Origin of the sequence: Enterococcus sp. DIV1314a, from assembly GCF_051713805.1 — a bacterium.
Lineage (GTDB): Bacteria > Bacillota > Bacilli > Lactobacillales > Enterococcaceae > Enterococcus_I > Enterococcus_I aquimarinus.
In genome coordinates this window covers 1,412,844-1,470,514 of sequence record NZ_JBIOQP010000001.1, presented here as the reverse complement: position 1 = coordinate 1,470,514, position 57,671 = coordinate 1,412,844, and the positions used below count along the sequence as shown (strand labels likewise).

The 57,671-nt window shown below is 39.7% G+C and carries 50 protein-coding genes, 1 pseudogene and 1 riboswitch (1 of these 52 only partly in view); of the genes and pseudogenes, 3 read left to right on the top strand and 48 right to left on the bottom strand.

The annotated features are described in order from the left end of the window. The 34 genes and pseudogenes from IGI68_RS06930 to IGI68_RS06765 all read right to left on the bottom strand — a co-directional run. Positions 1 to 609, bottom strand: the 5' portion of a protein-coding gene (locus IGI68_RS06930; RefSeq protein WP_438731738.1) for a ferredoxin--NADP reductase. It extends 99 nt beyond the left edge of the window; only the first 609 of its 708 coding nucleotides appear in the window; the start codon lies at positions 607 to 609; its stop codon lies off the left edge, out of view. A gap of 232 nt (positions 610 to 841) precedes the next feature. Next, a pseudogene (locus IGI68_RS06925) lies at positions 842 to 937 on the bottom strand (SEC-C metal-binding domain-containing protein); the annotation flags it as partial. A gap of 423 nt (positions 938 to 1,360) precedes the next feature. Next, positions 1,361 to 1,561, bottom strand: coding sequence for a cold-shock protein (locus tag IGI68_RS06920; RefSeq protein WP_071875799.1), 201 nt, complete (start codon positions 1,559 to 1,561; stop codon positions 1,361 to 1,363). A 480-nt stretch (positions 1,562 to 2,041) separates the two neighbouring features. Then, on the bottom strand, positions 2,042 to 3,301 hold the full coding sequence (locus IGI68_RS06915; protein ID WP_438731735.1) for a hypothetical protein: 1,260 nt from the start codon (positions 3,299 to 3,301) through the stop codon (positions 2,042 to 2,044). Between the two features lie 53 nt (positions 3,302 to 3,354). After that, positions 3,355 to 4,473 (bottom strand): IS200/IS605 family element RNA-guided endonuclease TnpB, encoded by a 1,119-nt coding sequence (gene tnpB / locus IGI68_RS06910; RefSeq protein WP_438731732.1) that lies wholly within the window; start codon positions 4,471 to 4,473, stop codon positions 3,355 to 3,357. 25 nt (positions 4,474 to 4,498) lie between these two features. Then, complete coding sequence (gene tnpA / locus IGI68_RS06905; RefSeq protein WP_438731729.1) at positions 4,499 to 4,900, bottom strand: IS200/IS605 family transposase; 402 nt, start codon at positions 4,898 to 4,900, stop codon at positions 4,499 to 4,501. A gap of 1,606 nt (positions 4,901 to 6,506) precedes the next feature. Continuing rightward, positions 6,507 to 7,457 carry a carbohydrate kinase family protein gene (locus IGI68_RS06900; protein ID WP_438731726.1) on the bottom strand — a complete coding sequence of 317 codons (951 nt, stop codon included), beginning with the start codon at positions 7,455 to 7,457 and terminating at the stop codon, positions 6,507 to 6,509. Further along, positions 7,457 to 8,956: a glycoside hydrolase family 32 protein gene (locus IGI68_RS06895; RefSeq protein WP_438731723.1), complete on the bottom strand. Its 1,500-nt coding sequence runs from the start codon at positions 8,954 to 8,956 to the stop codon at positions 7,457 to 7,459. The genes IGI68_RS06900 and IGI68_RS06895 overlap by 1 nt, the downstream gene beginning before the upstream one ends. A 38-nt stretch (positions 8,957 to 8,994) precedes the next feature. Next, positions 8,995 to 10,437 (bottom strand): sucrose-specific PTS transporter subunit IIBC, encoded by a 1,443-nt coding sequence (locus IGI68_RS06890; protein ID WP_438731721.1) that lies wholly within the window; start codon positions 10,435 to 10,437, stop codon positions 8,995 to 8,997. Between the two features lie 127 nt (positions 10,438 to 10,564). After that, the gene (locus tag IGI68_RS06885; RefSeq protein WP_438731718.1) at positions 10,565 to 11,542 is read right to left on the bottom strand and encodes a LacI family DNA-binding transcriptional regulator; all 978 of its coding nucleotides are present in this window, start codon (positions 11,540 to 11,542) and stop codon (positions 10,565 to 10,567) included. A gap of 144 nt (positions 11,543 to 11,686) precedes the next feature. Continuing rightward, positions 11,687 to 13,105, bottom strand: coding sequence for a hypothetical protein (locus IGI68_RS06880; RefSeq protein WP_438731715.1), 1,419 nt, complete (start codon positions 13,103 to 13,105; stop codon positions 11,687 to 11,689). Between the two features lie 256 nt (positions 13,106 to 13,361). Further along, complete coding sequence (locus IGI68_RS06875; protein WP_438731712.1) at positions 13,362 to 13,991, bottom strand: hypothetical protein; 630 nt, start codon at positions 13,989 to 13,991, stop codon at positions 13,362 to 13,364. A gap of 276 nt (positions 13,992 to 14,267) precedes the next feature. Then, positions 14,268 to 14,558, bottom strand: coding sequence for a hypothetical protein (locus IGI68_RS06870; RefSeq protein ID WP_438731709.1), 291 nt, complete (start codon positions 14,556 to 14,558; stop codon positions 14,268 to 14,270). Between the two features lie 91 nt (positions 14,559 to 14,649). Continuing rightward, a complete protein-coding gene (gene galU / locus IGI68_RS06865) occupies positions 14,650 to 15,753 on the bottom strand; it encodes a UTP--glucose-1-phosphate uridylyltransferase GalU (RefSeq protein WP_438733234.1) in 1,104 nt (367 codons plus the stop codon). Between the two features lie 33 nt (positions 15,754 to 15,786). Further along, positions 15,787 to 16,632 (bottom strand): dTDP-4-dehydrorhamnose reductase, encoded by an 846-nt coding sequence (gene rfbD / locus IGI68_RS06860; protein ID WP_438731706.1) that lies wholly within the window; start codon positions 16,630 to 16,632, stop codon positions 15,787 to 15,789. 49 nt (positions 16,633 to 16,681) lie between these two features. Continuing rightward, positions 16,682 to 17,710: a dTDP-glucose 4,6-dehydratase gene (gene rfbB, locus IGI68_RS06855; protein WP_438731703.1), complete on the bottom strand. Its 1,029-nt coding sequence runs from the start codon at positions 17,708 to 17,710 to the stop codon at positions 16,682 to 16,684. A gap of 13 nt (positions 17,711 to 17,723) precedes the next feature. Beyond that, on the bottom strand, positions 17,724 to 18,296 hold the full coding sequence (gene rfbC / locus IGI68_RS06850; protein WP_438733232.1) for a dTDP-4-dehydrorhamnose 3,5-epimerase: 573 nt from the start codon (positions 18,294 to 18,296) through the stop codon (positions 17,724 to 17,726). 9 nt (positions 18,297 to 18,305) lie between these two features. Continuing rightward, complete coding sequence (rfbA, locus tag IGI68_RS06845) at positions 18,306 to 19,175, bottom strand: glucose-1-phosphate thymidylyltransferase RfbA (protein WP_438731700.1); 870 nt, start codon at positions 19,173 to 19,175, stop codon at positions 18,306 to 18,308. Between the two features lie 407 nt (positions 19,176 to 19,582). Continuing rightward, positions 19,583 to 20,689: an EpsG family protein gene (locus IGI68_RS06840; RefSeq protein ID WP_438731697.1), complete on the bottom strand. Its 1,107-nt coding sequence runs from the start codon at positions 20,687 to 20,689 to the stop codon at positions 19,583 to 19,585. A gap of 17 nt (positions 20,690 to 20,706) precedes the next feature. Beyond that, a complete protein-coding gene (locus tag IGI68_RS06835; RefSeq protein ID WP_438731694.1) occupies positions 20,707 to 22,152 on the bottom strand; it encodes a flippase in 1,446 nt (481 codons plus the stop codon). Positions 22,153 to 22,165: 13 nt separating this feature from the next. Further along, the gene (locus IGI68_RS06830) at positions 22,166 to 22,726 is read right to left on the bottom strand and encodes an acyltransferase (protein ID WP_438731691.1); all 561 of its coding nucleotides are present in this window, start codon (positions 22,724 to 22,726) and stop codon (positions 22,166 to 22,168) included. Then, positions 22,710 to 23,969, bottom strand: coding sequence for a rhamnosyltransferase WsaF family glycosyltransferase (locus IGI68_RS06825; RefSeq protein ID WP_438731688.1), 1,260 nt, complete (start codon positions 23,967 to 23,969; stop codon positions 22,710 to 22,712). The genes IGI68_RS06830 and IGI68_RS06825 overlap by 17 nt, the downstream gene beginning before the upstream one ends. Before the next feature lie 16 nt (positions 23,970 to 23,985). Further along, the gene (locus IGI68_RS06820) at positions 23,986 to 24,846 is read right to left on the bottom strand and encodes a glycosyltransferase (RefSeq protein WP_438731685.1); all 861 of its coding nucleotides are present in this window, start codon (positions 24,844 to 24,846) and stop codon (positions 23,986 to 23,988) included. A 95-nt stretch (positions 24,847 to 24,941) separates the two neighbouring features. After that, positions 24,942 to 26,114: an IS256-like element IS256 family transposase gene (locus tag IGI68_RS06815; protein WP_438731682.1), complete on the bottom strand. Its 1,173-nt coding sequence runs from the start codon at positions 26,112 to 26,114 to the stop codon at positions 24,942 to 24,944. 96 nt (positions 26,115 to 26,210) lie between these two features. Beyond that, the gene (locus tag IGI68_RS06810) at positions 26,211 to 27,083 is read right to left on the bottom strand and encodes a glycosyltransferase (protein WP_438731679.1); all 873 of its coding nucleotides are present in this window, start codon (positions 27,081 to 27,083) and stop codon (positions 26,211 to 26,213) included. Positions 27,084 to 27,104: 21 nt separating this feature from the next. Then, positions 27,105 to 28,253 (bottom strand): glycosyltransferase family 4 protein, encoded by a 1,149-nt coding sequence (locus tag IGI68_RS06805; RefSeq protein WP_438731676.1) that lies wholly within the window; start codon positions 28,251 to 28,253, stop codon positions 27,105 to 27,107. Then, on the bottom strand, positions 28,237 to 29,127 hold the full coding sequence (locus IGI68_RS06800) for an NAD-dependent epimerase/dehydratase family protein (protein WP_438731674.1): 891 nt from the start codon (positions 29,125 to 29,127) through the stop codon (positions 28,237 to 28,239). The genes IGI68_RS06805 and IGI68_RS06800 overlap by 17 nt, the downstream gene beginning before the upstream one ends. Further along, complete coding sequence (locus tag IGI68_RS06795; protein ID WP_438731671.1) at positions 29,124 to 29,744, bottom strand: sugar transferase; 621 nt, start codon at positions 29,742 to 29,744, stop codon at positions 29,124 to 29,126. The genes IGI68_RS06800 and IGI68_RS06795 overlap by 4 nt, the downstream gene beginning before the upstream one ends. A gap of 298 nt (positions 29,745 to 30,042) precedes the next feature. Further along, positions 30,043 to 31,854 (bottom strand): polysaccharide biosynthesis protein, encoded by a 1,812-nt coding sequence (locus IGI68_RS06790; RefSeq protein WP_438731668.1) that lies wholly within the window; start codon positions 31,852 to 31,854, stop codon positions 30,043 to 30,045. An 11-nt stretch (positions 31,855 to 31,865) separates the two neighbouring features. After that, a complete protein-coding gene (locus IGI68_RS06785) occupies positions 31,866 to 32,630 on the bottom strand; it encodes a tyrosine-protein phosphatase (RefSeq protein WP_438731665.1) in 765 nt (254 codons plus the stop codon). Between the two features lie 58 nt (positions 32,631 to 32,688). Further along, positions 32,689 to 33,381: a CpsD/CapB family tyrosine-protein kinase gene (locus tag IGI68_RS06780; protein ID WP_438731662.1), complete on the bottom strand. Its 693-nt coding sequence runs from the start codon at positions 33,379 to 33,381 to the stop codon at positions 32,689 to 32,691. A 12-nt stretch (positions 33,382 to 33,393) separates the two neighbouring features. Continuing rightward, positions 33,394 to 34,176: a YveK family protein gene (locus IGI68_RS06775; protein WP_438731659.1), complete on the bottom strand. Its 783-nt coding sequence runs from the start codon at positions 34,174 to 34,176 to the stop codon at positions 33,394 to 33,396. A 53-nt stretch (positions 34,177 to 34,229) separates the two neighbouring features. Then, complete coding sequence (locus tag IGI68_RS06770) at positions 34,230 to 35,030, bottom strand: hypothetical protein (RefSeq protein ID WP_438731654.1); 801 nt, start codon at positions 35,028 to 35,030, stop codon at positions 34,230 to 34,232. 565 nt (positions 35,031 to 35,595) lie between these two features. Beyond that, complete coding sequence (locus IGI68_RS06765; protein WP_438731651.1) at positions 35,596 to 36,756, bottom strand: 3D domain-containing protein; 1,161 nt, start codon at positions 36,754 to 36,756, stop codon at positions 35,596 to 35,598. Between the two features lie 280 nt (positions 36,757 to 37,036). Here IGI68_RS06765 and IGI68_RS06760 point away from each other — a divergent pair, with 280 nt between their 5' ends. Both IGI68_RS06760 and IGI68_RS06755 read left to right on the top strand, forming a co-directional pair. Next, positions 37,037 to 38,749, top strand: a complete 1,713-nt coding sequence (locus tag IGI68_RS06760) for an ABC transporter ATP-binding protein (protein ID WP_438731648.1) — start codon at positions 37,037 to 37,039, stop codon at positions 38,747 to 38,749. Then, positions 38,750 to 40,513 (top strand): ABC transporter ATP-binding protein, encoded by a 1,764-nt coding sequence (locus IGI68_RS06755; RefSeq protein ID WP_438731645.1) that lies wholly within the window; start codon positions 38,750 to 38,752, stop codon positions 40,511 to 40,513. A 72-nt stretch (positions 40,514 to 40,585) separates the two neighbouring features. On the opposite strand, the gene IGI68_RS06750 is transcribed toward IGI68_RS06755, so the two are convergent. The 6 genes from IGI68_RS06750 to IGI68_RS06725 form a co-directional block, all read right to left on the bottom strand. Further along, positions 40,586 to 41,812, bottom strand: a complete 1,227-nt coding sequence (locus IGI68_RS06750; protein ID WP_438731642.1) for a glycoside hydrolase family 3 N-terminal domain-containing protein — start codon at positions 41,810 to 41,812, stop codon at positions 40,586 to 40,588. Positions 41,813 to 41,881: 69 nt separating this feature from the next. Next, a complete protein-coding gene (locus tag IGI68_RS06745) occupies positions 41,882 to 42,421 on the bottom strand; it encodes a folate family ECF transporter S component (protein WP_373788278.1) in 540 nt (179 codons plus the stop codon). Positions 42,422 to 42,450: 29 nt separating this feature from the next. After that, a riboswitch (THF riboswitch) is annotated at positions 42,451 to 42,546 on the bottom strand. Between the two features lie 1,024 nt (positions 42,547 to 43,570). Next, positions 43,571 to 44,134, bottom strand: a complete 564-nt coding sequence (locus IGI68_RS06740; protein ID WP_438731639.1) for a hypothetical protein — start codon at positions 44,132 to 44,134, stop codon at positions 43,571 to 43,573. A gap of 613 nt (positions 44,135 to 44,747) precedes the next feature. Beyond that, positions 44,748 to 45,629 (bottom strand): 16S rRNA (adenine(1518)-N(6)/adenine(1519)-N(6))-dimethyltransferase RsmA, encoded by an 882-nt coding sequence (gene rsmA, locus IGI68_RS06735; protein ID WP_438731636.1) that lies wholly within the window; start codon positions 45,627 to 45,629, stop codon positions 44,748 to 44,750. After that, positions 45,626 to 46,198, bottom strand: a complete 573-nt coding sequence (gene rnmV, locus IGI68_RS06730; RefSeq protein ID WP_438731633.1) for a ribonuclease M5 — start codon at positions 46,196 to 46,198, stop codon at positions 45,626 to 45,628. Before rnmV ends, rsmA begins: the two co-directional genes overlap by 4 nt. Then, positions 46,198 to 46,965, bottom strand: coding sequence for a TatD family hydrolase (locus IGI68_RS06725; protein WP_438731630.1), 768 nt, complete (start codon positions 46,963 to 46,965; stop codon positions 46,198 to 46,200). The genes rnmV and IGI68_RS06725 overlap by 1 nt, the downstream gene beginning before the upstream one ends. A 182-nt stretch (positions 46,966 to 47,147) precedes the next feature. On the opposite strand from IGI68_RS06725, the gene IGI68_RS06720 reads away from it, so the two are divergent. Then, positions 47,148 to 47,993, top strand: coding sequence for a metallophosphoesterase (locus tag IGI68_RS06720; protein WP_438731627.1), 846 nt, complete (start codon positions 47,148 to 47,150; stop codon positions 47,991 to 47,993). A gap of 100 nt (positions 47,994 to 48,093) precedes the next feature. Here the strand turns inward: IGI68_RS06720 and IGI68_RS06715 are convergent, their stop codons facing one another. The 8 genes from IGI68_RS06715 to IGI68_RS06680 all read right to left on the bottom strand — a co-directional run bounded on the left by IGI68_RS06715 (position 48,094) and on the right by IGI68_RS06680 (position 57,305). Beyond that, positions 48,094 to 49,851: a metal ABC transporter solute-binding protein, Zn/Mn family gene (locus tag IGI68_RS06715; RefSeq protein ID WP_438731624.1), complete on the bottom strand. Its 1,758-nt coding sequence runs from the start codon at positions 49,849 to 49,851 to the stop codon at positions 48,094 to 48,096. Position 49,852: 1 nt separating this feature from the next. Then, entirely contained in the window at positions 49,853 to 50,575 is a 723-nt protein-coding gene (locus tag IGI68_RS06710) for a metal ABC transporter ATP-binding protein (protein WP_438731621.1), read from the bottom strand. A 201-nt stretch (positions 50,576 to 50,776) separates the two neighbouring features. After that, a complete protein-coding gene (locus tag IGI68_RS06705; protein WP_071875233.1) occupies positions 50,777 to 52,135 on the bottom strand; it encodes a DUF438 domain-containing protein in 1,359 nt (452 codons plus the stop codon). Then, positions 52,132 to 52,365: a DUF1858 domain-containing protein gene (locus IGI68_RS06700; RefSeq protein WP_438731618.1), complete on the bottom strand. Its 234-nt coding sequence runs from the start codon at positions 52,363 to 52,365 to the stop codon at positions 52,132 to 52,134. Before IGI68_RS06700 ends, IGI68_RS06705 begins: the two co-directional genes overlap by 4 nt. Positions 52,366 to 52,671: 306 nt before the next feature. Further along, positions 52,672 to 52,818: a hypothetical protein gene (locus IGI68_RS06695; RefSeq protein ID WP_438731615.1), complete on the bottom strand. Its 147-nt coding sequence runs from the start codon at positions 52,816 to 52,818 to the stop codon at positions 52,672 to 52,674. 731 nt (positions 52,819 to 53,549) lie between these two features. Further along, positions 53,550 to 54,500 carry a DHH family phosphoesterase gene (locus IGI68_RS06690; RefSeq protein WP_438731612.1) on the bottom strand — a complete coding sequence of 317 codons (951 nt, stop codon included), beginning with the start codon at positions 54,498 to 54,500 and terminating at the stop codon, positions 53,550 to 53,552. A gap of 16 nt (positions 54,501 to 54,516) precedes the next feature. Next, positions 54,517 to 55,848: a DRTGG domain-containing protein gene (locus IGI68_RS06685; RefSeq protein ID WP_438731609.1), complete on the bottom strand. Its 1,332-nt coding sequence runs from the start codon at positions 55,846 to 55,848 to the stop codon at positions 54,517 to 54,519. Between the two features lie 422 nt (positions 55,849 to 56,270). Next, positions 56,271 to 57,305, bottom strand: a complete 1,035-nt coding sequence (locus IGI68_RS06680) for a 3-deoxy-7-phosphoheptulonate synthase (RefSeq protein WP_438731606.1) — start codon at positions 57,303 to 57,305, stop codon at positions 56,271 to 56,273. Positions 57,306 to 57,671 lie beyond the last annotated feature (366 nt).

The window sequence follows — 57,671 nt, the reverse complement described above, 5'->3', positions numbered from 1 at the left end:
GTGTAAAAATTCATCGCTGCCGACGATATAATAAATACCGTCTTGATCGACTGCCAAGTCTGTAACTGCCGGATAATAGGCATTTCGTCCGTAGACAATCCGCGAGTGAATCTGTTCACTCGTTGCATCTCCCAAAAGATCTGTAAAAAGGGCATCACTCTGCGTCGTCACATGAAGCATGGTGAGTTGTTCAATGTTGCTGGTATCTGCCAAATAGTCGAGTACTAACGGTCGAAAAGAAGCCAAACCGACACCCGAAGAAAGGAAATAAAGGCGCTTGTTTTCCCGACGAAGGACTAAATGATGGTTGAGTTTAAATAATGCAACCTTTTCGCCGATTGCTAACTGTCTTAAGCGTGCTTTGAATTCAGAACAATCCGCCTTCACCCGCGTCGTAATCCCAACCATCCCTTCTGAAACGACCGTTGAAATCGACATATGACGCACGAGCGCCCGATTCGGCTTTTCGCCTGCGTTAAAACCTTCCAGCGCCAAATGCACATGCGCTCCTGCTTCCCATGCGAACCCTGGCGGACATTCAAAATAATACGTGTTGATTTCTGGTGTTTCTTCTCGTATCGCTTGCAACTTCACCCAATATATTTCCATATAATCCCATCCTGACATTGTTATATTCACCTACTATAACCTAATTGAGAATGATTATCAATTACAAGATTCTATTTTACCTTCCTATATGAATAACTATTCGAAAAAATATCAACAGACTTATTCTTAAAAACTTACCCATTTGCTTTTCATTCATCATCAAAAAAGCCTCGCAGGAACAATCCCACAAGACTTTTCAATCCATTAAGTTTAATCCAAAATAAACAACCTGTTACATTCCATCCTTGCCTAAGCAACATTTCTTATATTTTTTACCGCTGCCACACGGACAAGGATCATTACGCCCGATTTTGTTAACCTTTGAAGGTGCTTGAACAAATGACGGATGCAGCTCAAGTGTTGAAAATGAGCGCTCGTGTAATCCAGGTTTTTCAAATTTTTCAAAGAGTTCATTTGGCGTATACCCGTTGTTCTCCCAAATCCGCGTCGCGTTGAATAGTTCTTTTACGAGTTGGATGATGTCATTGAGTTGATCAATATCTTTAAATTCGATCTGTCGACGGTTAAATTGGTACAGCACGTCTTGCATATTTCTGTCAGCCTTACCAATCAGTTGAATGTCATCACAGAGCCTCTCATCAAAAAAGTCATCTATCCGAAAAAATGTTGAGGAATAATACGAATTTTAGTCATCAATACTAAAAGTTATACAGCCATTAAAAATTGAAAAAACAAAAAAAGAGCCTTACAGGAGATTATCCCATAAGACTCTTTCACATTTTAGTTTAAATTAAGCTTTAACGATGTTTACTGCTTGTAAACCGCGTTGGCCTTCTTCGATATCAAAAGATACTGCTTGACCTTCATCTAATGATTTGAAGCCTTCACCTTGGATAGCTGAGAAATGTGCGAAAACATCTTTCCCATCTTCTGCTGTGATGAAACCAAAACCTTTATCTGCATTAAACCATTTTACTGTACCGTTATTCATAAACGTTACCTCCATATTACACACCTAGTGTGTTTATTTTTGCAATACCAACTCAAGTGTGAATAGAAGTGTTAGTGACTTATTGCTGTGCAATAAACAATTCTGAATTACATATAAGAAATACTACTTCCATAGAATAGCACGATAACATGAAAATAACAAGGGCTTTTGGACGATTCTTTTGAAAAGATGTGATTTACCTACAATTTATTACGTTTCCCTTAAGAAAAGACGAGATTCCTCCTCCGGTTGCCATTTTTGTGTGTCGAATGATGACTGTCTCTTCTTTTAAGCCCTCACTACAAAACATCACTAAGTATTCCCTTCAAACTCGTGCACATCTTCGATCGACTACTCAGATGATGATATTCCAAAAAAACAGAATATTATCTATCCATAAATAGATAGCCAAGAAAAACCTCTCTTTTGAAGGCCATCAATCATCTAAATCAAGATTCAGGTCATTAGTAGCAATACCTATCAAATAAACCTCCTACCTTCCTTCGTAAAGCTCCGAGCGGTTTTGACGATTTCGTGGGCGTCGGTTGGATCGATACATCTGGGCATGGGGTAAGGGCAGGAATCTTCGGTGCTTTCGGTAAAGAACAGTTCGTCAGGTGGGCAATAGAAGCCGCGGATTTTAAAGCAGCATTGTAAAACTCGGGTGTATTCAGCATCGTTGTCGAGGATTTTTTGGATGTCTTTTGCTGGGAAGGTGATATCAAATATTTTTTGGAATTTCCCTTCATCTCGGTAAAAATAGACGGTGTATTTGTGGAAGGGAACGCAACGTTTGTAGGCGATGACGGCGGCTTCGATCGTGGCTTGGGCGATTGTTTTGTCATCAAACTCGCCGATGAGCTTGATTTCCATGACAAGTTCATAAATTAGGCCTTCCGGAGTTTGAACTTTTTGTAGGAAAGTAGAGGTATAACGCATCGTTGGTAGACTTTGGATCATAGGATATTGGATGGTGCCGCTGTAACACATGGGGAATGTTTCAGTAAAAAAGTGCATGTGGTTATTGATAAATAAGGTGAAGCCAAAGAGAAGTGAGGTAATCGTTGAATAGGTTGTGAGGATTGTTTCTTGTAAAGCGTGGTTAGAGATTCTTCTTTGGAGGGCGAGTGTCGTTCGCTTACCATAGTAGATGACTTCATCGCCTTTTTCACTGTAAGTAGTCAGCTTACGATCAATCGCGATGTGAAGGACGAGATCAAGTCGTGCAATTAAGGTATGAAACCCACGTTTTTTGAGATAATCAAGAATCGAGTTTAAGCAAAATTGCTTATCATAATAATGATTATTTTGGTTGACGAGTTTAATATACGTCGCCAGGATGCGTTTTAAACCGATATTAATGACGTATCTTAAATTCATGAGTTTATTTTTGGTATCTTTTATGACGGGCGAGCTATGATGTTGTTTCCATGGTGTCAAAAATAGTTCCATATCCGGGAAAAAGAAAATCGCATTACACAATTCATGCATGACCATGTAGTCAATCCGCGTATTCGGGTATTCTCTAAAGTAGTCTTCTAATTCGCGATACGTCTCCTCGACGATTTCCGGCCTCCAGACAGCATATTTTTCTTCCGTAATTAAATCATGGAAATAGCAATGAAAAAGCGGGATGACCCCTGCCACTTGAATCTTCGTACTCGCATTGACCGCTGCGACAACCTCCTCGACATTCCCGCGAGACAGATAACGCGCAACGTACCGTTCCTGACACTCCACACGACTAAAGTCGCGGGGTTCTTAGGTAGTACGCCCTAACAGGCGCAAATTTACTAAGCTATCCCCGAAAGTCCTTCGGTTTTAATATTTATGCTTGCATTAATATCTCTATCATGAATTGTTCCACAATTTGAACAGACCCATTCACGAATATTTAGCTCTTTCTTACCGTCATTCTGACCGCAAGAAGAACAAAGTTGTGAACTTGGGAAGAAACGATCTACTTTAAGTAAAGTACGCCCTTTCCACTGACATTTATAGTCTAATTGTCGAACGAATTCACTCCAAGAGACATCTGAAATTGACTTCGCTAATTTATGATTTTTTACCAATCCTTTTACATTTAAATCTTCAATACAAATGATTTGGTTCTCATCAGTCAGTTTTGAAGATAGTTTATGTAAAAAATCAGTACGTTGGTTTGAAATTTTTTCATGGATACGGGCAACTTTAACTTTCTGTTTTTGATAGTTTCGGCACTCATCGAGTTTTCGATTATGCTTTTTCGCAACCTCTAAACGTCTTGAAAGTTTTCGTTGTTCACGTACCAAACGTTGTTCAAGAGAACGGTAAAAGCGATTGTTATCGATTTTTTCTCCTGCGGATGTGATACAGAAATGAGTTAAGCCTAAATCCAATCCAATACTATTTTTCACAGGGGCTTTTTGAAAATTATCAGAATCAACTAAGAATGTCGCAAAATATTTCCCTGATTTGCTTTGACTAATCGTTACGTTCATTAGTTTCCCTTTAAAACGCAATTCTTCTGCCATTTTGACCCAACCAACTTTCGAAACATAGAAGTATCGACCATTGACTTTCATGCCTACGGCAGTTCGATAGGATTTCTTCGAGTATTTTTTACTCTTAAACTTAGGAAACCCAAATTTAGAGTTAAACGTATTTTTGTACGCTTTATTCAAATCCATATTCACTTGACTTAGTGGTTGTGCTTCCACTTCTTTTAGCCAAGCAAACTCTTCTTGCTTCTTAAGTCCAGCATAGGTCAGTTTATTTTCAATATATTTAGGATTTTCTTTTTTCATCTTATAGTTCGTAATTCTTTGATCTAGTAAAAAATTCCAGTAGAATCGAACACAACCAAAGGTTTTTTGAAATTGAATTTCCTGTCTTGAATTCGGATAGATTCTAATTTTATGAGCTTTTTTCATTTCTGTACACCTCCTTAACGTAAACTCAGTATCTTGTTCTTTGATTTTCCACATATAGTTTTATAGTTTCGCTAGAAACGTTTCCTGCTGTTGAAACAAAGTAAGATCGTGTCCAAACACTTGGCATTTTACTTAAATGTTCAAATGATTGTCGTAATTCTCTAGATGTTCTTCCCTTAATCACCTTCATGATATCCGCTGGTGAATAGGTAGGTTGAACATTTACAAAAAGATGACAATGATCTTTATCTGTCTCTATAGCCATGATTTCCCATTCATTTTCTTTACAGATTGAATGAACAAGAGATTTAAAACTAGCGTCTACTTCGGAATTGACAAATATTTTCCGACGATATCTAGGACAAAAAACAAAATGATAGTTGAGTAACGATACAGTTGTTTTAGAATGTCTATATTCGTTATCCATGAGTTTATTATACACCAAAAAGTGTACGAAGTAAATATTTTTATACACAAATACTAAGCTTTTTTTGACTTTATCGTGTAGAGTTTGTTCACATAGGTTCGCAACTTCCTATGCAGTTCTCTGATGAACTTCTTACACTTTCATGCAAGCACAGACTATATCTTATCCTTCAACGTTACTTGTTAAGGCGAAACCACTTCCACACGCTTGTGTGTACTTCCCTCAAGAGGAATAGTCGTTGAACCTTCCTATTTCTAGGCTTGGCTGCTGATTTTCGATTATGCGAACACTTAGGATTTAACCTTATGCCATCTAACGAATTTTTTCTGTTTTCACCACGTTCACGCTTGGGTTTAATATCCCTACGTTGTCGTTTCGTCAGCTTTACGAGTTCCCAGCAATTCAGTTTCTTCATTGGACAATACGAGTTTTTGTATTGTCTCTAAATGCAAGTTTCCCTACATTCTTACAGTACATCTACAGGCTATCATCCCACCATTAAAATAGTGGGTTTTCTCGCCCGTAAATTCTATAATTTCCCATTGAAAAACCTCCTAATGTTATTTAAAACGCATCCATTCATAAAAGATAGGCAATCCGCAAAATTCTACACTGAAGTCATCCGCTAACACACTGACGAACAATTGGGCTTTAATAAAATCTGGCAAATGACGAGTTCACGAAAACGATTCGATATGATCATCTTTTTCCAATGACCCTGATATTCCTTTTTTTCACTCCATTTCTTTAAGTAACAAATTTGATATTGTGACATTATTCACTTATGACACTAGCTCTTTGGTTCATTTTCGAAGCGACTCTTCTACTAATTTATCAGCGACTTCAGCAATTTCGTAGCCACCACTTCGTATAAACTAAAAGGTAAAGTATACAAGTCTTCTCCTTTCGATGATGATCAATCCTATCTGATTTGAATACACGTTTTTAGCATTTTTGACTTCTATCACGAACCTATGAATGACGAGAACCCTTCAAAAACCGATGATAACGAGCCTTCATCGCCATCTAGCGCTATGTTTTTCATCAATCAAAACGCTCAAAAATTCGTTGTTGAATCGATTAAGTTCGCTCGACAGAGTCCTCCACTATCTCGCCATACTAAATGTAAGCGATATCATTTAACGATAAAAAGAATAAGGCAATTCCCGATTTACTCGTCCGGAACTGTCTTATGGAAAACATTTGTTATGTTTTTTCATCATAACACATTCATTCACAAACTTCTACTGATTTTGAAAATTTCATTTAAACAAGCTAGTTATTCTAAGAACTCTTATCTAAAAAATCTTGAGATATACCCTCTTGTGCGATCATAATAGCAATGTAAAAATCATGTCTCGCTCACAAATTTTCTTTATCACTAAAGAACCACGCTATTTTGATCTCACTTCTAAAATAATATTTCTGCTTTTTGGCATAATGCTTCAAATAAATAACAGACTGATTCACAACTTGCTTCTTTCAAAAAATCCAAAAAAGACTCCCCTCCGCCATAGGTTAGTCCCCTAACACTACATCCAGAAAGGAATCTCAAAAACGTTGCACACTAGAAATTGTTTACACTTCAATCAATATCATATTCCATTTACTTTCCTAAAGCTAATTCGACTTCTTCTACTGTCGGTAAGGCGGGAATGGCGCCGTATTTGGTACAGGTTAAGGCGCCGACGACGTTTGCGACTGTTAAAAAGTCAACTAGTTTGGCAAAGGTTAGTTCTGCGGTGCCGGCTTTTTGGATTTGGTACAAGAGTCCGCCGGTGAAGGCATCGCCTGCGCCTGTGGAATCGACTTGTTTGATGGCAATCGAACCGACTATTGCTTGTGCTTCCACGCTTTGTAGTAGGGTGCCCTCTTTTCCTAACGTGACTGCCAGATATTTCGCGCCGAGTGCACAAATCTGTTGCGCACCTTGACGGATATCTGTTTCACCGGTAATCAAGGTTAATTCTTCATCGCTGAGCTTCACAAAATCGGCTACTGCAATAAAGGTGCGCACTTTCGCTAAATATGCGGCTAAGTCCTCTGGGGCGATCAATGTCTCTCTGTAATTTGGATCAAAACTAATGAAGGCACCTTTTGCGATTGCTTCATCTCGTAAGCGAAAATAACTTTCTTCTAACGCGCCTCCACAAAATCCTAAGGCTGCGCCAAAGTGGACGATGTCTGTTTCATCGATCTCAGATAAAGGTAAGTTCGCGGCTTCATAGTTGCCATCTGCTCCTCGCACGAACGAAAAGTGTCTTTCGCCCGTTGGATCGATGCCGACAAAGGCAAGCGTTGTGGTGCCCGCTTGAATCATTCCTTGCGTTTGCACGCCATGTTCGATCAACGTATCTTTTAAGTGATCCCCAAAATCGTCTTTCCCCACTTGGCCTAGGAAGCTAATGTCTCCACCTAATTTTGCGACAGCGGCTGCGACGTTGGCGGGTGCGCCACCTGCATTTTTTTCAAATTGTTTACCGTGACGGAGTCCTAAAGAATCCGTACAAGCAAAGTCGATCAACGCTTCGCCAATACAGTAGATATGTCTCGTCATCAGATGGCCTCCTTATTCGAAATTTCCCATTGGGTTGCAGTAACGCTCGCTTGTCCGTCAGCAAAAAAGGCGACTTGATTCTGGTCTAATTGTGAATATATCCGAGCGGTAAAGACCTCTAAGCCATCATTCACAAAAATCTCAACGGAAGATTCGTCCATAAATAATTGAATCGTGAGTGTTTCTTCTGAAAAATCACATCGACGGATCGTGCCATATTCATCCGTGACAGATTTGCCAGATTGGCTGCGATCAAAGACGAGTTTTTTAGCGACCAGGTCATAATAGAAAGTGGTGACTTCCTCGGCTCCTTGACGAAAAGCCAAACCGACACGCGTTCCTTTTATGTCATTAAACGCGACTTTCAGTTCATAGGTTCGCACGGTAAAATCTTCGACGACGATCGTTTCATTGTCTAGTGTCATGGCTTTGGTGACTTCTTTCCCACGGAGTGCTGCAAGTTCTGGGACGGGTCGTTGATATAGTTGGCCGTTTTGAAGACTGAGTTCTCGAGGAATCGTTAAACAGTGCGCCCATCCGAATTCATCGGTGACACAATCGACCCCTGGCAAACCGAGCCAGCCAACTAATAATTGGCGTCCCTGAGGATCTGTCATGGTTTGTGGTGCGTAAAAATCAAAGCCACGGTCGAGTTCGTTAAAGCGCTCGGTCACTTCAAATTCACCGGTAGCAAAATCAAGCGGTTCGCCGATGAGATAACCCGACTGAAAAATATTATGATACTTGTCTCCCTCTGGTGCCATTCCTTGAGGCGAGAACAATAAAATACCTTGACCCGCTAATTCAAAATAATCCGGACATTCCCACATGAATCCTTGATTCTCTGTGGCAATATTTCCTTTTAGTTGAATGGCTTGTTGGTACGTCCAGTTCGTCAAGTCGTCTGACACGTAGTACGCGATGGCACCTTGATGATCACTCGTTTCAGCGCCAATAATACAGTAATAACGCGCGCCTTGCTTCAGGACTTTCGGGTCTCTAAAGTTATCGGTATACCCTGCCGGCGAATCACTGATCAACGGCTCGGCGTCTTTTTTGATTTGATTATCCTGCCCCATGACGGCGTGACATTGGTACGGAATACGCGTCCAATCTGGCGTTCGCGTATTGCCCGTATAAAATAAATGCAACTGATCGTTTTCCACAAATCCCGTTCCAGAAAAAACGCCATGACTGTCATAGGCCGTATCCGGTGCTATTGCGATGCCTAAATCTTGCCAATCCACCAAATTGTCTGAAGCGACATGGTACCAATATTTCACGCCATGCACAGGTCCTAAAGGAAACCATTGGTAAAACAAGTGATATTGCCCGTTATAATAGCTAAAGCCATTCGGATCATTTAATAAACCGGTGTTCGGTTGAATATGAAAGGTTTGTCGGTAAGGACCCTCACTTGTCTTTTTTGCCAGTTCTACAATAGATGCTTCAGAAACATCTTCCATTCGTTGATAGCGTTCTTCTCTTGACCATTCCATCCTATTTTTCCACATACTTTCTCTTTTCTTTTCGTATCTTAAGCTAATGGATTTTTTTCGCGACTCATCTTAGCAAATAGGATCGTCATCGCAAAGGCCACGATAAAGCCAATGGCCATTGAAACCAAGTATTGCACCATTGATTGCGGTCGAATCACGATAACGCCTGGTAACCCTGCAGGTCCTTGCGATAACGAAAGAACGTCCATCCAAGTCGCATAAGCCGCTCCGACAGCAGAACCGATTAACGCTGCTACAAATGGGTATTTTAGTTTTAAATTGACCCCAAAGACAGCTGGTTCTGTAATGCCAAGTAAAGCCGATACGCCTGCAGCAGAAGCAATAGCTTTCATTTTCACATCTTTTTTGTAGAGGAAAAAGACAGCCAGAGCCGCAGCCCCTTGTGCCACGTTTGACGCCGCTACAACCGCAAAAGTCGGTGAACCACCAAGTGTTTCGATGTTCGCTAAAATTTGCATTTCAGATGTCACCAAACTGTGGTGCATTCCAGTAATCACGAGTAAGGGATAAACCACACCATAAATCGCGCCACCAATTGGGCCTAATTCAAAAAATAACCACATCACACCGTTCGTCATCCAATCGCCCACCACACGCATGATCGGACCAATGGCGATAAACGTAAAGCTGGCGGTGAATAAAACTGCAATTAAAGGTGTCACAATATTATCTAACATCATTGGAATAAATTTACGTAAGACTTTTTCCGTTTTCGCTAACACAAAAGCCGCGCCAATCACCGGTAAAACCGTCCCTTGGTAACCGACTTTCGCGATTTCAAAACCAAAGACAGTCCAAACTGGTAACGTATTGTCTAAGACGGCCTGTCCGTAACCATAGCCATTTAATAAATCAGGGTGAATCATAATCGCGCCAATGACCGCCCCTAAAACAGGTGTGCCACCAAAAATCTTAGCCGCATAAAAACCAATTAAAACCGGTAAAAAGACAAACGCCGCATTCGCAAAAATATTAATCATATCTGCTAAATCCGCAAACTGTGGATAGGCTTCAATCAGCGTTTTACCTGAAACAAACAACCCTTCAGCCGTTAATAAGTTATTTAGCCCCATTAATAAACCGGAAGCGACTAATGCTGGTAAAATCGGCACAAAGATATCTGCCAACGCTTTCAGTACGCGTTGCACAACGTTTAATTTCGAACTGGCAATCTCTTTTAATTCTTCCTTGTCCACTTCCGAAATATTCGTTTGTGCGACGAATTCTTGATAGACTTGATTGACTAATCCCGTACCCAAAATAATTTGGAACTGTCCCCCATTATTGAACGAGCCCTTTACGCCATCGATTTGCTCAATCGCTTCTGTCTGGACGAGCGAATCATCTTTTAACACAATTCTTAATCGCGTCGCACAATGGGCAGCCGAAACAATATTTCCTTCTCCCCCAATTGCCTCAATGATTTGTTTTGCTATTTGTTTGATATCTAACTTACTCATGACACACCTCCGTATTTTAATCAAAAATGAAACGTTTCATTTTTATAATATAAACAACGAACTTCAAGTTGTCAACCTTTTTTCAGAAAGGTTACCACTCGAAGTTCGTTCAGCTTGAATCTCTATTTTATTGCTTCGTCGTCATACCCACTTGATACGTGACCGGTAAAATGGTTTCTAACGGTGTCTCTTTTTTTTCGATGATGTTCATTAAAGACTTCACCGCAGCGGCCGCCATCGCCGGAATCGGTTGGCGAATACTCGAAAGCATTGAAGGAATATTCGTCGATTGTTGACTACCATCAAAGCCAATCACTTGGATCTCTTCCGGCACGCGAACATTATTTTTCTGCAGTAAATTCAACACTTCATAGGCCTGTTCATCATTGACCACAAAAATCCCATCGACCCCTTTACTGATAATCGTTTCTTGCACCAGTTCGGGCAACTTTTCATTAAATTCATGGTGATGCCCTTCATAATAAATAATCTCCGCTTCAAGCCCATGCGTTTGACAATACGCTTGAAACCCGCGATAGCGATCCCTTGTCGAATTATCATAAATCGAGCCATAGCCAATAAACGCCAATTTCGTCGCGCCCGCTTGGATTAACTTTTCAGCCGCAAGCCCTCCCCCAGCAAAATTATCACTCATAATCGTGGGAATCTTCTCTGAAAAATACCGGTCAATACTGACAATCGGCAACGCACTCGAAATATACTCATCGACATTACTATACGTTAAGGCAATCAACCCATCCACCTTATTTTGACGCGCCATTGAGATATACGCGATTTCATTTTCATAATTATTTTGCGTATTACACAAAATTAATTTAGACTGATAATGCCGCAACTCAGTTTCAATATGAAACGCTAATTCACTAAAAAAAGGATGCCAAATCGTTGGCACAATTAACGCAATCGTATGAGTCCGATTCGTTCTTAAGCCCGTCGCATACTCATTTTTTTCATAATTCAGCGCTTGAATCGCCTGTTCAATCGCAAGCGTCGTTTTTGCTTTTAACTTCCCGCCATTCAAATATTTTGAGACACTGCCTACCGAGACATCCGCTAGTTTTGCCACATCCTTGATTGAAGCCATCTTTTTTCTCCTTCATCCACACTTGATATACCTAAGAATACCATTGCTGGGCAGATTGCTCAAATGAAGTTGGGAAAGAGATGATAAAAAATAGTAGAAAGATTATTAGTAGGATTGGATGATTTCTAGTGGAAGTCAAAAATCCTACCCACCCCCAAACTTCCTACGCTCCACCACCCAATTAAACAACGGGATGAGGCGATCAAAATAGTCGATTTGACCGGATTGTTGGTATTGGACTAATAAATCTTGAATGAACTCGATGCAGTCTTCCCACTGTGCTTGTCGAATGAAACTTGCAAGTTGAGCGTACTCTGGAAGAGATGAGGGGATCGTACGCATTTGGCTAGCACCACTAAGATCTTGGATGGTGAACTTGGCATAGTACGGATGACCTGATTCACGTTCGCGGAGATAACCGTATTCTTCGACTTTTTTCAAATAGTGATAAATCACTTTAGTCAAATCCGGAACGCCTCGATAATCCGGAATATCTTTGGTGTAAACCAAATCAAATAGCAGCCGGTCCTTGAACTCCATTTTAACCTTCTTCTGAATATATTTAACGGAGACGGGATATGTTCGATCTTTGAACAGCGCGATTTTATTGTAAATATGACGATAAAAAAGATAGGATTGCCATACACGACGGTCACAACCAAACACGATTTCACCTGGGATTGGAATGTTTAAGTATTCTGGTATCTTACGGCTTGATAGGTTCATCCCATTTGAGGCGATTTTCCATAATGGATCCGCTTCGAAAGTCTTTGCCCATGTTTGTCTGAGCGTTTCTTGATAGGCAGGATCAAGCAACACTTCGATTCGTTTAGCTTTTTCTTGACGCTTCGCTGCATTGATTTTTTCGAGTCGTTGTTTTTGTTCCTCGGCTTTTTGCTCTGCTAACGCTTCTTCTTGAAGTTGTTGCTGGTACGTCTGCTTGAGGACTGCTCTTTCTTTTTCTGCTAATGTATTATAAACCCACTGCTTATTGTCAGTAGCATGAATAATCTGGTTTCTCAACCAATCAGGATCGAAAGTCGTATCGAAAGTGGAGAGATTAATCTCTAACGTCGAGATTCCCAATTTCACTATTTTGGCGTATTTTATTTCGTCTATTCCATGCGTCACCTTTACTTCAATCATTAAGGGCCGTTGACGCTTATACGCTAGGATATCCGGTCTGATGTCATCCACACGATGTTCTAAGATGACATAGTCAAACGTCACCATCCGAGCTTTCGTTACTTCCTTATTAAGATGCTCGTAACTCGCAGTAACACTTGGTAAATGCAATTGTTTTTCTTCTTCAATGATTTCTTTTGCTTTTAAATGCAGCGCCGTCTCAACCGCATATTCACACTCATCGCCGCGATGATGCGCAAAACGCGGCGTAAAATCCTTTCGCGTCTTCGGTAACTTCGCTTGGAGCCTGACACCACAACTTGGACACACACAACGACAGCGTAACCCAGACTCACTTGGAATAATCTCAGAAATATGGACCAATCTTTCTGATTCCCCTTCTTGACGCAAGCCATAGGGTAGTTTCACCACATACAATCTTTCATACCTCCTCTTAGTTATAGATATAGAACATTCATTTAATACCTGAGGATACCTATATATATAAAACGCTTGCATATAATTAAAACTCAAATAAAATAATCTATTTAGTTTGATAAATCACAATAGTGAATTGAACTTGACTCAACCCACTATCTCTTCCAATCGCTCATAACCATCTTCCGTAAATACGACGTGACTAAATATCGCTTAAATGATTTCATTCATTACCTCTTTACAATCATTCCACAAATCACAAATCTTTATCTCTAAAATGCCATAGAATAACATCGATATCTCTAGGTCTCCAGCAATACTGATTCGAAAGTTCATTTAATTCGTGCGCTTTCTTTTTGAACTGCTCAATTAGATAAACAGCATCTTTTCTTTTGATATCTTGAGGATTAATTGCTTTAATGATTGCATCGTCTCGATATTCATCACATGTCAGTAAAGCACGGACAACCATCTCATCAACTGTACCGAAGTAACTCGGGAACAATAATGCTAACAGACCAGAAGCGCCAGCTACACCTAACCCATAAATCTCACCAGCTGCCTGTAATCCTAGTCTTGTCTTAGAGAGGTCAAAGCTAAATAATCCATCTTGGATTTCACGTAGTTCATTCATATCATTTTCATATTTTTTTAAAGAATTACGTGTAGACGCTAAGCGATGTTTTGCCGTATATTTCCATACAAAATAATCATCATGTAAAAAAGAGTAAAAATCCTCTACTGGTAAATGTTGGATATATTCAACATTTAATTTCGACATTTTCGTTTCGATCGAATTATCCCGTTCTGTTTCTTTTGTTGCTTCTGCTAATGCATCTTTCCAAACACTTATTTCTTTCGAATTCCAAATCTCATTAACTTTCATGTTCCTTCTCCTCCTATTTTTTTATATTGACGATACGAAAATAAATAATCAAACTGCTGTAATATGAATCATCGCATCGTTAATTTCCATTCTTATCACAGCTTTTTTGTAGAAACGGTTTCTCTATATGTTCAGTGCTAGTTAATATCTGTTTCTCCCATTTTATTAAAACGCTTCCAAAATAACTAACTACACAATAACTAGTTGAATTCTATCTCGAATCCAACTAGTTATTTCACTTTGATCTATAATTCACAAAATTGATTTGCATCTCACTCATCCCAAAATATCTTCCAAGCGTTCGTAACCATCTTCAGTAAACAAATACATTTGCTTTTGTCCATTGACCGTTGCGATCACGACTCCCATTACTTGACCTTCCTTCTTACGAAATGTCATCGGTAACTCACCAAAGAACTGCGAATCAAATGACGATGCAATAAAATCCTGTTGATTCAAATAAATCGTCCGAATAAAATTCAAGATATTTACTTTCACTTGATCCTCAAGACTCAATTCCTCCGACATCTTAAGTAGTCTTTTGACTTCTAGTTCTGAATAGCGCATAGAGTCTCTCCTTTTCTTCTATCCAATCAATAAAATAGAAGAAATCATCACAACTTATCTTCTTTACTTAAGAAGTGATGATTTACAAAAATTATATTCTATCCAATAACCCTTTTAAATAAATTTTTAACTCATCTTTTATCTCAGGATGTTTCAAGCCATACTCAATATTAGCTTCTAACATTCCCATTTTATTCCCGACATCATACCGTTTCCCTTTAAACTCATGCGCAAAAACACGTTGCGTTTTGTTCAACGTATCAATCGCATCAGTCAATTGAATCTCGCCCCCAAGACCCGGTTCTTGATTTTCTAAAATCTCAAAAATTTCGGGTTTCAACAAATAACGACCGGTAATGGCTAAATCACTAGGTGCATCTGCTGGTTTTGGTTTTTCGACAAAGTGATTCACATCGTATAATCCAGGTGAAACTTCTTCATTTGGTGCAATCACACCATATTTGTCAGTATCCTCATGAGGGATCTGCATAACGGCTAAAGCCGAAGCTCTCGTTACATCATAGGTATTGATTAATTGCTTCGTCAGCGGAATCTCATCTTCCATGATATCATCGCCCAACATCACGACGAATGGTTCATTACTGACAAACGCTTTTGCTTGTAAAACAGCATGACCCAAACCTAAAGGACGTTTTTGACGAATAAAGTGAATATTAATACCTGTTGTTTCTTCGACTAAAGCTAATAACTCATCTTTTCCTTGAGACGCAAGACTTTGTTCCAGCTCCACATTCGCATCAAAATGATCTTCAATGGGAAGCTTTGCTTTACCCGTCACAATAATAATATCTTCAATCCCAGATTGAATCGCTTCTTCTACGATAAATTGAATCGTTGGTTTATCGATAATTGGTAACATTTCTTTTGCAATGGCTTTTGTTGCAGGTAAAAATCTTGTACCTAGAATGGCAGATTGACGGAAATTATTAGAATCAGCTTTCATTGTTAAGCGATAAACACCCACAATTTGGGGAGACTTTTTAATACTCATGTCAGCAATATGATCTTTACGAGTTCGATTAGCTTCGACAACTGCAGACATAATGTTTTGTGGGACATCTGCATAGTTTGCTAATAACTGTTTAGTGTCTTCGGGTAGACAATAACCTTCATAACCAAAAGAAGGATTATTATAATGTGTACCTATTCTAGGATCCAAACCAATACCTTCGATGATTTATTTGCTATCTAGACCTCTGATAGATGACTACTGAATATTATCCGATAGTAAGTTATTAAGTGCTTCCTTCCAATCAATTATCGAAAATCCCAATTCCTCACTCTTACTCAAATCCATAATGGAACGCTTCGGTCGAGTCGCTTTTTGTGGAAATTCTTCAGAGGTTACCGGGAGTACTTCAACATCAGTATTCTCTTTTAGAATTTCTTTCGCAAATTCATACCATGAACAAGATCCTTTATTCGATAAGTGATATACGCCATACGGTGCTTCTTTTTCCACAATAAATTGCATAAATTCGGCCAAGGTTCGCGTCCACGTTGGCCGACCTACTTGATCACTCACAATGGTTAAAGTCTTTCTATTTTCCGCTAATTTTTTCATGGTATAAACAAAATTCGACCCATATTGACCAAATACCCATGACGTTCTGATAATATAATAATTCGTTAACAGTTTTTCGATTACTTGTTCTCCCGCTAGTTTTGCTTTCCCATATTCATTTTGGGGATTCTTTGGCGAATCAACGGTATATTCACCTTCACCTAACAGTCCATCAAAAACATAATCTGTACTAATATAAACTAAAGTCGCGCCGACTTCCTTCGCAGCTAAAGCAATATTTTTCGTGCCATCGATATTGACAGCTTGATTCAATGCTTTCCCTTCATCCTCTGCTAAATCAACCGCTGTATAAGCCGCACAATGAAAAATGATACTTGGTTGAAGTGCTTGAACGAAATGTGCTACCTGTTCAGCATTGGTAATATCCAAATCAGCCATTGCAGTCCCCACATACTCAATCCCTTGTTCATCTAACAAATGACATAGTTCCATTCCTAGCTGACCTTTGGCTCCAGTTACTAAAATCATGGCTTTCATCCTTTCAAAAAAAGCAGGATTTCTCCTGCTACTATCGTTCTTATTGCCCTTGCTCTGCGTAAATTTGTTCGACCGCTTCTTTTTCTGCTTGCCACCATTGTTGATTTTCTTGATACCAAGCAATTGTTTCAGCTAATCCTTCTTCAAAATTAGTAAAAGAAGGTGTCCATCCCAATTCGTTGCGTAGTTTCGAAGAATCGATTGCGTAACGCAAATCATGACCTGGACGATCAACGACATGATCATAGGCATCTTTCGATTGATCCATTAACTCTAGTAATAATTCAATAACTTCTTTGTTATTTTTCTCACCATCGGCACCAATCAAATAGGTTTCGCCAATTTGTCCTTTCGTCAAAATCGTCCACACTGCAGAAGAATGGTCTTCGGTGTGAATCCAATCTCGAACATTCTTACCCTCACCATAGAGCTTAGGACGAATCCCACTCAAAATATTTGTGATTTGACGAGGAATAAATTTCTCGATATGTTGATAAGGTCCGTAGTTATTGGAACAATTCGATAAGGTCGCCTGTAAGCCAAAAGAACGAACCCAAGCTTTTACTAACAAATCAGAACCGGCTTTCGTTGCTGAATAGGGACTAGACGGATTATAAGGGGTCTTATCCGTAAATTTCTCGCCTACACCTTCTCCATTACCTGGTAAATCCTCTCTTAAAGGTAAATCGCCATACACTTCATCGGTAGAAACATGGTGGTATCGAACGTTATATTTACGGCATGCTTCAATCAAAGCATACGTTCCAATTAAGTTGGTTTGCACAAAAGGATACGGTTCTCTCAGCGAATTATCATTGTGCGATTCTGCTGCATAGTGAACGACAGCATCTGTTTTTGCGACTAATGAGTCTACAAGCGCCATGTCTGCGACGTCACCCACTACTAATGTCACACGATCTTCAGGAAGACCTGCTAAATTCTCTTTATTTCCGGCATAAGTTAATTTGTCTAAAACTGTCACATGGACTTCAGGATGATGATTCACGACATAGTGAACAAAATTAGAACCAATGAATCCTGCGCCACCTGTTACAATGATATTTTTCAATGTCTTCTTCTCCTTAAATCGTTCCATAAATAAATGGATTTTCATTTTCAAAAGATGCCAATGTTGGGTGTTGTTTGTCTTTTTCAGACAAAATCGCCTTCGATAAATCGAGCGGCCAATCAATTCCTAACGCCGGATCATCAAATGCAATACCCCCATCAGCTTCCGCATTATAATAGTTATCACATTTATATAAAAAATTCACGTTGGGCGTAAGTGTCACAAAACCATGCGCAAAACCTTTTGGTACTAACAATTGTCGTTGATTGTCAGCAGATAAAATATAGCCTTCGGACTTCCCATAGGTCGGGGATCCTTTCCGGATATCAACAATCACATCTAGGACTGCGCCTGAAACGACACGAATCAATTTTGTTTGTGCCGCTTCGCCTTTTTGGAAATGTAACCCACGAATGACACCTGCTTCAACAGATAATGAATGATTATCTTGCACAAAGTCAAACGTGATACCCACTTCGCTAAATGCTTCTTTCGAATAACTTTCGGTAAAAAAACCACGATGATCGCCAAAAACAGCCGGTTCTATAATTTTTACATCCATTAGTTTCGTTTCTGTTACTTTGATTTTTGCCATCTATTCTTCTCCCACCAATCGCAATAAGTATTGTCCGTATTGATTTTTCTTTAACGGTTGGGCTAATTGGATGACTTCTTCTTTGGTAATATAGCCCATACGAAAAGCAATTTCTTCTAGACAAGCGACTTTTAAGTTTTGCCGTTTTTCAATCGTTTCGATAAATAAGGACGCTTCAAGTAGTGATTCATGCGTACCTGTATCTAACCAAGCAAACCCTCGACCCATTAATTCAACTGATAAGTCGCCACGCTCTAAATAAGCTTTATTGATGTCCGTGATTTCTAATTCCCCACGAGGAGAAGGTTGAATCTTTTTTGCGATTTCAACGACATCATTATCATAAAAATAAAGTCCAGTTACCGCATAATTGGATTTTGGTTCTTCAGGTTTTTCTTCAATCGATAAAGCGCGCATTTCTTGATCAAATTCGACCACTCCAAAGCGTTCTGGATCATTCACATGATAACCAAAAACAGTCGCACCACTTTCTTTTTCAGCAGCTCGTTGTAAGATTTTCGATAAGCCACCACCGTAGTAGATATTGTCACCTAAAATCAAGCATACACTTTCTTCACCAATAAATTCTTCCCCAATAATAAAGGCTTGGGCCAAACCATCGGGACTAGGTTGAATCGCATACTCTAAATGAATCCCTAATTCTTTCCCATCACCAAGGAGTTCTTGAAATCTCGGCGTGTCTTGTGGAGTCGAGATAATTAAAATTTCTTTAATTCCTGCCAACATCAAAATCGATAGTGGATAATAAATCATCGGTTTATCATAAATCGGCATGAGTTGCTTTGAAGTTGCTTTTGTTAGAGGGTATAGGCGTGTGCCTGATCCTCCAGCGAGTATTATTCCTTTCATTTTGTTCCTCCATTTTTTTATCTATTAAATTTAATAACTAACCCATTTTTTTAGGAAATAGAATTGTATTTCAGTTCCTATATTTATTAATTGTATAACAACAAACTACATTATACTAGCTATACTAGAAACCTTATTCACATCATGGTCATTGAGTTAATAATCTATTTCAAATCGTCCCTCCTCAGGTATGATGAAATTATCGCACACAAGCAAAACTGACTTTTCTTGATATAGCTGTACTTTAAGAAACGTTATATCAACTTCAGTCTATTCTCTATTTTGGTATGGTAAACAACTATACCAAAATGTATAGAAGATTTTTATATTTGCCTTCCTACATGAATCAACGTACTTAATCCATAATATAGCAGGAATTACGTTACTGAATAGTTAACCAATATCTTTTAGATGCCATTTAAAAAAATATTATGTTTAAAAAACGGGCTTATAATAATTCGAATCTCGCTTAATAACAACGCCTCTACAACAAACCATGCACTTATAAAAACGACTACTAGAATCGAAAATAATGAAGTTTTACAGCTGTATTTTTTAGTTATTGCGAACATTATGAGATCTATGCAAAATATATTTCTAACCAATCTATAGTAATTAATCTGAATCAACGTAAACGGTAGCAGATAGCACGACAATAGATTTAGCCAAAGAACAGTTCTTACTATAGCTGCATCCTCTTTGCGATTTCTACTATTATTAACGTTACTTCTATTTACAATATACATTGAATAAAAGGATAATCCAATTGCTGCGAGATGCATTGAAATTGGAATAAGAGGTCCCCATCCGGTCTGTATACCACTATATTGGGCAACCCTAGTTTCATCAACAATACTAATAAAGCTGAGAATTGGTCCTAAAGCACTTCTAAACATAAAAAGAAGTACCGTAAATAACAAACCTACTGTCGCATGCATCTTAAATAATTTATTTTTATTATACTTCTTGCTGGGAATTAGAAGAAAGATAAAATAAACAATGAAACTACTATGTACAAAAAAAGCTCCTAAAAGTGCTGCTGAACACTTTACTTTCCAACCTCGCTTCTTATGACTCATATAGTAAAAAGCAAGGATCAAAAACGGTATCGCAAAAAAATTTCGTATTTGTATACCATCCATAAAAAGCATTATAGGAAAATATAAGAAAACAAAATAACTGATGTTAATCTTAAATCTTTTCAACAACTCATAAATAAAAAATATAGATATTGATGATACGATTATTCTATATTGATAAAATGTAAACCCTAGTCTGTGAATAAAGGCCATTGAACTAGTATAAATAATCTGATATAATCCTGTCGACTTAATTGTTGTCTCTGCACTGCTATAAATGTCCAAATAATTATAAAAATCAGGTCCATCGTTGTTTCCAGACCATAAGAATACAATGAATACGCCAGTTAAAATTAATAACCATTGCACATTTTTTTTTCGATTTCTAGCCAAATAATTCATGATTAACAAAACAAAATATGATAATTGCAGCAAGTTAATGATTCTCCTCCCTATTTTCTGTGACTTACATTAAGATTTGCTATCATTCCCCTTATCACGGAATTCTTAAATACATAAAGTACTACTAGGTAAGCAAATAATGCCGTAACTGCAGAAATAATTATTGAAACTAAGTCATTAATAACGGTATTCTGGATGAAGATACATATTACTAGTACACATATGCCTCCCGCAATATAGCTTAATAAGTCTTTAAACGACAGTAAAGATTGTGCTAACTTTCTTTTTTTTACATAAAGGAATCCCATAATTGCTACAATCAATTCTGAAAAAACTGTTGTTATCGAAGCACCGAGATAATTAAAACGAGATATGAAGAATAAGTTCAACACGATATTTACTATTGCACCGATTAATGTAATAATAAACACTTGCTTTTCATACTTTGATGTGATTAAAATACAGTTTGTAATAAAATAACCCATTACTGAAAATAAAACACCAATTGAAAGTAACATTAATGAAGTGAAGCCAATCACATATTGATCCCCACCCATCACAAACATTAGTGGCTTCGACAATGAAAATACTCCCACAGTTATGGGGACTGTTAGAACAAGTGTATACCCAAAAATACTTTTAAGAAATCTATTATATTTTTCGAACTCATTATTTCCAACCATTTCGGATAACCTAGGAATTGTCACTACAATCAGTGATGAAATTACTAATTTAATCACTGAGTAAATTTTACTAGACAATGAATAAACCCCTACAGAATAGTCATCCTTCATTAATCCAAGCATTGTTATATCAGAATTAACGTAAATCGTAATTGCAACAGCATTCGCAAATAAAATTAATATTGGCTTTATATGTAGCAAAATAGCCTTGTTGAATATAAATTTAAAATCTATATATTTATGAATATAAATAAAATTCAACATATTCGCTCCCGCAATAGCAATGACACTAATAACTGCATACATTAAATAATCCTCAGTGTTTTTCACGAAAAAAAACATTGCTATAATAGATAATCCTTGAATAATTACATATCTAATGGTTAGATATCTGTAGTCTTCATACACGACATTCACCCAGTCCATACCGACTGTATTGAAAATTATCACTAAACTTTGAATCAACATAATCTCACGATAAGGAGCAAATCTATTTATTGAAATTGTAATGAAAAGTAGTAGGTATGCAATAAGAGTTGATATTATATTAATGCTAAACATTTCGCTAGCAAATTTTGATATTTCGAATTTATTCCTTCTGCGTATGGAACCTTCTCTTACTGCATAGGTATTTATACCTAATGCAGCTAGCAGTACAAAATAACTCACAACTGAATTTGAGTAATTAATCGTTCCATATCTCTCTACCCCAAGTACTCTAGTAATATATGGTATAGTTATAAGCGAAAATAAAACTTGAGAACTTTGTTTTATACCATTTAATATACCATTACTTACCACTGTTTTTTTCATCAATATACATCCTCTACAGAATTTTTTTCACTATTTTAGCTGGATTACCGGCTACTACAGAATAAGATGCAACATCTTTTGTTACAATCGACCCTGCAGCTACCGTACAGCATTCCCCAATATGTACACCTGGAAGTATAACTACATTTTCACATATCCAACTATTTTTGCCGATAGATACGCTTCCTTTGCTATAAAGATCTCGTTCTGAAGGATGTATATTCATTTCTTCTAATTTATTTTGGCCATGTGAATGATCCGTAATAAAAACATTACTCCCCAAAAGACAATTATCACCTATTTTTATGGAATTAATTGCCCCTATATGGCATTTAGAATTAATCCTCACATCGTTACCAAATTCAATTGTTGGTGAAAATTTTACACCGTTAAAAGAATCCCACGCTTCAATTCTACACATAGAGCCAATTTTACAATTAGCTCCAATATGAACGTATTGAGGATTAAGAATTCTAATATCCCCAACAAACCTAGCATTTTCTCCAAAATAAGCTAGCTTACTACGTAGTATGAAATATCGAATTTTATATATTACTCTACTGAGAATCATCATTAATTATCTCTTTCTTTACATACTCTGCCAATAAATCAGTTGTGCTGGAAAAACTACCACCATCAAAGTATTCCTTATTGATACTAAATTCTGAAACATGTTTCTCATACTCATCACAAAGGCTACATAACTTTTGGTATATTATATTTGGATCACAGTTTTCTATTGAAACAATGTTATCATTAAATCCAGTTAAATCTTTATTCTCAAATTTATTTGTAATTGTTCTAATGCCAAAAGTTGACATTTCTAATGGTGGGTATGATGGGTGTGGCGAAACCATCAACGAAATGGCAGCATACGACTTTAACATAGTGTCTGCATAATCATTTAGTGATAATTTCCCTTTCGACTCTATGATATTATTCTTTAAATGTAAAGTTGACATAGAAGATCCAAGAGAATATATTTTCCATTCAGATGCATTCTTATATGTATCAGACCATTTACTTAATGCATACCTGATAATTTCAAATACGTTCCTATCCACCCTAGGTCTTCCATATATAAGTATTATCTTCTCTCTATATTTTTTTGCATCTGACGAAATAAGCTTTTGTTTCAATGCTTCATTTATTTCTGGTTCGAAGTTCACTTCATTACCAAAATAATAACCATGATTGTGAAAATACTCTTGCAAGAGTGAAGTATTAAAAACTGCATAGATACTTTCAGGTTTTTGTGTATATGTTCTCTCCGATAACACATATTCTGTAGACCAATTATAAAATGCGGGCTCAAAATCCTGAATCAGATAAATTAACTGTCGTTTTTCGATATCAAAATATTCTTTTTGCGCATCTAATAAATTTGAAATCGACGGAATCGTTGTCCAAAAAGTGCCAATGAAAAAATCATTAACCCCTATTTCTAGAACTCTACCTTCGTCAATAAAAATCAAGTCTTGACTCTCTTTCGACGAAGATATTTGATGAGTTTTATATGTAGACTTATTGCTATAAAATCCATTTAAAACGATTATTCGTATACTAGCATTTGCTTTATTTGCAATTTCATACATTACTTTCAGAGCGGTAGTAACCCCTCCATAAACGAAGTCTGCCTCGAATGAAGGTAAAAAAATGTTTATTCTCGTTTTTTTATCTTTAATAAATTCCCAATTAATGTATTTGATACTGTCACATTTAAAACTATTACCCTTGATTTTATTTAATAAAGAGTCATAAACTTTGGATATCCCCTTTGTATTTCTGAGAAAATATTTCAAATCAGACTTATTCATATCACAACATCCTCCCTCAATCTTTCTTTTTTTCTATGCGTATTAGTTGTATCCCATCTTTTATCCCTTTTAAAGAAGCAGAAATTTTGTTTTTCTTATCTTGCTCGAATAATATGATTAGTATTATAATTTTACCAACACTAAAAATTGTACCTATATTTATATTATTGTTTATTAAGAAATCACAATATAACTTATTCCTTACTATATAGTACTTCCTGAAAGCATTGTGATTGTGCAAATCTAAAGCAATAGGTCCCAAATAAAAAACTTTACCGTGTCCTATTGAATGTTCAATCTTGAGGTTAATATTCTGATAAATTTCAAAACCATTCTTTATTATTCGATTACAGAATTCAAAATCAACTCCATCAATAAATAAATCTTCTCTAAATCCGCCAACAGCATGCCATATTTCTGTATTAGTTAAGGCTCCCGATGTTATACATTTTCTTATACTAATCAATTTATCATCTGATTTAGCGCCTACTAAGGATGTTTTATCTACGACTTTTCGGTTGAAATCATATATCACTGGCGCAATCATTGCAGTTTTATCAGTATAAGATTCCCCTAATGCCACCTCTAAATAATTAGGTGGCACTATGGTATCCTGATCAAAAGTCGCCACCCAAGTATACTGATTCTGTTTTGAAAACTTCATTATTTGATTTAATGCTACTGCAATTCCTTTATTGCTATCATTCTCAATTAAGTCAACTGTGTCTGGGATTGTGCTTTTTATCTCTTCAATATTAGTAGAGTTGTTATCAGATATTATAAGCCTTGCATTTTCATTAAGTAACGTAGAAATGTTTCTCTTTAACACTTCAATATTTGGATTAAACGTTACTATTCCTACTATCACTTTTTGCATAGTCAATATCTCCTATTATTTTTTATCTAACTCATTTTAATTCTTAGTCAAGTCCAGACTCCTGTGTAAAATGCTATACAATGTTTTTACCATTTCTACTTATCAAAATTAATGTATTTTCTTGAAGAATAAATCCATTCATCATGCAGGTCCATAAGAACGGCTCCAATTAAGCGATTGGCTGATGTTTGATTGGGGAAGATGCGAATAATCTTTTCTCTTCTGCGTACTTCTTGATTCAGTCGTTCAATTAGATTGGTACTCTTTAGTCGATTGTGGGAATTTCCTTGTACGGTATATTGAAAGGCGTCTTCGAATCCATCATCCAATGATGCGCAAGCTTTTGAATATTTTGGTTGATCGATATAATCATGAATCAATCGATTCTTAGCCTCACGCGCTAAGTTAATATCTGTGAACTTAAAAATTCCTTTAACAGCTTCTCTGAAAGATTTTGAATTTTTTTTAGGAATGGTGGTAAAGATATTTCTTAGGAAGTGAACTTGGCATCTTTGCCAACTTGCGTTGGTGAAGGATTTTCTAATGGCAGAGACTAATCCTTTGTGCGCATCAGAAATAACGAGTTCCGTACCTTGTAAACCGCGTTCTTTTAGGTATTCAAAAAATGTTGTCCAGGTCTCTTCGCTTTCGCCACTTTGAATCATGAAGCCGATAATTTCACGGTCGCCATCTTTGGTTATTCCAATCGCTATATGACAGCTTTTTGAGAGTACTCGATTTTCTTCTCGTACTTTTATATAGAGTACATCGGTCATTAAGTAAGGATAATTTTTTTCTGATAATAAACGATTCTGCCACTCGTTAACCATAGTTTCTAGCTGTTCTGTTAAGCTAGAAACAAAGGACTTAGAGACGGATTTACCACAAAGTTCTTCCACAATTTTTGATACTTTACGAGTTGAAACGCCTGATACATACATTTCCAACATTGAAGCCATGAGGGCTTTTTCGTTTCGTTGATAACGTTCAAACACTGTGGGTGAAAAATGGCCATCACGTGTTCTGGGTACTTTTAATTCTAGCGTGCCTACACGTGTCGTAAAGCTGCGCTCATAATAGCCATTTCGTTGACTTTGTCGGTTTTCTGTTCGTTCATATTCTTTTGCTTGAATATATTCTGTTCGTTGATTTTCCATTAGTTGATTAAATACCGTTGTTAAAATATTTTTAGAAACGTCATCCTTTACAGAATATTCAATAATGCTTTGAATCTCTTCGCTTTTCAGTGTAAAATGTACTTGGGTCATGTAAAAGTCCTCCTGGGTATGTTTTTGTCGTTAAAAACATTGTACCGTAAAAGGACTGTTATATGGCCTTTTTACTTTTACACAATTATACGGACTTTATCTTATTCTTACCCCATATTCATTCTTTTTATATGCTTTTCTTCCATCTACGATTAATTTGACTTTTTCTATTCGATCTTTTTCAAAAATAACATTAAAAAGGATTCTCATCCTTTGTTTACGCATTATTGAACATAGTCTTCTATTAGTCCTATACTTATCTAAAAAGAAACGGGAATTTCTTTCCATATAATAATATCTATCATTGCTAAGATGAACTATATGAAAAAACTTATTGATCCAAGTATTTTCCAATTGTTCACCAACAACTTGATACATAACCGAATTACCATATCTTAAAATTACACTTAGTGGGTAATTCACTTTCAAACTGGCACATACATCGTAATCGACCATTCCAATGAACCAATCTTCAATTGGCATTATTCTTTTGAGAAAAGAAACCTTCATATAGCTTCCAGATGTCATAGAGAACGAACACTCCTGTATTCTTTCTCTTTCTATATTTAGGGGGCCAACTACATTGTTTCCACTATCTGTATATTGCTTGGCAAAATTCGCTGAATATATACATACATTATCGATTCCTTGACTTTCTTGTTTCTCAATAAAACGCACCATTTTTTCAATTTCGTCTGAGGGGTAATAAGTATCTTGATCCATTGTGAGCAAATAATCGATGCTATTTTCAATAGCCCATTTGTACGCTTCGTTCAAAGCTACAGCCATCCCCTTATTTCCACCCATAAATTGATAGATTACTCCGTCTCTATTCAGAAAATAGTCCTCATTACTCGTTGTGGAATTATCAATAATCAAAATATGCTTAAACACTTTTTGATATACAGTTATATTCTGAAATGAATTTTTATTCGGATTATAAAAAACTATTGCTACAGCATATTCCATCTAAGTCACCTTCCACAAAAATCATATATCTGAATATATTTTTTTCATTATATTAGTAACAACTTCTGTATCGAACGATTTCATGGTTTCAATGTTTACTGTCCCCATTTCTCCAGCCTTTGAATGAACTATTTTTTCCATCCCCTCAGAAAAGCCATCAATATCATAAGGATCGTATAAATAACCACCATTACCATCCTTGATTAAATCCTCATTACCTCTGATTTTACTACACACTACTGGTAACCCAACAGACATTGCCTCCATTAAAGATGCCGGCAATCCTTCTTGAAGACTTGGAAATGCGTACCCATCTACACCATGTAATAGTTCCTTAACATCGCCTCTATAACCTGTGAAAATAACCCTGTTCTTTAACCCAAGCTTTATTACTAGTTCCTTTAATTCTTGATCCAGCTCACCAAAACCAACAATCAAATATTTGACTCTGTCATCTTTGATTTTACTCAATGCTTTTATTATTACTTCGTGATTTTTGCGAACAGAGAGTTGTCCAGTACTCATAAAAACAAAATCTTTTTCAGAAAAACCGAGCTCTTTTCTTTTTGCATTTCTATCAACAGCTACATTTCTAAATTCATCAGTATGCACCCCAATTCCAGGAACAAATTCCGTCTTTTTTGCATGAAATTTCTGAGCAATGTTATAATCTTCCTTGTTTATCGTAATTAGTAGATCAGTAAATCTTGAACAGAATTTTTCAATTGGATAGAAAATTAACCATGCTTTTTTACTCGCGCCTTTAAAAAAGTGAAATCCATGAGCGGTATAAATCACTTTGATACCATGCTTTTTTCTTGATGCTCTACAAGCCAATCTGCAAACTACACCACCAATCGGAGAATGACAATGAACTATTCTATACTGATTTTCTTCAATCAATTTTTTAATCAGTTTGTATGATTTCATTATCCCGCCATTTACAATACTTCTAGGTATAGGTATCTGAAATGTTCTAATATCGTCTTTTTCCAATTCATTTCTAAATTCATTAACCCTATCTTGACTTGTTATCGATCCATATTCAAAATTGGTTGCAACATCAACACTATATCCTAGATCTTTTAAGATAGAAATGTTATCCATATTGAATAAATCTATCATAGATGCAACCGATGCTAACATTAATGCCTTAGGTTTCATACTCATCTATTCTTCCTTCCTTCAAAATACTTTCTTCAAAACCTACCACTCTATAATTAATCTTATATTCACTCATCTTAAGATCGTAAGCAGAATCACCAAATGCTTTTGTAGCAAGCCCACCTATCTTTCCAGGAAACTTCATTAAAAGCTTGATTATCCAGCCAAATCCTGGGATCATTACAATTTTGTGACCTTTAGTCTTTGCAATCATATGAACCATTTCGCTTGTTACTGTATATTGACTATTCTGCGGAAAAAATACACCAGATTCTTGGTTATCAATCATCAGTTTTACAAACTCACAGAGGTTATCAATGTACAACATAGATCTCCTATTTATTACTACCGGAAATACTGGAAGCTTAGTTGCAAGCTTAACAAGTTCTGCATAGTTACCCTTACTTTTATTTCCATAAATCATCGGAGGTCTTAGAACGACTACTTTGAAATCTCGTGTCTCAATTGCTCTGATTTTTTGATCAGCCTGCCACTTAGAGTCCCCATAGAAATTAAGTGCTACAGGAGCAGTATCTTTTGTAATGAATTTTTCCTCACACCCAGAGTAAACTATCATGGAAGACATAAAGATAAACTGCTTAACACCTTCATTTTTTGCTTTCTGTGCTACTTCTACCGCTAAATCCGTATTAATCTTATAGTAGAGAAGCTTACGCTCTTCTGATACATTTCCTACATCTGCATGAGCAATACCAGCGACATGGTATATAACATCATATTGAGAAAAATCTTTCACTTTCCATTTACCATCAATCATATCGATAGTATCCACAGAATATGCATCAGGATTTTTCTTCAACCATTCTTCTACATGTGATCCGATATAACTGTTTGCTCCCGTTATTAGAACTCTCTTCATAGCTTAGATTCTTCCTTTTTTACCATTTCTGCGGCTCCGCCTTCGACAACACCATCACTTCTTAGTACGCTTAAAAATGTACCAAAGAAACACTTCATATCCATTTTAAATCCGATATTCTTTACATATTCACCATCAAGTTTAGCCTTTGCTTCGATATCAAGTTCATCTCTTCCATTAATCTGTGCCCATCCAGTAAGTCCAACAGGGACATCATTTGCACCATACTTATCCCTCTCATTCAAAAGATCATATTGATTCCACAGCGCAGGTCTTGGCCCAACAATAGACATTTCACCTTTTAAGATATTAATGATTTGAGGTAACTCATCAAGTGAAGTTTTGCGTAAAAATCTCCCTACCTTTGTAATCCATTGATCCGGATTTTCTAAAAGATGAGTTGGTGTGTCCTTTGGTGTATCAATTCTCATTGTCCTAAACTTTAAAATATCGAATTGCTTCTTATGTAAACCAACCCTCCTCTGCTTAAAAAGAATAGCCCCAGGGGAATCCAGCTTTATTGCGGTAGTGAGCACTAAAAATACAGGAGATAATATGATAAGTCCTAATGTTGAAAGTATGATATCTATTAATCTTTTAATTTTTAAGTAAACCATGAAAGTTCCTCCTGCCCTTTGTAAATGTATATCAAAGTGGTTAATACACCTTGATTTCTTAATCTATATGTAGTGTGTTGCATTGAATTTAAGCACTATATCTTGCATAATTCCATCTCTTGATTGGATGCTTAGACATGTAATGCTTCTGTAACATTCGCCCATATACATCAACCTCTAAAACCCTTGCCCTCACTGCCTTACAGCCTCTTTATCCTTTCACCCTACTCACGTCGAAAAACATATCCAATCAAGAATGTTTATAAATATATAGCTTTGGTTAGAACTTAGAATATAGTTATCTATTCGCAAACCCCACAACTTTTTTCGCTAACAATCTTTCGTCTTCTGGTAAACTCTCCAAAAAATCCATCACTTCTTCGAGTTTCGCGCCTTTGATATTTCCAACAAAAATTTTATCAAAGACTTGTTGATCGTTGCGTTCTTCATCGAGTAGTAATTCTTCATAAAGTTTTTCACCTGGACGAATCCCACTTTCAACGATTTTAATCTCGTTTTCAGTATAGCCACTGAGCTGAATCATGTTTTTGGCCAGATCAACGATTTTGACGGGTTCGCCCATGTCTAAGACAAAGATTTCGCCCCCACTCGCTAGTGCCCCTGATTGAATCACGAGGCGACTTGCTTCAGGAATCGTCATGAAGTAGCGGGTCATGCGAAAGTCGGTAATCGTAATCGGACCACCTTTGGCAATTTGTTCACGGAATACCGGAATGACACTACCACGTGAACCTAAGACGTTACCAAAGCGGACCGCTGAGAATTTGGTTTGGCTATTTTCGTTGAGTCCTGTCACAATCAGTTCGGCAATGCGTTTCGTTGCGCCCATCACGTTTGGTGGGTTATTGGCTTTATCCGTTGAAACCATTACGAATTTTGCGACACCGGCCGCTTTGGCAGCTTCGGCGACGTTTTTTGTACCGTAGACATTGTTTTTAACAGATTCTCTTGGATTGGCTTCCATTAACGGCACGTGCTTGTGCGCTGCCGCATGATAGACAATCTGTGGTTGGTACTCGGACATGACGTCCATTATCCGTTGGCGATCTTGCACGTCGGCAATCACTGGGATGATTTGGGTCGTTTTTGTCGCAAACGTTTGACGCAATTCACGCTCGATTAAGTAAATTGAATTTTCGCCGTGTCCCAGTAAAAGTAATGTCTTCGGCGTAAATTGCATGACTTGGCGACAGATTTCTGAGCCAATCGACCCACCTGCTCCAGTAACCAGAATCACTTTATCGGTTAATTGATCTTTGATTTGTTCAATATCAAGTTTAACTTCTTCGCGTCCAAGTAAATCGACGACGTCAATGTTTTTTAAGCGTGAGATACTGACTTTCCCCGAAGCCAGTTCTTCCATTGACGGCATCGTATTGATTTTGACGGGCGTTGTTTTTAATAAGGTAATCATTTCGCGCAGCCGTTTCGGCGTCAAGGATGGAATGGCAATTGTCACCATGTCGATTTGATGCTCTTTAATCAAATCAGGCAAGTCTTCAATCGTTCCTTTGACTTGAATCCCTTCTAAATAAATACGTTGTTTATTTGGATCATCGTCAATCAGACCGATAATCTCAATTTCATGAGCGGTGAGTGAATGCGTCACGCTATTAATTAAGATGCGTCCTGCTTCTCCCGCACCAATAACTAGTGTCCGTTGTTCCTTTTCGCCTCGATCTTTACGCCAACCGTTTTTGCGTTCGATATACAGTCGCCACATCAAGCGGCTCATCACAACCAGTAAGGTGCTGACTAAAAAAATAAACGTCATCATGCGTTTACTAAAGGAACCGTAAAATAGCCAATTTAACAATAAACTGCTAGCTGCCATTGACGTTGTCGTTAAAACAATGGCGATAATTTCTTGTAAATTCGTATAGCGATTCATCCGAGTGAAGACTTTAAAGAATACACCAAAGACAAAATACATCCCGGTCGTAATCAACATCATCCCCGGTAAAGAGGATACTTCGATTGAAACAAAAGGATCCATAAATAAATAGGCAAATAGATTGGAAAAAAGTAAAATCAATAAATCGACGAGTGCGATAATCATGATTTTGCGTTTTCTTGTTAACACAAACACCCGAATTCCCCCTAAAACAATCCAAATTTTTTCTTTTTCACTTCTGTGTAACTTGGATAAGTCACGTCATCGCCGTTGACGAGGTCTCTAGCGACTTGTTGCATTTGTAAGACTTTTTCTTTGCCCCAGTCTTGTTTAATGATTTCGTAAGCTTCTTTCAAATAAAATCGGCGTTTTGCCACGCCATGAGCATCGGAGGCCACCATTTGGACCAGATTGTGGGTGACCATTTCGTGTGCTGTCTTTTGAATGTGTTTGCCGAAAACACCGACAATGCTTGGTGCGGTCAATTGTGCTAAACAGCCCATCTCTAAAAACGGGATTAAGCGATTCGGATTTTCACGAAACATCGCATTGCGTTCTGGATGAACGATGACTGGTACTTTACCGAGTGTACGTAATTCAAAGAATAACGATTCGCTAAAAGCTGGAACATCCTGTGTTGGGAATTCCAGTAATAGATACGTATCCGTAATATCAGTAAATAATAGGTGATCTTTTTCGATTGCGGTGATGAGCTCGCCCGTCACGCGAACCTCTTGACCTTCTAACAAGGTCAAGGGGAGGTTGCGTTCATCAAGGGCATTTTGTAGGTGGTGAACAGCCTCAATGATTGATTTTTTATTATTTTCATAGCGTCCGTTGTTGTGATGCGGGGTACATAAGAGGTGGGTAATGCCTTGTGCGATGGCTTGTTCTGCCATCGATAAACTTTCTTGTAGACTTGCGGCACCGTCATCGACGCCCGGTAAGATATGGCAATGTAAATCAATCATGCGTGTTCACTTCCTTTCTCACTTACGTTTTTAAGCTTACTTTAAGGTAAAACTGTTATTAATAGTAGTAATAGCCTTGGTCTTTCGCTTGGGTAGCGCCGTTATAGACAGTGCCTAAGATATGCGCTTTAACTAAGGTTAAGGCTTCTTTGGCTTTTGTAATCGATTCTTTGTTCGTCACATTTTCACGAATAACAAGTAGCGTCCCATCGACTTTGGAAGCCACAATTTGCGCGTCCGTCACGGTAATCACCGGTGGCATATCAAAGATAATAATGTCATAGGCTTGTTTCAGTTCCGCAATGACTTGATTCATGCGTTTTGATCCAAGTAACTCGGAAGGGTTCGGTGGTTTTGGTCCACTCGTTAAGACATGAAGATTTTCAACCACGGTTGGTTGACAAACCTCTAACACGTTTTGGCTAGTACTTAAAACCGTACTCAATCCTTTGGCGTTATTTAGTTGGAACGTCTTAAAGACGGTTGGTTTGCGCATATCGGCATCGGCTAATAAGACTCTTTGACCAGATTTAGCGAAGACAATCGCTAAGTTCGCCGCAGTGGTGGACTTCCCTTCACCAGGACCTGATGACGTCACCACCATTGTTTGTAGGCGGCGATCGACGGATGAGGCAAATTGAATATTCGTTCGAATCGTGCGGTATTGTTCTGAAACCGGTGAAGAAGGATCAGTCAAGGTGATCAACCCCACGGCTTTTGTTTGGGTTTCTTTTGCTTGTTTTTTTGACATGTGCTTCTCCTTCTAGACTTTCGAACGACTACGGCGATTGACTTCACCAGTTGTCGTCTTTTTTTGTGTCGCAGGTTTCACGATTTTTTGAGTTACTTTCGCATTAACTTCTTTGGCACTCATTAGTGGAACGGTTCCCAAAATGGTTAATTCTAAGTTTTCCGTCACAAAACGTGGATCTTTCACTGTACGATCGAGTAGTTCAAAGACAAAGGCTAATCCGACACCGACCATCACGCCAAGTACCAGACCGATGGCTAAATTTAATTTGTTATTCGGTGAAACAGGGTTCGGACTGGCAACCGCTCTTGAGACAATCGTAATTTCTTCGACATTCGTTAAGATGTCTTTCACCGTTTCTTGGAAGACTTCGGCTGTCGTATTGGCAATTAGTTCCGCTGTCATCGCATTGTCCGCTGTCGCTTGGATCGAGAACATTTGTGAATTTTGTGCTTGAACGACTTCTAAAGAAGCTTTGATCTCGCCCATTGTCATGTTGATGCCATTATCTGCTTCTAAGCGACGTTGTACTTCTTCTGCTTGGGCGTCTCCTTGCAAAATAATATCTTTATACGTATTTAACATTTGTAAATTAAAATTGATATCGTTCACACTACTTGTCTCAGATTGTGGCATTGAGACGATTAATTGAGCGCGTGAACTATATTGTGGTGTAATGAAAAAGAAGGTAAATCCTCCAGCCAAGGCCAGACCGATAAACGTACTGATTAAAATCGTGGTCATGCGTTTCCGTAAGAGATCAAATATCTCTTTTAAGCTAATTGTTTCTTCCATGTTTTCTCTACTTTCTATCCTTAATTATGATCTATTTATATTATAGAAGCTTTTTATTCATACGTTTCATCTTGCGAGTAGTACATCGAACCGAAACCAAGTTGCTCACCGATTTGATTCAACTGCGTTTGGAATGTTTCTTTTAGTTCAGGATTTCTTACTTGGGTAATACTATCAGCCGCCGTTAAGTAATGTTCATACGTCGCCGCGTCCGTCACTTTGCCATCGTCTAACATCTCTTCAAAGCTCGTGCGTAAATCATTTGCCCGACTGACTTGGGCTTGGGCATAATCCAAGTATTCCTTCATCATAGCTTGCCACTGTTCTCCTGGCAATAATGTCACCGCTTCTCGAATCGTCTCAATTTCTTTGAGCGTAGCTTCTGGTTGAATAATGACATCATTGATCGCTTCTTGGAAGTTGATTGATTCATTGGTGAATAATTTTAGTAACTGTTGCTGAAGTTTTACTTTATCACTGACAATCTGCAATTGCGTTTGAAGCTGTGCTTTTTGCTGACCCAAGCTTTCCACTTCTGCCGGCAAATCTTTGGCTGATAGTGAAAAATCAGCTGCGGTTACTTTCAGCCGATTGAGATTATTTTCAATTTTCGTCATACTCTCAACCGTTACATTCGGTTTTAATAGATCTTGTGTTTCGTCCTCGTAAGCAGCATCAATAGCTGTTTGGATTGTTTCAAGTTGTTTCTGTTGATTACTTATAGTTGTGACGGCCTGCTCGATTCGTTGTGCCTGCTGGGCTTGTTTGGTTTTCGTATACCCTAGGACATTTACGCCAACAGCTACTCCGGCCACGATCAAGACACTAACTCCTTTGACCCACGGATTTTTCATTTGAAGCAATACCCTCCCTAAAATTGACGATTTTTTCGACTAATCGTTATTATTATATCGGATAACCCACCTTTAGCAAAGCTTTTATTGACATTTTCTTAAAAGATAAAGCCGAACTATCGGATTTCACGAAATCAACCGATTTCATTAAATGCTTCCTATTAAAGGATTGTTCGACTATTTAAGTGTTCTACTCTATGATAATCGTTGTTTTTATTAATTATTCGCTTAAAAAGATTTTTAACACTTTGTTATTTTAACAAGCTAATTATAATTGAATTTTATATGTTATTTTAATAATTATACTGATTGTCAAAAAAAGAACAAACATTGAACGATCCCAAGGTTCTATTCAATGTTTGTTCAAAAAATATGCGTGTAAAAATTCCGTTCGTCTTTTTCTCTCTTAAATACAAAAAAATATTTGTGACTTATACAAGATTAAATTATTGGCAAATATTCATTTTCAGTACTCTTCAAAAATTAAAAACAAAAAACGCCTCATCCATCTTCGCTCTACACGAAGACAAATGAGACGTCCGCTTATTTTTTATGTAATAATCATTTAATCTAAAATCGTCACTTTGACATTGAAGCGGCGTCCCCACTGACGACAGGCTTCCACACTGCCAAGATGGACGTCTAAGATGTTCCCTTTGATGGCGCCACCGGTATCTGCAGCTAAGGCAATGCCGTATCCTTCGACTTCTACCAGAGTTCCAAGTGGAATGACGTTTGGATCGACAGCGACGACTTGTGAGTTTTGACGTAAATCAATCCCAAGCGCCGTGTAATAACTTGAGCCAGGTTCGGTATATGAATAGGCTGTTGACTCCATGTATAAGACTTTGCCCGTGCTCGTTGGTTTTTCTTCCACGACTGGTGTCTCTTCCACAGATGGTGCTGGTTGTGGCGTTGATGGTGTTGTCGTGCTTGGTTTGCTGACGGATTGATTCGATGACGTATTTTGGTTCACGTTGGTTTGGATTTGTTCTTTTTTCGCTTCTTCAGCGGCTTTTTTCGCGTCGGCTTCGGCTTGTTTTTGGGCCGCAGCTTCTTCTTCTTGACGTTTGGCTTCTGCCTCAATGCGCGCGAGTTCCACGGCTTTGCTGTTGGCAATCGTCGTTAACGCTGCTTGATTGGTCGCAAGTTGTTCTTGCAACGCTTGAACGCGTGTCTCAAACGTTGCGGCTTCTTCTTCTAATGCCGCTTGGTTTTGCGTCAAATTTGCTTGTGTTTCTTCCATCGTTGCTTCGAGTGTTTCGAGTTTTGCCGTTTCGCTTTCTAAACTTTCCACCGCTTCTTTTTCGGCGTTTTGGAAGAGGGTAATGGCGTAGACACCGTTAATAAGCTCTTGGAGGCTCGATGATTCTAGGAGCACGAAGAGTTTATTCTCGTTGACGCGATTTACTTGTAGCTGACGTAAGCGTTCTGCCACGACTTCTTTGCGTCGTTCGATGGCTTCTTGCGTTTGGCTAATCTCTTCTTTGGTTTCGACGAGGCGCGCCTCGTTTTCGGCGATATCACTTTTCAGTGTTTCGACCGCTTGATACGTCTCATTGACTTGCGTTAAAGCGCTCTGTACTTCTTGACTGATCGCTTGACTTTGTTGTTGTAACTGATTTTCTTCTTTATTCAGCGAGTCGATCGTATCCGCTGAGACAGCCATTGGGGCGATAAGTTGGAACAATAAGAGCCCATAGGCGATACCTTTTTTTCCCTTCAACAAAAATAATTCACACCTTTCTTTTGTTAAACGAATTCTTTGGATAGTATACTTGATTTTCAGTTGTTATTTATTGCAATTTGCTTACAGATTATTACAATCATGCGTGAAATTCGACAGTTAACTTGTATTCTATTGAACAAACGAGTCAAAAGAGTGAATGAAAGCCATTTCTTTTTCGTTACATTCGTTACTTGTTTGTAACATCATGCACAGTTCTTTTCATTTCATCCTTTTTTCGCTATGATAGAACAAGGAAACCACTGAAGGAGTTGGAGGAATGTTCCATTTATTGAAATATGCAAAAGACTATCGCAAGGAAATGATTTTAGGTCCCGTCTTTAAATTTGCGGAGGCGATCTTTGAATTAATTCTTCCATTATTAATGGCAGTCTTAATCGACCAAGGTATCCAGCAACAAAACTGGACAAAAGTCTGGGAAATGACTGGCTGGATGATTTTCTTCTCGATTACCGGTTTAATTTGTGCGGTGACGTGTCAGTATTACGCATCTATCGCCTCACTCGGGCTTGGCACGGAGCTACGCAAACAGTTACTGCAAAAAATTAACCGCCTGAATCACAGTGATTTGAATTACTTTGGCTCCGATACGTTAATCACGCGGATGACCAATGACGTCAACCAAATGCAACTGGCACTGGCGATGCTCATTCGTCTCGTCGTTCGTGCACCGTTTTTAAGTATTGGCGCGCTCGTCATGTCGTTTTATATTGATTGGCAAATGGGTCTCGTGTTTGTGGCAATTTTACCGATTTTCTCGCTCTTATTATTTATTTTAATTCGTTTTTCGGTGCCGCTTTATCGCACGGTGCAACAACAACTCGACCGCCTCAATCAACTGGTCGCGCAAAACTTAAGTGGTGTGCGCATCATTCGGGCGTTTGATCGCCAATCAAATGAAGTCAAAAAATTCAATGACGCCAGTGACGCGTTGAATAAAGATTATTTACGAGTGGCGCAACTATCAACCATTTTGTCGCCACTGACGACCTTGATTTTAAACCTCGGCGTACTCGGTGTGTTTGCCATTGGTGGCTTAAAAGTTGAAGTCGGCGATCTGCAACAAGGTGAGATTTTAGCGCTCGTCAATTATATGAACCAAATGTTATTAGCCTTAATTGTCGTCTCCAATTTAGTCGTGATTTTTACCCGCTCAGAAGCGTCCGCGCGTCGAATTAATGAAGTCTTTGATCGCCCGGTAACCTTACTTGAACGTGGCACCGACTATACGCCAGAAGAAATGGCGGGTGAAATCGTCTTTGATAACGTGAATTTCCGTTATCGTCCCGATTACGGCCGTGTCTTAAAAGAAATCTCGTTTGCCATACCAGCTGGAAGTACTGTAGGGATTACCGGGCCAACCGGTTCTGGGAAATCGACGTTAACGCAATTGTTGCCCCGCTTTTACGATGTGACAAGCGGTAACGTTTTGATTGATCACGTTAATGTTACCGACTGGCCACTAGATAATTTACGCAATCAAATTGCGTTTGTCCCGCAAAAATCAATCTTACTGCGTGGCACGATTCGTGAAAACTTGCAGTGGGGGAATGCGGAAGCGAGCGATGACGACTGTTGGGAAGCCCTGACGATTGCCCAAGGGGCGGAATTCGTCCGGCAGTTGCCGCAACAACTCGACACGTTAATTGTTGAAGGCGGTAAAAACTTCTCAGGTGGGCAAGTTCAACGCTTGGCGATTGCCCGTGCGTTAATGCGCAAACCCAATATCTTGGTACTCGATGACTCGCTAAGCGCGCTTGATTACCAAACCGACTATCTCTTGCGCCAAGAATTAAAAGCGTTGTCGATGACCGTTTTCTTAATTTCGCAACGCATTGCTTCGATTAAAGAAGCCGATCAAATTCTCGTCTTAGAAAAAGGTCGCCTGACCGCGCAAGGCACGCACAAGACCTTGCTTGCGACTTCTAGTTATTACCAAGCGATGGTCGACACACAAAAGGAGGCGATTTAAATGCGAAAAAAATCATTTGATTGGCAGACGTTTACCCGTTTTCTGCCGTATTTAACGGCCTCATTCAAAGAAAATCTCTTCGCCCTCGTCTTTGGCGTCATCGCAGGTGGCACGTCGGTGTATGTCACCTTCTTGATTGGTCGCGCCATTGACCAATTAATCGGCTTTGGTCGCGTGAATTTCGATGTCTTATGGGACATTTTGTGGTTATTTTTAATCGTGATTTTGATTACGGTCTTTAGCCAGTGGATTATTCAACGCTTAGGAAACCAGGTCGCTTACCAAAGCGTCAATCGCTTGCGTCAAGATACGTTTGCTCATTTGAACCAACTGCCACTTCAAACGTATGACCAAACGCCACACGGGAGTTTAATGAGTCGCTTCACCAATGACTTGGATCAAGTCTCAGTCGCGGTCTCGGCCGTTTACCAACAATTATTTACCGGCGTCACCGTTATTATTTTAGCCTTTTTCTTAATGCTCACACTCAACGTGACCCTGACACTCGTTGTCTTACTCGTGACACCGATTATCTTTTTTGTGAGTTACTGGGTCGCCAAACGCTCCCAAAACGATTTTCGCCAGCAACAAGAAATTCTCGGCGATATGACGAGTTTCATTAATGAACGCGTCGGCAATCAAAGTCTCGTCAAAGCGTTCCAACAAGAAACACGCAATGAAGTCGCCTTTGATGGCTTGAACCAGACGTTACGCGTTCGCGGACAACAAGCGATGTACTCTTCTTCCCTTACAAACCCGGTCTCACGCTTTGTCGATCACTTAGCGTATGTCGCGGTCGGTTTTGTTGGCGCGTGGTTAATTTTACGTGGATCCACAACCGTGACTGTCGGAATGATCGCCAGCTTTACGATTTACTCGACCCAATTTTCCAAACCATTCATTGAAATTTCGGGCTTAATGACGCAAATCCAAGGGGCTTTCGCTGGATTGAGTCGCGCCTTTGACTTACTCGATCAACCGATTGAAACCGTCGAAGCAACACGCACGTTACCAGCCGTCAAAGGTGAGATTGTGTTTGAGAACGTGGCGTTTGCTTACCAAGAAGATCGTCCGCTAATCACCGACTTTTCGTTCACCGCACATGCCGGTGAAACGATTGCGATTGTTGGGAAAACCGGTGCCGGCAAATCAACCTTAGTCAACTTACTGATGCGCTTTTACGACGTGCAAGCCGGCAAAATCTTGCTTGATGGTGAAGACATCCAAATGATTCCGCGGAATCAATTACGTCAATCGTTTGGGATGGTATTACAAGATACGTGGCTCTTTGACGCCACGCTCCGTGAGAACCTGACGTACGGTAGACCCGACGCCACCAACGAGATGATTTATGACGCACTCAAAAAAACCGAAATGTTCGACTATGTCATGGACTTACCCGAACAACTCGATACCCAAATCGGCCATTACGGCGTTAAATTATCCGAAGGCCAGCGCCAGTTATTGACGATTACCCGGACGATGATTGCCAACCCGCCGATGTTAATTTTGGACGAAGCCACTAGTTCCGTTGACCCATTGACCGAGAAGAAAATCCAAGACGCCTTCTTAGCGCTGATGTCTGGGAAAACCAGCTTTGTCATTGCCCATCGCCTGGCAACAATCCAAGCGGCCGATCAAATCTTGGTGATGGATCAAGGCCAAATCATTGAACAAGGAACGCATGAACAGTTACTCGCAGCAGAAGGCGCGTATCACGCACTCTATCACGCGCAGTTCCAACAATCTATAACGTTAGAATGAGGATAAACAAAAAGCAGCGACCGGAAATTCGGCCGCTGCTTTTTTGTGTGATGTTATTGTCGTTGGATAGTGTTATTCGTTTAGAAGACCTAGCGATTCTTTGAGCGTGAGAATCCGACGCACGGACGCGTCTAAGTCCGCTTCTGGATAGTCGCCATTTTCCACTGCCGTAATGACGACGGGAATTTGGCTTGCATAACTTGAAGACAAGACTAAATCATTGCCGGCTTTAAGCGCAGCTAGGCCCGCTTGTTCTTGGCTCGTAAAATCGGCGAGCCCTAGCATGTCCATGTCATCGGTCATAATGACACCCTCAAAGCCCAGTTCCTCGCGTAAGACTTGGATGACTTTAGGAGATAGCGAAGCAGGTTGCGTGTCGTCAATACTGGTGACGATATTATGTGACACGAGGACACTATCCGCTCCGGCTTTAATCCCTGCTTCAAAAGGCAGAAAATCATTGGCGCGCAGTTCTTCAAGGGTTCGCGTATCGCGCACGATCTCGACATGCGAATCACGATTATTACCGTAACCTGGAAAATGTTTCAACGTCGAAGCAACGCCTGTTCCGGCAAGGCTCTTAACGACCGTTTCGACAAAGGTACTCGTCCCCGCCGCGTCTAAGCCAATCGTGCGATCATAAATGAAGGCATTCGGATCGGTCGAAACATCGGCCACTGGGAATAAGCCGAGTTGAATGCCGTAATTGGTTAAGATTTCTGCTTTTTGTTTCGTATCGGCAGTGATTGCTTCCCAGCCACCATTTTGGTACAGCGTTTGTGGGGCTAAAAATGGACTCGCCACAAGATTCGCGTTACGGCTAATCCGTGTCACGGTCCCTCCTTCTTCATCGGCGCCCATCAAGAGCGGGATGTCACTGTTTGCTTGTAAGGTTTGAATTTGAGTGATCAGACTTTCAGCTGTCGCATTTTCCACATCTTGGCCAAAGAGTAAAAAACCGCCTAGATGATAGGTTTGGCTATCGGTTAGCGCGATGTCTCCAGGATAACGGACAAGAAAGAGTTGGCCGACTTTTTCTGCGATGGTCATTTCTGCAATTTTTTGATCAATCCATGTAGCGGATTCGTTTGGAGCAGTTGTGCTTTCCGTTGTGTTGTCAGATGTTGTCGTCGTGCTTGGTTGCGTTGTATTTGTGCTAGCGGTTGTCTCGCTGCTAGTCGTTGAACTTGTGTCTGTTGATTCGGTCGCATCGTTTGAGGGTCGGTTGAACCAAATCATTGCGCCCACGATGAGCGCGAGTGCGAGCAGACCAAGTGATATGAGGGTTTGTTTCTGCATTAAAAAATCTCCTTTCCAGACTCTATTTTAGAGTACAGGGAAAGGAGATGCGATGCAACTATTACGCTATTAGAAAGAATAGCGACTTCTTTTCATTAATGTCTTCATTGGAATGGCACGACCGACGACATACGTTAAGATGGTTTGGATCGGTAACATCAACGCACCTTTCACGAGGCGTGGTCCCCAGATGACCCAGCTTGTTAATGGTTGGTTGTACATAATTGCCAACCAAATCGGTGTTAAGATAAAGCCAATTAACAAGGTATTTGCCAAGGTACATAAGAACGCATTTTTCCATGTGACTTCTTTTTTATAAAAGAAGTAGCCGTAAATACAACCTCCGATAAAGGCGTTGAGGGTAAAGCCTGGAAAGAAAGCGGCTTTTGCAAAGAGCATCATTCCGATGATGTCGGCGATGACTGCGCCGATGCCGGTCCAAATCGGTCCAAACATCATTGCCATGACGATTTTTGGCACAAAATCAAACGAGATTTTGATGAATTGCCATTCGAACCCTAAGATTCGGGATAGGACGACCATTATGGCGATCAGCAGTCCCATCATGCTTATCATGTAAGCATTTAGTTTTTTGTTCATTTGAAGCATCTCCTTTTTAGAGTTGCAACATTCGATTATTCAGCGAATGCGAAAATAAAACCGCGAGCCACAGCCCTTCGTCCAAAAACGACATTCCATTTTTTGACACTTAACGCTTTATTTTCTACTCTGATTATTTTTAGGCTTACAGCCGTGGATAGAATATACCACAGTTGTCTCTTTCCGACAATGGCATTTTCTGAAAGTTTTCTTACTCGGCAAAAACACTTCAAAATATCTACTTAAATATATGTGATGTTGATGTAACCTACCTTATACATTGCATTCAACTTTGAATAGATCCGACTGGAGAGAACCTCTGGTTTGGGTTAGGAATTTCTTACAGAATTTTTGGGTCGCTTTCGGTAGCGCTGGGACCGTTTCGAGCCTGTAGTTGCTGAAGCCGTTCGAGCATAGCGAGTTACGGATACAGTATCAGGCCTCTGCGTGACTCTCAACTTTCAAGCTTCAAACAGCCTCTACACGCTGACGCATGAAGAGGCTGTAATTCACATTGAATCCTTGGACAGTGCTACAAGCGACCAAAATTCTTCCAGAAATTCTGCCGAGTATGCGTTTCTTTTTAATGATAGTGGTTAATTACGCTGTTGAAAAATTTAAGAATAAATACTGAAACCATGGCAAGTATTTCTACATAAACTTGCTGATCTAAAAGTAATATAATGAGTTCATAACTATAAAAAAACTATCTAATGCATACCATGTTTACTTTGGCTTACATTAGATAGTTCATTATTTTATCGTGAATTATTTAAAAAAATAACCATCTTATACACAACTTAGTCTATAAGTGATAAACGGTCGAACCGTTTTTTCCTTTGAAAATATTCTATCATTCTCTATTACAATTCACAATTACCTTTTCTAAAAATGAGATGATAATTACGTTGGCTTATTGCTTTAGCAATTAGCTAGCGTTTGAAACTCTCAGGTCCGAGTGTCACGCTTGCAGCCTGATACTGTATCCGTAACTCGCTTTGCTCGAACGGCTTCAGTAATCATCGTCTGAGGACGGTCTAACGGTTAACCCAGGAAACGAAAAGTTTTTGAAGAAAACGGGCATATTGAGCAATCTTCATTATTCTAACAATGCTACATAACATAATCGGGGAAGGTTCTTCTAACGTACGAACGAATCTAAGCTGCTTCTTCTTTTGCTTTGCGGAAAATTGGGATGGCAAAGCCGCGATTGAGTGAGCGAACAACGAAAAAGGCGATGTTATAATCGATCATGCTGTGGACGATGCCGCCGACGCCCATTAACACGAAGAAGAAGTAAAAGACATTTCCGTCGACTTGCAATTGTCCTCCGAATAAGAAGATTGCGACAACGAGTAGTTCAAAGGCTGCGTGGATCAAAGCTAAGATAAAATTATACACTTGGAATTTTTTTGGTTCTAAAACAATTTCCGGATGTTTTTGTAAATACGTCGAGCCGATCACGGCAAAGACTAAATGCGATAATGCTCGTAGGCCGATAATAAATGGTAAGCCGTTAATAAAGAAGCCAAATGCAGTTCCCAAAGCGACCGCGATTGCGACACTTGGTGAAAAGAACATGGCGATAAATAATGGGACATGGCTTGCTAATGTAAAGGATGCGGGTCCGATGACGATTTTTGGCATCACCATTGGAATGATGACACCCATGGCGATTAGTAATGCTGAAATGGTTATTTGATGCGTTGAATTTCTTTTCATTTTGTTTCCCTCCATCTAATTAGGTGTCAAGACACTTTTTTAACTGTCTTTAGTGTAGCTTTTAAGACACGACCTGTCAAGACAGTTGATGAAACTTTCGATTGTCTTTTCACGATACATTTTCAAATGAAATATAGAAACGTGAATCTGTATCAAATTTTTTCCAGTTGAGATTGTCTTTTCAAAAGAAATACACACAAGCAAAAAAGCCTAAAACAAATCGTTCTAGGCTTTTTTGTCGTGATTATTTAGGTTGTACAATTTTTAGTGTTGATGGAAATATCGCTACAAGCTTTCTCTCAGCATTTATTTCATTTTTTAACAAAAAAGATATCAAACGGATAACGGATACTAGCGGACTGGAGAAAAACGCCTTGTGTCGGCTGCGTTAAAAGACGAAATGTGAATTACTCTAGGTTTGTGCTTCAGCACTTACCTAGAGTTTGAAGCTTTCGAGCTGAGCGTCACGCAGAGGCCTGATACTGTATCCGTAACTCGCTTTGCTCGAACGGCTTCAGCAATCCTAAGCTCGAAGCGGTCTCGCAGCCCTTCACACAAGGTGATTTTTCGCAAGGGAGCGCCAGATTCCAACAATACCATTTGATAAAGAGCATTATTTACTTGCTAGCATCGCGTTGCTTAACGCTGCGAATTCAGCTAGTGATAAGGTTTCGCCGCGGCGTGTTGGATCAATGCCGGCGGTTTCTAAGCTGGCTTGGAGCCATTCTTTGATTTCAGGTGTTTTGCCGTATGTGTTTTGCAAGTTATTCCAAAGGGTTTTGCGACGTAATTGGAATGCGGCTTTGGTTAATTTAAAGAATTCTTTTTCATCTGTGACGTCAACAGCTGGTGTCGCCCGGCGTGTTAATCTTAAGATGGCCGAATCCACGTTTGGTTGTGGCACGAAGACGGTTTTGGGTACGATGAAGGCCAGTTGTGCTTCCATGTAGTATTGTACGGCGATGGAGAGTGAGCCGTATGCTTTGGTACCAGGTTTTGCGCTGATCCGGTCGGCGACTTCTTTTTGCATCATGACAACCATTTCGGCAATATCGACACCGGATTCTAAAAAGTACATCATAATGGGCGTCGTAATGTAATACGGTAAGTTTGCGACGACTTTAATGGGTAAATTTTCGTTAAATTCTTCTTTGACGACGGTCGCAATGTCGGCTTTTAAGACGTCTTGGTGCAAGACTTTAATATTTGAGTACGGTGCGAGCGTATCGGCTAAGACGGGAATCAAGCGGTCGTCGATTTCAAAGGCGATGACTTGATTGGCGCTTCTTCCGAGGTGTTCGGTTAAAGCTCCGATGCCGGGTCCGACTTCAATCACGTTGGTTTCTTTGGTGATTTCAGCGGTTGCGACGATTTTACGTAAAATATTTGGTTCGGTCAAAAAGTTTTGGCCTAAGCTTTTTTTAAAGACAAAGCCGTGTTTTTTTAAGATTTCCTTCGTTCTGGAAGGGTTAGCGATATCGCGGTTTTCGTTCAATGATTTTCCTCTACTTTCTCTAGGGCGGCGATGAGTTCTTCTTTGGTAATGCGGAACATGCTGAGGCGTTTTTGTAATTGTTTGCCATTCGTATAGCCAATGCGGAGCTCGTCGCCAATTTTTTCGCGGCGTTGTTTAGAGCCTTCGCCGACCATTAGTCCTAAGGCGATTAAATCTTTTTGACTAATCGCATTTTCGGCAGATACGGCTTCACTGACGGGTGTCACGACGCGGCTGAGTGCTTCTAAGATTGCTTCATCACTGGCATGTTCAACGCCTAAGCTGCGGTGTTTCTTTTTGCCTTGCGCTTGGGCACGTGGCAAGAAGGCGTGTTTGACGTCCGGCACGGCTTCCATAATGATTTTGCGGATTTTCTCGCCAGCAAAATCAGGATCGGTAAAGACAATGACGCCCCGAATTTCTTGGGCATGGGCGATTTGTTTTAAGATGACGTCGTTAATGGCTGAGCCGATGGTTTCAATCGTATCGGCGACCACGACTTCTTGCAAGCGTTTGGTGTCGTCTTTGCCTTCGACGACAATGATTTCTTCAAAAATTGGTTTTTCCATTAGACAATCCGAAACAATTCATGCGCATTTTTCGTTGTTTGACGCGCGACTTCTTCAAAGGATTGTTCGCGTAGCTCGGCGATTTTCTCGACGACATAACGAGTATACCCAGGTTCGTTGCGTTTGCCACGGTATGGGACAGGCGCTAAATACGGCGCATCCGTTTCAACGAGTAAGCGATCAAACGGCACGACTTGGGCGGCTTTTTGAACGTCGAGTGCTTTTTTGAACGTCACGACACCACTAAAGGAGAGGTGCATGCCTAAATCTAAAAAGCGTTTCGCCCATTCGTCATCGCCACTAAAGCTATGCATAATACCGCCAATGTCTTGAATCTTGCTTTCTTTTAAGATGCGATACGTGTCTTCCATCGCGTCTCTCGTGTGAATGCTGATAGGTAAATTCATTTCTTTCGCGATCGCAATTTGACGGCTAAAGACACGGGCTTGCACGTCTTTTGGATCAGACATCCAGTAATAATCAAGGCCAATTTCACCTAAAGTCACAACTTTTGGCAAAGTGAGTTGTTCTTGTAAGGTCTTTTCGATCGCTGGTGTGTAGCTCCCTGCTTCGGTCGGATGCCATCCGATAATACTATAAATAAAGTCATAGTCACGACTAAGTTCTAGACTTTTGGCAATCGTTAAGGTGTCAAATCCGACAACAGCCATTTCGGTGACGTCGAGTTCTTGTGCACGTTTGATGACGTCGGGAATTTCACCGTTAAACTGTTCGGCATTTAGATGGGTATGTGAATCAAATATCATAACAAGTTTCCTCCTCGTTCTCTTGTATACAATAGCATATTTTGCCGTATTCTGAAATGAAAAGGCTAGAACTTTTCATTATTTTAATCATAAAATTTTACACGGTGTTCGATTGCTTTTTCTACGGTAATCTACTATTCTTAAGTAGTTAGCTAAATTCGATTATAAAAGGAGGCCTCGGCATGCTTGACTTCATATATCCTGTTATTTTAATTGTCTGCCTGCTTTCTATCCTCTGGCTCTTCTTAAAACCCAAAAAAGCCCACGAAGTTCATTATTTAATTCACAAGAACAAACAAAAAATCCTAGATATTTCAAAAGCCTATGATTTATACGCCGAAGCGAGCCATTTGGTGATTGCGCAGTTCAGTGATACGCACTTTGGGCGACGTCGGAAGCCGCATCTGATCAATCCGTTGATTCGTTCGACGATTATAAGGCAACCCGATGTGATCGTCGCGACTGGTGATTTAATTGACGACTATGCCCGTTGGCCGCATCGTCAAACGCATCTTTTGACGGAGAAGTTAAAACGCTTTAACGCGCCACTTGGGACGTTCGCCGTTCTTGGGAATCAAGACTATGTAAATAACGGTCAATATTTTGTCAAAGAGGTGTTAAAAGAAGGTCAATTCACGCCGTTAATTAATGAAGAGACGTTCGTGATACGAGAAGATGTTTCGCTGCGGATTGTGGGACTGGATGATACGTTAGTTGGAAAACCGATGTATGATTTTGAGAAAAAAATTGCGACGTGGCAAGTCTTACTCGTCCATGAGGCCCATCACGTGGAACGAGTCGCGAATCTGACAGACTATGATTTAATTTTGACGGGTCATCCGGTGAAACCGGGCACGGAACAATCAAAAGATGTTTCCGTAAAATTCACCCATGGCTTGTATCAAATCGGCAAAAAGACGTTGCTCTCGATTTATCCTGGTTTAATGAATCGCCGCTTTTTTGCTCGAAAGCCAATGATCTATTATTATCATTTGGCCCCTGAAACAAAGAAAAAAAACACCGACTAACCGACGCCCTCGATCTTAGGACGCGCCTCGTTTAGTGGTGCTTTTTTTTTGCTGTTTTTTGTCGCTTTCACGGACGAATTTTTTAGTGCGTTGCCGCGTGCTACTGCGTTAAGCCTTGACTAATTTGTTCGATGTTCCACTTCATCATATCGTAGTAACTGTCCCCGACTTCTCCCGCTGGCGCAATCGAATCGGTAAAAATCCGACTATAAATCGGAATGCCAGTATCTGTTGAGACACTCTCCATTGGTTTTGGATTGACGCTACTTTCAAGGAAAAGTGCTGGTACTTGCGAAGCTTTAAGGGTATCAACCAGTGTCCGTAATTGTTCCGGACTGCCTTCTTCTTCGGTATTAATTTCCCAAATGTAAGCAGAAGGGATGCCGTACGCTTTTGAAAAATATTTAAAACTACCTTCACTTGTGACAATCAGCTTTTTGGCGTCTGGAATTTGGGCAAAGCGTGCTAGACTTTCTTCGTGAAGCGTTGCGAGTTTGGCTAAATAGTTTTTAGCATTGGCTTGATAGTAAGCTTGATTGTCTGGGTCTTTTTCGCTTAAGTAGCGGGCAATATTTTCGACATAAATCATCCCATTGGCCAAACTTAACCACGCATGCGGGTCTTCTTTGCCTTCGTTGTTCGCTCCTTCTAGATAAAGTGGCGCAACCCCTTCACTCACGGCAAAATAATCTTGCCCTTCGACTTTATCAGCATTATTCATGAGTTTGGTAAACCATGAGTTACCGCCTGTTTCCAGGTTCATACCATTAAAAAAGATGACATCCGCATTCGTTGCGCGTCGAATATCTTCGGGTAAAACTTCGTGATCGTGTGGGTCTTTACCAATCGGAACGAGACTATGTAAATCAATTTTATCGCCCCCGACTTCTTTGGTCATATCCGCGATAATCGCATTGGTCACCACGACTTTTAATTGATCGTTTTGACTAGTAGTCGGATGCACACTTTGATAGAAGAATAAGCCAACTGCAACTAAACTGACAGCCATTCCTGCTTTGACGAGACTTTTCTTGCCGTGTTTTTGGCGTTGTTGTGGGGATAAAAAGAAGCCAAAGACAAAGAAGAAAGCGGCGGTCAAGACAATACTTGAACCGGCTGCAATATTTAAGCTATAGCCGATAAATAATCCGACGACAGAAGCCAATCCTCCTAAAAATGAAGAGAGCATAATCATGCGACTAAGACGTTTCGTGTATAAAAAGGCCGTTGCAGCGGGCGTAATCAGTAGCGCCACCACCAAAACGGTTCCGACACTTTGCATGGCAGTTACGGCAACAAGCGTTAAGAGTAACATCAGTAAGTAGTGATACGCTTGGACGTTCATCCCAAAGGCTTTGGCCATCATGGGATCAAACGACGTTAAGAGTAACGGACGGTAAAAGAGAACAATCGCGCCTACGACGAGCACGGCAATCCCAATCGTCAACCATTTATCACTATCTTGAACAGCTAAAACATTCCCGAATAAAATATGAAATAAATCGGTCGAACTATTGGCAACCCCAATTAAAATGACCCCTAATGCTAAAAATGAACTAAAGGTAATCCCGATGGCCGTGTCGCTTTTGACAATACTATGATTGGAAATATAGGTGATCAAGAGCGACGCGATAATCCCAAAAATAATCGCCCCAACAAAAAAGTTAATGCCTAAAATATACGACAACGCGACACCCGGTAAGACCGCATGGGCAATCGCATCGCCCATTAGAGACATGCCGCGTAAAATAATAAAACAGCCAATCGCACCGGCCACAATCCCGATTGCAACCGAAGTAATCAAGGCGTTTTGTAAAAAGTGGTAGTCGCTTAAGCCTTGGATAAAGGTTTGAATCATCTTATTTCGCCTCCCAAACAAGTAATTGTTCGCCAAATGCTTGGCGTAATAATGGCGCTTTTGCGACTGTTGCTGTCGGTCCAAAGGCAATCAGTTTGCGATTGAGGAGTAACAATTGGTCAAAATACGTCGCGACTTTCGATAAATCATGATGCACGATAAAAATGTATTTCCCCTCTTCTTTCATCTGACGAAGTAACGCCATAATAATCCCTTCGCTGACGACATCAATGCCGACAAATGGTTCATCTAAAAAAATGAAACTTGCTTCTTGGACGAGCGTTCGGGCGATCAGCACTCGTTGGAATTGCCCACCGGAAAGTTCGCCTATTTGACGTTCTTCGTATTCCAGCATATCAACCGCGGCTAAGGCTTCTTCGACTTTTTGCCAATCGGCTGTGGTCAAGCGCTGTAAGAGACGTTTTTTTGGATACAGTCCGAGTGAAACACATTCTTTTACGGTAATCGGGAACGTATAATCGACGGCACTTTTTTGTTCAACATAGGCAATTTCTTTTTGAAAGGTTTTTAACGGTTGACCGTTTAAAGTGAGACTGCCTTCATGATCGATGAGATTCAGCATCGCTTTGATTAACGTTGATTTTCCAGCGCCGTTTGGTCCGATAATCCCGATAATACTTGGTTCTTCGACGGTATAACTGACGGCTTCAACGGCAAGTTGTTTGCCTTGGTAACGAGCAGAGATATTTTTTATTTCTAGCATTTTCAGCGCTCCTTCATTAAATTTCTAGGTATACCTAAACTTTAATTCTATCTTACGCTTCTCTTCCTTAAAATGCAACGATTTTATTTTTTTAGTCAATGGCTACATTCATGCTTGATTGCGGATTGCGTTTACGCTCGAGGTTTTTTTACACGCAAAAAAACCGAACGAAAAACTCTTTCGCTCGGTTCTTTCGTGTATTTAGTTTTTCTCGTCGTTTACTGAATCAGGTGTATGGCCTTCTAACAACCGATTTTGTCCGGTGATGTGCTGAATGTCGGTAATGTCTTGCGTCACTTCTAGACACCCTAAGTATTGGCCTTGCGAATCGTGCAACGCAAAATAGCGAATGTAAATTTTGCGGTCTTTTAGATCAATCCAAAAATCAGCTTGGGCACGCGTGCCCGCTTTAAAGTCCGTCAGAATCGCTTCCACCATGTGCATACTTTTTGGTGGATGACAGTTGACCACGGCACGTCCGATGACCGATTTTGTCCGTGGGAAAATCCGAATAGGGCCTTCCGAATAAAAACGGACGCAATCCTCGGCATCGACAAACGTCAAATCAACCGGTAAATTTTCGAAAATGGCCACGAGTTGATCGAGCGTTAAGATGCCCGTTGGAAAGACAACTTGATCGACTTGCGGCGCTTCTTCCCATTCATAATGGTCTTCTTGGGAATCAGATGCGGTAGACGGTGTAAGGTTTTTGGCAATTTCTTCGGTCGTTTCTTTGGCTCTTTGGATCGCCAGCTGACGCACCGGCTCGCGCTCGGCTTCTTTTTCATAAGCTGCTTGATCGGCTCTCCAAGGTAAGGGTTCGGCAATATACGCATAACCAAAGTCCTGACTATCAGCGGCGATGCGTTCCCAATCGCTTAAGGAAAAGACGTCCAACGTCATCGGTACCATAATCTCTTCTTCTTTGAATATCATTTCTTCGATTTCTTCTTTTGTTTTTTCCCATTTTTCGATCAGCGGATTGCAGGCAACTTTCTCACTTTTTGCGTAGGCCAACGTCTCTTTGATCATTTGGCGGATGTCGTCATCCACGCCCCACATGACTTGCGGTGGTGCGGTAATGCCGTATTTTTCCATGTAACGAAAGATTAAATTTTCCTTGCGCGCATAATGTTTCTCAATTTGTTGCAAATCCGTTAACGCCGCAATCAACCGTTCTTGATAAGACCAATCGCCTTGTTGAATTTTGGCTAGCAAGCCATCAATCTCATCGGTTAAGAGCGATTGAAGGACTTGGTTTTCAAGTTTTAACGTATGAACAGGATGGCCCGGCTGACCATGGGATTCATGCGACTGATGAATGTCATTAATTGAACCCTTAAAAACGGCCGCGTGAATATTACAAAGACGCTGAATTTCAGCTGGATCCATCCCTTGTTGGATGAGTGCGCGCTCAGCTGACGTAATTTCAGTGACATCTACCCCGTCGAATTCTTCGTTAAACAAGCGTTTCGCTTCTTCAAATGATCCACCTTCATGCAGTAAGGATAAAATTTCCACAATCCGTTTTTGACGCTCTTCTTTTGTTCGTTCTTTCATTCTTTTTCCCCCACAATCTGAAAACCCGCTTCTTCAAACGCCTGAATAATCGTTTCTAACGGGATTTTCTTCATTTTTGCTCCTTTTGGGATGGTCATGTAGCGCCCGGCAGTTTGTAACATCCCTGGTTTCGTAATTTCATTAAAGCCAATTCCCAGCATGATTTCTTTAATTTCTGGGTATTGACTGACAAGTTCGTACAATGATTTTGAAAAATCAATTTCCATCATGAATCCTCCTATTAAGAATCATTCTCAATTAGACTTTAGTATACCACGATTTTCTCGAAAAAGAAAAGAGTTTCACAAACTTTTGGTCTGGTGTTTTCGTGGAGATAGAATTGATCGAAAAATGTCTGAGATGAATACGGAACGGATAGGATCATCCCATTGATACGTAGGCCTTTCATCGCATTTAATTTATCTACTGTACAAGCATCATTCGTTTGAGCAAACCATAAAAAAACGTGAAGTCTGGCACATCGTAAGGATGCACAGACTTCACGTTGGTCATATTCACATTGTGGATTAGGACAATTACTCGTGATCGTCCGCTTTTTCTTCTTTTTCTTTTTCTTCATTTGCAGCAACTGCTTCACGCGCTTCACGGAAAATTGCTTCTTTCTCTTGCTTGTAATCATCTTGACGTTCTGCGTAGACTTCTTCTTTTGATTTATTCGGCATAACATTTCCCTCCAATAAAATATCGTTTTTTGATAACGCTTTATAATTACACTATAAAGAAAAAGTGTGACTTTGTAAACTTTAATGATTGTATTTCTTGCTAAACATCCTATTTCTCGTTGTCAAATGGTGGTGATGGAATCGCCCGCTACCCTACGAAAAATCACCTTGTGTGGTGAGCTGCGAGACCGCTTCGAGCCTAGGATTGCTGACGCCGTTCGAGCAAAGCGAGTGACGGATACAGTATCAGGCCTCCGCGTGACGCTCAGCTCGAAAGCTTCAAACTCTAGCTAAGTGCTCAAGCACAAACCTAGAGTCATTCACATTTCGTCTTTTGGCGTAGCTAACACCAGACATTTTTCTCCGGTCCGCTAGTGTCGATTCTCTTTTTGATACTTGTCTTGTCAAAAAATAAAATAAATACTAAAAGAAAACCTTATGACGATATCTTCATTAATACTAATACTAAAAATGAACTGTCCCAATAAAAGCGTTGCAGGATCTTATGATATATTCTTCCTCAACAATAACAATTATCAAACCACAATTATTATTGTACCTCTTGTAAGCTTGCTCGAATTAGCCCCAACTATTCTTAAACACTAAGGCGATTGTCCGAATGCAAAAAAAACCGTTGCTCGAATCGAATGAACGAACAACAGTTTTTATAAGCGCGTTTAAAAATCATCGCTTGCTAAGCTTTGGAAATATTTTTTGGCCACAACCTAGTATTATAATGATTCTGGTCGACACGCGTCTTTGATTTCTTGATAGATGACTTCGACTTCGGCTAAGTCTTTCGCATTGGCACCACTGGCTAAGGGATGTCCGCCGCCATTATGACGCTGGGCAATCGTGTGAATAACAGGCCCTTTGGAACGCATGCGAACGCGATAGTAGCCTTCTGGTTGTTCGACAAAAATCGCCCACGCAACCACTTCTTCAATTGCGCCAGGAAGTGGCACGACTTCTGATGTTTCTGCATCACTCACACCGTATTCTTGCAAGATTGCTTGGCTTAAAATCACTTTACCAGCACCATTTTCATCAAGTGTTAAATGATTATACACGTAGCCTGCTAAGCGCGCGACACTTAACGGGAATTGTGATAACTGACGGTTTAAGCGCGTCGCATCAAAGTCAAACTCTCGTAGATCTGCCGCGATTTTAAGGGTGTGGGCTGTCGTGCTTGGGTATAAAAAGCGTCCCGTATCACCAACAATACCCGCATATAATAACCGCGCGGCATTTTCTGTCATCGTTAATTCATCGGCAAAAAATTGCCAAAAGTCCGCGATGATTTCACTACAACTACTTGCTTTGGTGTTCACCCAAGTAAGATCCCCATAAGGTTCATCGTTTGGATGATGGTCGATTTTGATGAGTTTGTCGCCTAATAGGTAACGCTCATCGCTAATGCGCGGCGTATTAGCGGTATCTGTGACAATCACTAACGCGCCTTCATACGTTTCGTCGGTAATAGGTTGCATGGTTGCTAGAAAATCGAGTCCATCAATCGGACCTCCGACTTGATAGACGAATTTATCGGGGAAACTTGCCCGAATGATTTCAGCTAACCCAACTTGCGATCCCAGTGCGTCGGGGTCTGGACGTTGATGACGATGAATGATAATGGTCTCGTAGGCTTTAATCGTTGCTAAAATCTGATTTTCGATTTTCATAGTGTTTCCCTTCTTTCTATGGTCTTTCCATAACTTGGCAGACGACGATGGCTTTGCCGACTAGTGAATTTTCGATAAAAATTTCGATGTCTAGTTTCGCGGAGCGACGGCCAAATTCTAAAATTTTCGGTCGTAACACAACTTCACTTTCCAGTTGAATTAAACGGAAATAATGCAAATTGACTTGTTCGATCCAAGTATTCCGACGTTGATTAATTAATAAGCTCCGTTTGGCCGCACTGGCGATGATTTCACTTAACACGCCAAACGAGATGGTTCCGAGTTCATTCACCATTTGTGGCGTGACGATAAAACGAAACTCCGGCTGTTCTAGCTTGTTGCCTTCAAAGTCATATTCCACCATTTGAATTTGACCCGCGATTTGATCGGAAATCGTATCGGAAACTTGTGGCTGACGTTGGACTAATTGCATCGCCTTCATAATATCTTGACGCGTCACAATTCCTAAAAGTGATAAATCATCCGTCACAACTGGCATCACTTCGAGACCTTCCCAAATCATTTGATGGCTAACAGATGCAACACTCATCGTTTTTTTTGCCATCCGTGGATCTTTGGTCATAATGCGTTCAATGACTTGTTGATCACTTTTTTCTAAGACGTCTTTGGCTGTGACAATCCCGACGACGCGACGGTTTTTGTTCACGACAGGAAAGCGTGTATGGGTCGTGAGTTCAGATAATGCTTTATAATCTTTGACTAACTCGGTCGTTTCTAAGTATTGCGTTTTATCAAGTGGCATGTATATATCACCGACGAGTAAAATGTCTTTTTTAATTAATTGGTCGCTTAACGCTCGGTTAATCATCGTTGCAACCGTGAACGTATCATACGTAGTCGAGATGATCGGTAGGGCCTGTTCATCGGCAATCGTCTCAATTTCGGGAGTCGTTTCAAACCCACCGGTAATCAACACCGCAGCGCCTTCTTTTAAAGCGAGCTTTTGAACATTGGTTCGGTTACCGACAATCATGAGCGATCCAGGAGTGATGTAACGTTCCATTGCTTTTTCTTCCATCGCACCGATCACAAATTTATTTAAATCTTTCTCTAATCCTGCTGATCCTCCAAGGACTTCACCTTCAACAATTTTGGAGACTTCAGCAAAGGTTAATTTCTCAATGTGTTTTTTTAATTTTCGTTCAATTCGAATGGTTCCTACTCGTTGAATTGTCGAGACGATGCCACTGTTTTCGGCATCTTTAATGGCGCGGTAAGCCGTGCCTTCACTGACATCCAGTTCTTTGGCGATTCCACGAACCGAAATCCGCTCGCCTACCGGTAAATTTTCAATGTGAGCGATAATTAAATCATGTTTTGTCGCCATCTCTTTCTTCCCCACCCTTACTTTTTCGTTTCAACTCTTTCTGAAAATAGTGACAGCTTCAAAAAAACTGTTTCATGTAATTTTTCGGTCACATCAACATTCGTAGTCCTTAACTCGGAATAAATAAGTACAGCATAATAAATACATTGTAACAGATTCTATCAAAGATACAAATACTAGGATTCGAAAAATTCAAAGAGAATTTAGGAAGCCTCACGATTTTTTAGCTTTGGACATTATCAATTGAAAAAGAAACGTCGCCTTTTTGAAGCAAATGCTAGACGGATGTGATCGCCTTTCATGGATAAATCGAGTAGTTAGAGTTCGCCCATGCTGGGCGAACAAAAAAGACTATGACATTCGTCACAGCCCTTGCGTATTTTAGCACTTCGTTGTTTTCTTTCGAAGAAGACCACAACCATTTAGCAGTATTTGGCGATATAACGGACTAAGTCTTCTGTTTCTTCCCATCCTAAGCATGGGTCGGTAATCGATTGACCAAATACGCCACCGCCTGGTTCTTGACGGCCATCTTCTATGTAACTTTCTATCATAAAGCCACGGACGTATTGTTTGATGTCTTCATTCCACGAACGATTTCGGAGAACTTCTTGGACAATCCGCACTTGTTCTTTGTATTTTTTGCCTGAGTTGTCATGGTTCGTATCGACCATCACAAATGGATTTTTTAATTGACTCTTTTGGTAATGTTCAATGACTTTGATTAAGTCTTCGTAATGGTAATTCGGTACAACTTCACCCGTATCCGTTAGGCCACCACGTAAAATCACATGCGCCCAAGGATTCGAACTTGTTGCCACTTCGACACCATTGTACATAAGTTCTTGTTTTTGTTGCGCGGCATAAATGCCATTGAACATCACATTAAGATTGCCGCTTGTTGGATTTTTTAAGCCGGTTGGAAAATCGAGTCCGCTTGCGACAAAACGGTGTTGTTGGTTTTCCACCGAACGCGCACCAATCGCGTGGTAACTTACGAGGTCATCCACAAATTTCAAGTTATCAGGGTAAAGCATTTCATCGGCTGTCGTTAAGCCAGCTTCGGTGATGACCCGTTTATGCATTTTACGCACGGCTACCATACCACGAATCAAATTGATTTCGCCATCAGGTGACGCATCTTGTTGGTGCATCATCCCTTTATAGCCATCGCCATTCGTCCGCGGTTTATTGGTATAAACCCGTTGCACGATAAAGACTTTATCTTTCACTTCTTCTTGTAATTTGGCTAAACGCTTCGCATATTCCACAACAGCCTCGACGTTATCCGCTGAACAAGGACCAATAACGAGTAAAAAGCGTGAATCTTTCCCTTCGATAATGGCTTTTAATTCCTCATCGCGTGCTGCTTTAAAAGCCGCCGCTTCTTCACTTAATTGTGAAATACTTTTAACGATATCAACATTGATTTTTTTACTTAATTCCTGAAAACTCATGTGACCCCTCCTATGAAAATCTATCTCATCTATCTTACCATATTTTCATTTTAAGCGGTGAAGAATTTTTCCTGAATCTTTTCATTCGATAAAAAAAGCGATGTAAAAAGTCAGACCAACGATTAGAAATATTCCTTACATAACAGTTTCCCCCTCTCACTCATTTTTTTCACAGAAAAAGAGGATTGGTATCTGTGGGAGATTTTGAGGATAAAACATTTATTACGTTGGTACTTTGACTAGAAAAGATAAAAATTAGTTGCAGTGAACAAAGTGTGTTTGATGATTTCGTATTCGTCTGACTTTTAGCCATCGTATAAAGCGGTTGTATAACTTTTAGTGTTGATGACTAATATTCAGATCATT

Excerpts from the sequence above, each read along its gene's own strand:
- IGI68_RS06870 (WP_438731709.1), bottom strand. The coding sequence starts at position 14,558 with ATGCGCTATTCAGAACTAGAAGTCAAAAGACTACTTAAGATGTCGGAG.
- IGI68_RS06795 (WP_438731671.1), bottom strand. The coding sequence starts at position 29,744 with ATGGTTTACTTAAAAATTAAAAGATTAATAGATATCATACTTTCAACA.
- IGI68_RS06830 (WP_438731691.1), bottom strand. The coding sequence starts at position 22,726 with ATGATGATTCTCAGTAGAGTAATATATAAAATTCGATATTTCATACTA.
- IGI68_RS06690 (WP_438731612.1), bottom strand. The coding sequence starts at position 54,500 with ATGAAAATCGAAAATCAGATTTTAGCAACGATTAAAGCCTACGAGACC.
- IGI68_RS06835 (WP_438731694.1), bottom strand. The coding sequence starts at position 22,152 with ATGAAAAAAACAGTGGTAAGTAATGGTATATTAAATGGTATAAAACAA.
- IGI68_RS06680 (WP_438731606.1), bottom strand. The coding sequence starts at position 57,305 with ATGAGTTTTCAGGAATTAAGTAAAAAAATCAATGTTGATATCGTTAAA.
- IGI68_RS06720 (WP_438731627.1), top strand. The coding sequence starts at position 47,148 with ATGCTTGACTTCATATATCCTGTTATTTTAATTGTCTGCCTGCTTTCT.
- IGI68_RS06775 (WP_438731659.1), bottom strand. The coding sequence starts at position 34,176 with ATGGAAGAAACAATTAGCTTAAAAGAGATATTTGATCTCTTACGGAAA.
- IGI68_RS06825 (WP_438731688.1), bottom strand. The coding sequence starts at position 23,969 with ATGAATAAGTCTGATTTGAAATATTTTCTCAGAAATACAAAGGGGATA.
- IGI68_RS06890 (WP_438731721.1), bottom strand. The coding sequence starts at position 10,437 with ATGAGTAAGTTAGATATCAAACAAATAGCAAAACAAATCATTGAGGCA.
- IGI68_RS06705 (WP_071875233.1), bottom strand. The coding sequence starts at position 52,135 with ATGAAAGAACGAACAAAAGAAGAGCGTCAAAAACGGATTGTGGAAATT.
- IGI68_RS06820 (WP_438731685.1), bottom strand. The coding sequence starts at position 24,846 with ATGCAAAAAGTGATAGTAGGAATAGTAACGTTTAATCCAAATATTGAA.
- IGI68_RS06685 (WP_438731609.1), bottom strand. The coding sequence starts at position 55,848 with ATGGCGACAAAACATGATTTAATTATCGCTCACATTGAAAATTTACCG.
- IGI68_RS06740 (WP_438731639.1), bottom strand. The coding sequence starts at position 44,134 with ATGAAAAGAAATTCAACGCATCAAATAACCATTTCAGCATTACTAATC.
- IGI68_RS06785 (WP_438731665.1), bottom strand. The coding sequence starts at position 32,630 with ATGATTGATTTACATTGCCATATCTTACCGGGCGTCGATGACGGTGCC.
- IGI68_RS06700 (WP_438731618.1), bottom strand. The coding sequence starts at position 52,365 with ATGATGGAAATTGATTTTTCAAAATCATTGTACGAACTTGTCAGTCAA.
- IGI68_RS06770 (WP_438731654.1), bottom strand. The coding sequence starts at position 35,030 with ATGAAAAATCCGTGGGTCAAAGGAGTTAGTGTCTTGATCGTGGCCGGA.
- IGI68_RS06745 (WP_373788278.1), bottom strand. The coding sequence starts at position 42,421 with ATGCTTCAAATGAACAAAAAACTAAATGCTTACATGATAAGCATGATG.
- IGI68_RS06780 (WP_438731662.1), bottom strand. The coding sequence starts at position 33,381 with ATGTCAAAAAAACAAGCAAAAGAAACCCAAACAAAAGCCGTGGGGTTG.
- IGI68_RS06810 (WP_438731679.1), bottom strand. The coding sequence starts at position 27,083 with ATGGAATATGCTGTAGCAATAGTTTTTTATAATCCGAATAAAAATTCA.
- IGI68_RS06805 (WP_438731676.1), bottom strand. The coding sequence starts at position 28,253 with ATGAGTATGAAACCTAAGGCATTAATGTTAGCATCGGTTGCATCTATG.
- IGI68_RS06750 (WP_438731642.1), bottom strand. The coding sequence starts at position 41,812 with ATGCAGAAACAAACCCTCATATCACTTGGTCTGCTCGCACTCGCGCTC.
- rnmV (WP_438731633.1), bottom strand. The coding sequence starts at position 46,198 with ATGGAAAAACCAATTTTTGAAGAAATCATTGTCGTCGAAGGCAAAGAC.
- IGI68_RS06900 (WP_438731726.1), bottom strand. The coding sequence starts at position 7,457 with ATGACGAGACATATCTACTGTATTGGCGAAGCGTTGATCGACTTTGCT.
- IGI68_RS06715 (WP_438731624.1), bottom strand. The coding sequence starts at position 49,851 with ATGATTCAAACCTTTATCCAAGGCTTAAGCGACTACCACTTTTTACAA.
- IGI68_RS06710 (WP_438731621.1), bottom strand. The coding sequence starts at position 50,575 with ATGCTAGAAATAAAAAATATCTCTGCTCGTTACCAAGGCAAACAACTT.
- IGI68_RS06875 (WP_438731712.1), bottom strand. The coding sequence starts at position 13,991 with ATGAAAGTTAATGAGATTTGGAATTCGAAAGAAATAAGTGTTTGGAAA.
- IGI68_RS06800 (WP_438731674.1), bottom strand. The coding sequence starts at position 29,127 with ATGAAGAGAGTTCTAATAACGGGAGCAAACAGTTATATCGGATCACAT.
- IGI68_RS06755 (WP_438731645.1), top strand. The coding sequence starts at position 38,750 with ATGCGAAAAAAATCATTTGATTGGCAGACGTTTACCCGTTTTCTGCCG.
- IGI68_RS06895 (WP_438731723.1), bottom strand. The coding sequence starts at position 8,956 with ATGGAATGGTCAAGAGAAGAACGCTATCAACGAATGGAAGATGTTTCT.
- IGI68_RS06885 (WP_438731718.1), bottom strand. The coding sequence starts at position 11,542 with ATGGCTTCAATCAAGGATGTGGCAAAACTAGCGGATGTCTCGGTAGGC.
- rfbA (WP_438731700.1), bottom strand. The coding sequence starts at position 19,175 with ATGAAAGGAATAATACTCGCTGGAGGATCAGGCACACGCCTATACCCT.
- IGI68_RS06760 (WP_438731648.1), top strand. The coding sequence starts at position 37,037 with ATGTTCCATTTATTGAAATATGCAAAAGACTATCGCAAGGAAATGATT.
- tnpB (WP_438731732.1), bottom strand. The coding sequence starts at position 4,473 with ATGAAAAAAGCTCATAAAATTAGAATCTATCCGAATTCAAGACAGGAA.
- rfbD (WP_438731706.1), bottom strand. The coding sequence starts at position 16,632 with ATGATTTTAGTAACTGGAGCCAAAGGTCAGCTAGGAATGGAACTATGT.
- tnpA (WP_438731729.1), bottom strand. The coding sequence starts at position 4,900 with ATGGATAACGAATATAGACATTCTAAAACAACTGTATCGTTACTCAAC.
- IGI68_RS06815 (WP_438731682.1), bottom strand. The coding sequence starts at position 26,114 with ATGACCCAAGTACATTTTACACTGAAAAGCGAAGAGATTCAAAGCATT.
- IGI68_RS06695 (WP_438731615.1), bottom strand. The coding sequence starts at position 52,818 with ATGCCGAATAAATCAAAAGAAGAAGTCTACGCAGAACGTCAAGATGAT.
- IGI68_RS06725 (WP_438731630.1), bottom strand. The coding sequence starts at position 46,965 with ATGATATTTGATTCACATACCCATCTAAATGCCGAACAGTTTAACGGT.
- IGI68_RS06920 (WP_071875799.1), bottom strand. The coding sequence starts at position 1,561 with ATGAATAACGGTACAGTAAAATGGTTTAATGCAGATAAAGGTTTTGGT.